The organism is Streptomyces bluensis (assembly GCF_014650715.1).
In the GTDB taxonomy this organism is placed as follows: Bacteria; Actinomycetota; Actinomycetes; order Streptomycetales; family Streptomycetaceae; genus Streptomyces; species Streptomyces bluensis.
Window position 1 is genome coordinate 285,197 of record NZ_BMVM01000010.1, and the last position, 55,006, is coordinate 340,202.

Consider the following 55,006-nt stretch of genomic DNA (forward strand, 5'->3'; position numbering starts at 1 on the left):
GGCGGCTTGCCCAGGTTCTGGACGCGGGCGACCGTCTCCTGGCCCCGGTAGCAGCCCTTCTGGAGGTGGACCGCGGTGCCGATCAGGCCCAGTTCGTGCGGGATGGTCCGGTGGTCGGTCTCGAAGCCGAGCCGCGGGCGGTGCGCCTCGACGCGCAGGGCCTCGTAGGCGAGCAGCCCGGCCGCCGGGCCGGCCTTCTCGGCGTACGACTCCAGGTCCGTACGCGGCAGGAAGAGGTCGCGGCCGTACGGTGTCTCGCGGACGACGACGCCCTCCGGCGCCTCGGTGATCGAACCGGCCGGCAGGTGCACGACCGCGACGTCACCGGTGCGGTCGGCGACATCGACCCGGTAGAAGAACTTCATCGACTCCAGGTACGCGATCAGCGCGTCCTGCGTGCCGGGCTCGACGTGCGCCCAGACCGTCTCGCCGTCGTCCACCAGGTACAGCGCGTGCTCGATGTGGCCGTGCGCGGAGAGGACGAGCGCCTCGGTGGCCTGGTGCGGCGGGAGGTCGCTGACGTGCTGGGTGAGCAGCAGGTGCAGCCAGCTCAGCCGGTCCTCACCGGAGACGGTCAGGACCCCCCGGTGGGAGAGGTCCACGAATCCGGTGCCGTCGGCGAGGGCCCGCTGCTCGCGGAACAGGTCGCCGTAGTGGGCGGCTACGCCTTCGTCCACGCCCTCGGCGGGGACGGCGCCGGGCAGGGACAGCAGGGGACTCTTCATACGGACCAGCCTACGACGTGGTAGTTGAACCCTTCAGGGAACATCGCTCGCACCGGCCGAAGATCGCGAAGTGCTTCATGTCCGTGTCGAAGCCGAAGGTCTCACGCAGCTTGGCCGTGAAGTCGGCGGCCACCTCGACATCGGCCTCGATGACGGTCGTGCAGTCGCGGCACACGAGGTGGATGTGGTGGTGCCGGTCGGCCAGGTGGTACGTCGGGGCGCCGTGACCGAGGTGGGCGTGCGAGACCAGCCCCAGCTCCTCCAGGAGCTCCAGGGTCCGGTACACGGTGGAAATGTTGACCCCCGACGCCGTCTTCCTCACTTCCGCGAGGATGTCGTCGGGGGTCGCGTGCTCCAGGGTGTCCACTGCTTCGAGGACAAGCTGACGCTGCGGCGTCAGCCGGTAGCCGCGCTGCCTGAGGTCGCTCTTCCAGTCGGTGCTCACCACACCGGAAAGTCTAGGACGACGCGAGCGTGTCCAACTGGTGTCTCCTACTTGAAGAAGGCGATCCCGTCGTCCGGAAGGTCGTCCGGCAGGGCCTTGGCCCAGCGCTCGACCTCCTCCGGGGTGACGACCTTCTTCAGGTGCGCCGACATGTAGGGGCGCAGCTCGACCTCGGGGGTCTGCTTCTCGCCGACCCACATCAGGTCGCTCTTGACGTAGCCGTAGAGCCGCTTGCCGCCCGTGTACGGTCCCGACGCCGCCGTGCGCGCGACCGCGTCCGTGACCAGGTCGATCTGCGGCTTCTTGTCGGCCAGTTCGCCGTACCAGACCTCGACGACACCGTCGTGGCGAACCATTGTCACCTCGACCTTGCGGTCGGCGTCGATCCGCCAGAAGCCGGACTCCGACTCCAGTGGCCGGACCTTGTTGCCCTCCTGGTCCAGCACCCAGGTGTGGGAGCGGTACTCCAGGAAGTCCCGGCCGTCGTGGGTGAAGGTGACCTCCTGGCCGAAGTTGCACTTCTCCGAGCCGGGGAAGTCGTGCACGCCCGCGCCGGCCCAGTTGCCGAGCAGGAAGGCGAGCGGGACGAGGTCCTTGTGCAGGTCGGACGGAATCTCGATCATGGGAGAAAGTTCCTGGACGTGGGTCAGCGCTGGCCCTGGTACAGCTTCTTCACGGTCAGCCCGGCGAAGGCGAGGACGCCGACGCAGACCAGGACCAGCAGGGCTTCGAAGAAGATCTCCACGGGGTGCTCCTCGATTGAGCGGAGAGGGCGGTACATACAGAGCCGCCCCCCAGCTTACGCGGCCGGGATCGGCCCCTTCGCGTCAGGTACGGCTCAGCGCGGGAGCCGGCGCCGGAACTACCATGCGGGCATGGCGAAGAAGCTCGTGATCAAGGTGACGGCCGGGGCGGACGCCCCCGAGCGCTGCTCGCAGGCGTTCACCGTCGCGGCGGTGGCCGTGGCCAGCGGTGTCGATGTCTCCCTGTGGCTGACCGGCGAGTCCTCCTGGTTCGCGCTGCCGGGCCGTGCCGCCGAGTTCGAGCTCCCGCACGCCGCCCCGCTCCCCGACCTGATCGACTCGGTCCTGGCGGGGGGCAGCCTCACCCTGTGCACCCAGTGCGCTGCCCGCCGCGACATCACGGAGACGGACGTCATCGAGGGCGTGCGTATCGCGGGCGCCCAGGTCTTCGTCCAGGAGGCGATGGCGGACGGGACACAGGCGCTCGTCTACTGAGACGGGCGGCTCACCCCTCGGTCCGCACCCACAGGCAGAAGGGGTGTCCGGCCGGATCGAACAGCACCCGTACGTCGTCCTGGGGCTGGTGATCGGCGAGTACGGCACCCTCGGCGACCGCCCGCGCCGTCTCGCCCTCCAGGTCGTCGACCTCGATGTCCAGGTGCAGCATCATCTGCTGGTCGCCGGGGTTCCTGGACGGCCAGACGGGGCGGACGTACTTGGGCTCGGTCTCGAAGGCGAGCGAGACACCGTCACCGCCCGGCGGCCCGACGAGCACCCAGTGCGGCTCGTCCGCCCGCACCTCGTACCCCAGCAACCGTACGTAGAAGTCGGCCAGCTCATGCGCGTCGTGCGCATCGAGCACAACGGTGGACACCTTCGCGCGTGGCATGGGCCCTTGGTACTACCGGCGCTTCTTCCCGTCCAGCTCGTCCCACCACTCGTCGGACTGCGGGTCGCCGGAGGGGTCGTCCCACCAGCGGTCGTCGGGCCCGCGCCGGTTGGCGACCATCGCGGCCACCGGCGGGATCAGCATCGCCACCACGCACATGCCCACCGCCGCCGGAACCGACCAGAGCCGCACGACACCCCAGGCCAGGACGAAGAGCACCACACACGTCCCCATCATGGCGAAGTAGAGGCGACGCCGCCGTGCGTACATACGTCCAGGGTAGGTCTGGAGGGCCGGAGAACGGGCAAGGGCCGCGCCCCGGGTGTCGAACCCGTGGGGCGCGGCCCTTCGGTCGTGGACCGTGGGTGGCGTCAGACGGCGATCGCGACCTCTGCCAGGCCGCCCGTCTGGGCGACCACCGTACGGTCGGCGGTGCCGCCGGGGACGAGGGCGCGCACGGTCCAGGTGCCCTCGGCCGCGTAGAACCGGAACTGTCCGGTGGCCGAGGTGGGCACCTCGGCGGTGAACTCGCCCGTCGAGTCCAGGAGACGGACGTAGCCGACCACCGGCTCGCCGTCGCGGGTCACCTGGCCCTGGATGGTGGTCTCACCGGGCTTGATCGTCGAGGCGTCCGGCCCGCCGGCCTTCGCTCCACACATGTGTTTCTCCAGAGGTTCTGACCAGAGGGTTCGGTCGGGTGGTCGGATTGCTTACTGGCGGATCGCCTGCTGGCGGGGTGCCTGCTGGCGGGCTGCCTACTTGTTGGCGCCGAGCTCGATCGGCACGCCGACGAGGGAGCCGTACTCGGTCCAGGAGCCGTCGTAGTTCTTGACGTTCTCCACACCGAGCAGCTCGTGCAGCACGAACCAGGTGAGCGCGGAGCGCTCGCCGATCCGGCAGTACGCGATGGTGTCCTTGGCCAGGTCCACGCTCTCCTCGGCGTAGAGCTCCTTGAGCTCGTCGTCCGACTTGAAGGTGCCGTCGTCGTTGGCGTTCTTGGACCACGGGATGTTGCGGGCGGTCGGGACGTGCCCCGGACGCTGCGACTGCTCCTGCGGCAGGTGCGCCGGAGCGAGCAGCTTGCCCGAGAACTCGTCGGGCGAGCGGACGTCGACCAGGTTCTGCGCACCGATCGCGGCGACCACGTCGTCACGGAAGGCGCGGATCGAGGTGTCCTGCGGCTTGGCCTTGTACTCGGTCTTCGCGCGCTCGGGCACCTCGGAGCCGTCGACCAGCTCGCGGGCGTCCAGCTCCCACTTCTTGCGGCCGCCGTCGAGGAGCTTGACGTTCTCGTGGCCGTACAGCTTGAAGTACCAGTAGGCGTACGAGGCGAACCAGTTGTTGTTGCCGCCGTAGAGGATCACCGTGGTGTCGTTGGCGATGCCCTTCTCCGACAGGAGCTTCTCGAAGCCCTCCTGGTCGATGAAGTCACGGCGCACCGGGTCCTGGAGGTCCTGGGTCCAGTCGATCCGGATGGCGTTCTTGATGTGGTTCTTCTCGTACGCGGACGTGTCCTCGTCGACCTCGACGATGGCAATCGTCGGGTCGTCCAGGTGGTCCTGGACCCAGTCGGCGTCGACCAGGACGTCGCTGCGGCTCATGCTCTTTCTCCTCCGGGGCAGTTGCGGCGGGACTTGTGCGTGGAGATTTCCGGTGCGGGCGCTCGGCCCGGCCATGCAGGCCAGGGAACCGGTCGGCCTGTGCGGCGCACGGATGGCCCTGGGTCAGGTCGGGGGCCGGGAAAAACCGGGAGGCTGCGCTCCCGGTCAGACAGCGCGACAGAGCATGGCGGCGACGCGGCACAGGTCTACTGCCCGCCGCTTCGTGAGGTCCGCCTGTCGCTTCATGACTGCGATCGTAAGGACGGACGGGCGGGCGTGTCACCGGTGCTTCACATAGTGAGATGCGATCGTCCGGGATGCGAGACGGATGGGCCGCAGCGGCGGATGGCGCCGGGATTCAGAACCGGCTTGGCCACCGTCGCATCTGCTCACATCTGCTGTACGGACGACAGCGTCTCGCCTTTCGGACAGGCAGACCAGAAGGCCGAGGGCTTGCGAGCTGTACGGGGCGTCTGATGGACCGTGCTACCCCGCCAGCCTCACGTCCGAACCCTTCACCGTGATCTCCACACCATCGTTACCGCCCTCCACCTTGTCGAGCTTGATGCCGCCGGGGAGGTCGTTGATCTTCTGCTGGAAGTCGGTGATCGAGCGGAGTGTGTTCTCGGCGAGGTCGACGCCGAGGTTGGGGATGGAGTCCGCGCGTACCTCCACGGTGTCGCCCTTGACGCTGACCGTGCTGAGCACGGAGACCGGCTCGGGCAGCTTGTTACCGAGGACGGTGGCCTCGACCTCGACCTTGATCTTGCCGCCGCCACCGGCGGAGAGGCCGACGACCTGGGCGGAGACACCGGGGGTCACATCGGTGGGCTCGGACTTCGCGGCCCTGAGGAGCTCGTCGTACGGGATGGTGGCGGTGCCCGTGGCGCTCCGCGCGGTGGCGGAGCTGTAGTCGCCGGAGAAGACGACGCCGCGCATGTCGGCCTTCAGGTCCGCGATACGGATCTTCTCGGTGCCGCTGCCCGTGGCGGCCTCGTAGTCCTTGATGCCGACCTCGACGTCGTCCAGTTCGCCGCCCGCGACCTGGGTGAGGAAGGGGAAGCCCTTGATGGACACGGCCGGGTCGGTGGTCAGGCCCTCGGTGGTCCGCAGCTTCTGCGCGGCCTGGTCCTCGGCGAAGTTGACCGCGACCCGGTCGGCGATCACGAACAGGCCGCCCAGGACCACGGCGACGATGAGCAGTATTCGCAGTGCGCGCATGTCTCGGTGTTCCCCCACGTTTTCCACTCGGCGGTCGTCGGTCGTCGGTCGTCCGCGGTCGTCGACGGCCTGGGTGGCCGTCGGGTGCGAGCGTAATCCGGACACGGCTCGGTCGGTGAACGGTTTGCGGGCTTGTTGATCAAGTGGCCGCGATCAGCGGAAGGAGGATCAGCTTCCAACGGGTGAATCCGACCGTTCGGGGACGGCGCCCCAGGGGAGAGCGGGAAGCCCATTCTCCGTACCGGACAGTCGATGTCAGTGATCAGTGAGCAGGGAGCCGTCCCATGCCGAAGTTCCTCATTCAGTCCACCTACACGACCGAGGGCACGAAGGGGCTGCTCAGCGAGGGCGCGAGTGGCCGCCGCGCCGCCGTCGAGCAGATCGTCACCGGCCTCGGCGGGAAGGTCGAGGCCATGTACTTCGCCTTCGGAGAGGACGACCTCGTGCTCATCGTCGACTTCCCCGACCCGGTCTCCATGGCCGCCGTCAGCCTCACCGTCAAGGCCAGCGGTGCCCTCCACACCCGGGCCACCCCTCTACTCACCCTCGACGAGATCGACGAGGCCTCCCGCCGGAAGGTGAGCTTCCGCGCCCCCGGCAAGTGAAGCGGTCGGACGCGTGGGCCCGCTCCCCCTGCCCTACCCCAGCGCCCGCCCCAGCAGGTACACCGCGGGGGCCGCGGCCGCCAGGGGCAGGGCCACGCCCGCCGTCATGTGGACGAACCGGGACGGGTAGTCGTAGCCGGCGACGCGGTGACCGATCAGGGCGCAGACGGCGGCCCCGAGGCCGAGGTAGGCGCCCGGAGTGCCGACCCCCGTCATGCCGCCGAGCACGAGGCCGGCGCCCGCGCCCGCCAGGAGGGCGGCCGTCACGGAGACCACCGTGGGCAGGGGCAGCGCACGGACCACGATCGCCACGGCCACCGCGCCCGCGCCCACGGACACCGCGTCCGGCGCGGCCGCGAGGTGCCCGGCGGCGATGATCGACAGCGCGGCCGACGCGACCGTGGCCATCAGGCCGTACATGCGCTCGTCCGGGTCGGCGTGGCTGCGCAGCTGGAGGACCAGGGCCAGCAGCACCCAGACGCCGAGCGTGCCGAGGATCGCGGCGGGTGCGTTCTCCCGGCCCGCCGCCAGCAGCACCACGTCCGCCGTCACGGCGCCCGCGAAGGCCAGCGCGATGCCCTGCCGGGCGGGCCACATGCCGTTCAGCCGGAACCAGCCGGCCGCGGTCACCGCCTGGAGGATCACCAGGGGCACGACGAGGGCGTACTGGCCGACCACCGCCGCCCCCGCGAGCAGCGCGCCCAGCACGGCAGTGATCAGCGCGGGCTGCGCACCGGGCTCGATGATCGGCGACCGGCCCTCGGCGCGGGCGCGCTGGGCGTCGGTCACACGGGCGTTGCCGGTGAGGGTGGGAGGGCCGTAGCCGGGTTCTTCCGGAGCGGAGGAGGGCTGCGCGGGAGCCGGCGCGGCGGTTCCGTCAGGGGACGGGGGCTGCTGGGCTGCGTATGACGAGGGCGGGGACGAGGCCGAGGGCTGCTGGGGCGCGTATGACGCGGGCGAGGGCTGCTGAGGGCTGTACTGCTGGTGGCCCGGCGACATGTACGCCGTCTCCGTCACGTCCGCCTGGGCGGTCGGCATGTGTACCTGGGTCTCCCAGGTCTGGCCCTCCCACTGCTGGGTGTACTGCTGGGCGTGGGCGGCCTGCGTCTCGTCGTGGCCCTGCCAGTCGGGCTGCTGGTACCCCGGCTGCGGCTGGTACCCCGGCTGCTGCTGGCCTGCTTGCCCCTGCTGACCCGGCTGCTGCTGATACGGGTCGTAGCCCTCGTACGGGGCGCCGTACGGCTGGTTGCTCATGATCGCGTCACCCTCCTGCGAACGGCGGGAGCACCTCGACCGTGCCGCCCTCGGCCAGCCGTACCGTCTCATGTCCGCGGGTGCCCACGGGGTCACCGTCGATGAGGAACGAGCATCGCCGCAGGACGCGGACGAGTTCGCCGGGGTGTCGCTCGCGGACCGCGTCCAGTGCCTCGGCGAGCGTGACCGCGTCGTACGGCTCCTCGGCGACGCCCGCGGCGGCCTTGGCGGCTGCCCAGTAGCGCACCGTGCCCTTTGCCATCTCGTCCCTCGATCGGTTGTGTGGTGAACACGGTCAGGCTATCGGGAGGTCCCGGGTGTGGATGCCGCCGGAGCCCTCGGCTGCGGCGGCCGCCGCCCATGCGCCGATCCGCCTCAGCAGCCCGTCGTCCGCCGCGTGTTCCGCGTGGCCCATCCCCGGCTCCAGCCAGAGTTCGCCGTGGTCGCCGGCCGCCGCGGCCAGCATCCGCGGATGGTCCACCGGGAAGTAGCCGTCACGGTCGCCGTGGACGATGAGGAGAGGCGTCGGGGCGATCAGGGGGACCGACTCCACGGGGGACGAGGGCACCGGGTCCCATTCGCGGTGATGGATACGGGTGCGCAGGCCGTAGCGGCCGACCGCGCGGCCCAGGGGCCGGGTGACCAGCCAGTGCAGCCGCCGCATGGGAGCCGTGCCCCGGTAGTACCAGCGGGCGGGCGCACTCACCGAGACAACCACGTCCGTATGTGCCGCGACCACATGTGCCCCCGTGCGCCCCTCGTGCGCCGCGGGGCCGTGCAGCGCCGCGTGCCGCAGGACCACCGAGCCCCCCATCGAGAAGCCGACGGTGGCCACGCGCGTGTGCCCGAGTTCCCGTGCCCAGGCGACCGCCGCCGCCAGGTCGAGCACCTCGCGGTCACCGAGCGTGGAGCGCCCGCCCGATCCCCCGTGACCACGGAAGGAGAAGGTCACCACGGCTCCGTACCGGGCGAGGACGCGCGCCACCCGGCGTACGTGCGGGCGCTCCAGATCGCCCGTGAAGCCATGGGCGACGACGAACACCAGGTCACGGGAAGGTGGCCTCCCGGCGTCGTACACGAGGGCTGCCGGCTCGTACACGGAATCGATCGGCACGCCGTCGAGCGTGCGCAGAAACCTCCGGACAGGGGCGCGGGAGGCCGTCTCAGAGTTCGGGAAGGAGAGGGATCGCATCACATGACCTGCCGGACCAGTGCTCTTGTGGGCTATTCTGCTGGGCAGAGGACTCGGGCAGCGTAGCCCCCGGGTCCTTTTGTGCTTTCGGAAGCGTTGTATACGACGCGGGAAACCGCAGGTGTACGGGGCGTCGATCGCATACGCGGGCCCCGAGGGCCGGGGATTCGCACCGCACCGAACATGTACCGAGCACGTACCGGGCAGTACCCAGCAGTACCAGGCAGTGCCGTAAACGTCCTCGCAGGGACCGAGGAGGAACCAGACGTTATGGGCGAGCGATCCGTGCACGATCCGAAGACGACGACCTGGGCAGGTGGGGCGCGATGAGCTCTCTGCTGCTCCTGACCAACGCCCTCCAGCCGTCGACGGAGGTGCTTCCCGCTCTCGGTCTGCTCCTGCACAACGTGCGAGTGGCTCCTGCGGAAGGCCCCGCCCTCGTCGACACCCCCGGCGCCGACGTCATCCTCATCGACGGCCGCCGGGACCTCCCGCAGGTCCGCAGCCTGTGCCAGCTGCTGCGTTCCACCGGGCCCGGTTGTCCCCTCATCCTCGTCGTCACCGAGGGCGGCCTCGCTGCCGTCACCGCCGACTGGGGCATCGACGACGTGCTGCTCGACACCGCCGGTCCGGCGGAGGTCGAGGCGCGGCTGCGGCTCGCCATGGGCCGCCAGCAGATCGTCAGCGACGACTCCCCCATGGAGATCCGCAACGGCGACCTGTCGGTGGATGAGGCGACCTACAGCGCCAAGCTCAAGGGACGCGTCCTCGACCTGACCTTCAAGGAGTTCGAGCTCCTGAAGTACCTCGCCCAGCACCCCGGCCGCGTCTTCACGCGCGCACAGCTGCTCCAGGAGGTCTGGGGCTACGACTACTTCGGCGGCACGCGGACCGTCGACGTCCACGTACGACGGCTGCGCGCGAAGCTCGGACCGGAGCACGAGTCGCTGATCGGGACCGTCCGGAACGTCGGTTATCGATTCGTTACTCCGGAAAGGCCGGAGAGGACGGAAAGGGCGGACCGGGGCTCGGACGAGTCGAAGGCCGCGTCGAAGGCCCCGTCGAACACCGCGGTGGCCCGGCCAAAGGCGGAGGATGCGGACGAGACGGCCCGCCTGAACGCGGTGGACACCGCCGAAGTGGCCGCGGACGCATAGCACTGGCGTGGGGGGGTACTGGGGCGTACGCGGTCGCCGCGCGCAGGTTGGCGCCAGGTTGGGGCCGGTACGCCCTGCCCAGCGCATTGCAATCCGCGTAGACTCCGCGCGTGGCGAAGGTGACTAGGGATGACGTGGCGCGGTTGGCGGGGACTTCCACCGCCGTCGTCAGCTATGTCATCAACAACGGACCCCGGCCGGTCGCCCCGGCCACGCGCGAGCGTGTCCTCGCCGCGATCAAGGAACTGGGGTACCGGCCCGACCGGGTCGCCCAGGCCATGGCGTCGCGGCGGACGGAGCTCATAGGCCTGATCGTGCCGGACGCGCGCCAGCCGTTCTTCGGCGAGATGGCGCACGCCGTCGAACAGGCGGCCGCCGAGCGCGGCAAGATGGTCCTCGTCGGCAACTCCGACTACATCGCCGAGCGCGAGGTCCACTATCTGCGGGCTTTCCTCGGGATGCGGGTCTCCGGGCTGGTCCTCGTCAGCCACGCGCTCAGCGACAACGCCGCGGCCGAGATCGAGGCGTGGGACGCGCGGGTGGTGCTGCTGCACGAGCGGCCCGAGGCGATCGACGACGTCGCGGTCGTGACCGACGACATCGGGGGCGCGCAGGAGGCCGTGCGGCACCTGCTGGAGCACGGGAACGAGTACGTGGCCTGTATGGGCGGCATCGCGGAGACGCCGCTGGTCGGTGACCCCGTCTCCGACCACGTCGAGGGGTGGCGGCGCGCGATGGGCGACGCCGGGATCTCCACGGAGGGGCGCCTGTTCGAGGCGCCGTACAACCGCTACGACGCGTACGAGGTCGCTCTGGAGCTGCTGTCCGGGCCCCGTCGGCCGCCCGCGATCTTCTGTTCCACCGATGACCAGGCGATCGGTGTGCTGCGGGCCGCGCGGGAGCTGCGGATCGATGTGCCCGGGGAGCTGGCGGTGGTCGGGTACGACGACGTGAAGGAAGCGGGGCTGACCGATCCGCCGATGACGACCGTGGCGTCGGATCGTACGGGAATGGCACGTGCGGCAGTCGATCTCGTGCTGGACGACGGGCTTCGGGTGGCCGGGTCGCGTCGTGAGCGGGTGAAGCTGTTTCCGTCGCGGTTGGTTGTGCGGCGGTCCTGCGGGTGTGGGTAGTGCCGTAGAGGTTGCAGGCGTCCCGGAAAGGCCGGTGGCCCCCGCGTCCCGAAGGGGATGCGGGGGCCACCGGCCTTTCCGGGTGGGCTCCAACGGCCCTCCCGGTGGGCTCAGAACAACAGGTTGTACTGGTTGAAGCCCGTGCCCAGGCTGATCCTCGACGCGAACAGGTCGCTGGACGCCTTGTTCGTGCCCCGGTAGAGCCACAGCGTGCCGCCCGAGTCACGGGCCATGACGTCGGCGATGCCGTCGCCGGTCACGTCGCCGTTGGTGACGTAGGACGTGAAGTTCCAGCCGGTGCGGGCCTTGATGCGGCCCGACCAGGGGGCCGAGGCCTTGCCCGTGCCGCGGTAGAGGTACAGGGTGCCGTCCGGGTAGCGGACCAGCAGGTCCGCCTTGCCGTCGCCGGACAGGTCACCGCGACCCATCAGCTTCATGCCCTTCCAGGCACCGGAGACGACCTTGATCTTGCTGTTGAACTGGCCGTTGCCCTTGCCCGGGTAGAGGTAGACCGAGCCGTCCGCGTCCAGGGCGACGAGGTCGGGGCGGGCGTCACCGGTCAGGTCGCCGGGGATGGCGTACGACTTGTAGCCGCCCCAGACGGAGCTGATCTGCATCCACTCCCACGCCCAGCTGGAGTGGTTCATGTAGCTGCGGTACAGCTTGCCGTCCGTCTTGTCGCGGATGATCAGGTCCTGGTAGAAGTCGCGGTCCAGGTCGGCCTGCATGGCCCAGCTGGCGTACTCCCAGCCGTTGCCCTGGTACGCGCGGGTCGCGAGCGACGTGCCCTTGCTGTCCTGCTGGAACAGGTTGCCCGACGGCGTGCGGGCCAGCAGGTCGGCGCGGCCGTCGTAGCTCAGGTCGGTGTCGTCGATGCGCGGCTGGGCCGCCCAGGTGTACGAGGAGACCTTGGTGAAGACGGGGTAGGCGCCCTCGGCGGTGCAGCCCTGGACCCCCCAGGAGACGATGCCGATGATCTTGCCGCCCACGACCAGCGGGCCGCCGGAGTCACCGTTGCAGGGGCTGACGGTGCCCGCGTCGCCGCCGGTGGCCGGGGTGCCCGCACAGGTCATCGAGCCCTCGGCGAAGACGTCCTCGCCGAGCACGTTCCGCATGGCGGTGTCGCAGGTCGAGTCCGCGACGACCTTGAGGCTCGCCTTGCGGAGCTTGGGGGACAGCTCGGCGTCCGCGCCGCCGGAGGTCAGGCCCCAGCCGTACACCGTGCCGGTGGTGCCGGGGGTGTAGAGCGAGCTGTCGTCGGAGGCCGCCAGGCGCAGTCCGGCCTGCTCCAGGGGGCGGTCCAGGGTGAGGACGGCGACGTCGTTCTTGATGGTCGACTCGTCGTACTTCGGGTGGCTCCACTGGCGCCATACCCCGGCGACGGTGCCCGTGGAGCCGTCGAGAAGATCGGCGGTTCCCGAGACGACGGCACCGTACTTCTGCCAGTCCAGGCCGGCCACGCAGTGGGCGGCGGTGAGGACCTTGTTGGGGGCGACGAGCGTGCCACCGCAGAAGTAGCTCTGGCCGGCCTCGTCGGAGTAGTAGAGCTGGACCATCCACGGGGCGCTGGAGATCGTCGTCTCGGTGCCGCCGATGATGAACGGGGACTGCTGCTCGGAGGACTCAGGAGAGTCCGTGGAGTCGTTCGCCGCTTCCGGCTTGGACGCTTCTTCCTTGGCCGCTTCCGCCTTGGCCGCCTCTGCGGCTCGTTCGCGCAGTTCGGCGTCGGAGGCGGTGGGCTTCGGGGCGGCGCTCTGCTGCCGGGCGGTGCCCGGGTCGGGAAGGGTGGCGGGTCCGTCGGCCGCGCTCGCGGGCGTCGCGAGTGCGCCGGCGCAGCTCAGCGCCAGCGCGAGGGCGGCCGCGGGCAGCGCCGTGACTGCACGTCTGTGACGGCCGCGCGGGGCACGTATCACTCAGGGCTCCTGGGGTGCGAGATGTCGTATGGGGCCCGAGAAGGGCCAGACAACGCGCAGGCCAACCCTGCGGCGTGCATGACATGGCCATGACGTACACAGATGGCGAAACCGCGGAGCCCCCCTCCGGCGCGGACGATCATAGGCACCAAATGTCCCTGTGCGCGCCGGTGTCACAGCATCCAAACAAGAGTTCGCCCGACACCTTCAGGGAACTCACCTCACGGCAACCTTCCGTTTCCCTTCCCACCCGGCCTTACATCGGGCATACGCGCTTCTGTCGGGCTTCTCAGCCGGTACTCAGGCACCTCTCATGGACGCGGCGCAATCTGGGAGTCATGACCGAGAGCTTCCGCCGCAGCGGCGAGTACGAGAACCCCCAGGGTCACGGACACCAGCCCGCGTACCCCGAGCAGCAAGCCTCCGCCTCCCCGGTGAACCCGGTGAACCCGGTGAACCCGGCGCAATCGGCACAAGCGGCGCACCCGGAATGGCCGCCCCCGCCCCCGTACCAGCCCCAGGCGCCGTCGAACGCCGGGAAGCGCGCCCGCGGTCCGATGGCCCTCCTCGCGGCCGTGGCGATCGTCGCGGCAGCGATCGGCGGCGGCACCGCGTACGGCATCCAGACGCTGACCGGCAACGACACCGCGGCCTCCACCAGCGCCACGAGCGCCACGAGTGTCGTGCCCGCCAGCCAGAAGGGCACGGTGGCCGGGGTCGCCAAGGCGGTGAGCCCGAGCATCGTGGAGGTCAGCGCGAGCTCGAACGCCGGTGAGTCGACCGGTTCGGGCGTGATCATCACCAAGGGTGGCGAGATCATCACCAACAACCACGTCGTCGCCGACGCCTCCTCGGTCAAGGTGACGACCAGCACCGGCAAGACGTACACGGCCCGGGTCGTCGGCACCGACAGCAAGAAGGACCTCGCGCTGATCAAGCTCGTGAACGCCTCCGGTCTGAAGGCGGCCACGCTGGGCGACTCCGGCAACGTCAAGGTCGGCGACGAGGTCGTCGCGATCGGCTCCCCGGAGGGGCTGTCCGGCACGGTCACCAGCGGCATCGTCTCCGCGCTCAACCGGGACGTCACGGTCGCCACGGGCGGCGGGCAGCAGCAACAGCAGCAGGGTGGTCCGGGCGGTGGCGGCGACTGGCCGTTCGAGTTCGGCGGGCAGCAGTTCAACGGCGACACCGGCTCGTCCACGACGACGTACAAGGCGATACAGACCGACGCCTCACTGAACCCGGGCAATTCCGGCGGCGCGCTGATCGACATGAACGGCGACATCATCGGCATCAACTCGGCGATGTACTCGGCGGCCCAGTCCTCCTCCGACGCGGGCAGCGTCGGCCTCGGCTTCGCCATCCCGATCAACACGGTGAAGGCCGACCTGAGCACGCTGCGGGCCGGCGGCTCCGGCAGCTGAGCCGCCCCGGATGTGCCTCTGAGCCGCCCCTGATCTGCCTCTGATCTGCCCTGATCTGCCTCGGACACGGCCGTCACCCCGCCAGGCCCCCGAAACGTGCGAGGCTGAAGGCGCCCGACAGGACCGACAGGTCACCCGTCCCCGCGCACCCGAGGAACGACACACCATGAGCCCCGCCGAAGGCGACCGTGAACCCCAGCGCATCCTGATCGTCGACGACGAGCCGGCCGTGCGCGAAGCACTCCAGCGCAGCATGGCCTTCGAGGGGTACGAGACCGAGACGGCCGTGGACGGCGCCGACGCCCTGGAGAAGGCGACCGCGTACCGGCCCGACCTGGTCGTCCTGGACATCCAGATGCCCCGGATGGACGGGCTCACCGCCGCCCGCCGTATCCGCGGCGCGGGCGACACGACCCCCATCCTGATGCTGACGGCCCGCGACACGGTCGGCGACCGTGTCACCGGGCTCGACGCCGGGGCCGACGACTACCTGGTCAAGCCGTTCGAGCTGGACGAGCTGTTCGCCCGCATCCGTGCGCTGCTGCGCCGCAACTCGTACGCGGCCGCGGTGGCCGCCGCGGCCCAGCAGGACGAGACACTCACCTTCGCGGACCTGCGGATGAACCTCGCCACCCGTGAGGTCACCCGCGGGGGGCGGGCCGTCGAGCTGACCCGTACGGAGTTCACGCTGCTGGAGATGTTCATGGCGCACCCGCGCCAGGTGCTCACCCGTGAGCAGATCCTGAAGGCGGTCTGGGGCTTCGACTTCGAGCCGACCTCGAACTCCCTGGACGTGTACGTCATGTACCTCCGCCGCAAGACGGAGGCGGGCGGCGAGCCCCGCCTCGTGCACACGGTGCGCGGGGTGGGTTATGTGCTGCGGTCGGGTGGGGTGGAGTGAGGAACGTCGTACGCCGGTACCGGTCGCTCCCGCTGAGGGCGCGGCTGTCGCTGCTGGTCGCGGCGGCGGTGGCGTTCGCGGTGGCGGCGGTCTCGATGAGCTGCTGGTTCGTGGTGCAGGAGAAGCTGTACGACGAGGTGAACAGCGATCTGGAGAAGGCCGCGGACCGGCCGCAGGTGGCCAGCGAGGTGGCGGGCGTCCTCAACAACTGCGTCCAGGAGCCGTCGGGGACGTACACCGGCGTGCGCGGGCGCGACACCTTCTACGTCCAACTGGTCAAGGCGGACGGCACGGCCTGTGTCTCCGTGTCGTCCGAGGGCATGGTGAAGGTCACCCCCAGCGACGTCGACGTGGTCAAGCACGCGGCGGACGGCAAGGGCATCCTCCGCAACGGCACGGACTCCAACGGCAACGCCGTGCGCGTGCTGACCGTGCCGCTGCGTGTCACCGAGGGCTTCGGCGGCGAGTCACAGCTGTTCCAGGGGGCCGCGTTCACGATCGCCATCCCTCTCCAGGACACCCAGAAAACCCTCAACGACCTCGCCCTCCTGCTCCTTGTCGTCTCCGGCGTCGGCGTCGTGGGCGCCGGAGCCATGGGCCTGTTCGGGGCCCGCGCCGCCCTGCGCCCGGTCGACAGACTCACCGACGCCGCCGAGCACATCGCCCGCACCGAGGACCTGACGATCCGTATCCCCGTGGAGGACGATGCCGAGGACGAGATCGCGCGCCTGTCCCGCTCGTTCAACTCGATGACGAGCGCCCTGGCCGACTCCCACGAACTGCAACAACAGCTCATCGCGGACGCGGGCCACGAACTCCGCACCCCGCTCACGTCCTTGCGCACGAACATCGAACTCCTCAGCCGCAGCGAGGAGACGGGCCGCCCGATCCCCGCGGCGGACCGCAAGGCACTGCTCGCCTCGGTCAAGGCGCAGATGACGGAACTGGCCTCCCTGATCGGCGACCTTCAGGAACTGTCCCGCTCGGACAACGCCCAGCACGGCGACCGCGTCCAGGTGGTGGACTTCCAGGAAACCGTGGAGTCGGCGCTGCGGCGCGCCCGCCTGCGCGGCCCGGAGCTGACGATCACGGCGGCCCTCGACCCCTGGTACGTACGCTCCGAACCGGCGGCCCTGGAGCGGGCGATCGTCAACATCCTCGACAACGCGGTGAAGTTCAGCCCCGAGGGCGGCACGATCGAGGTGGCCCTGGCGGCCGGCGTCCTGACGGTCCGCGACCACGGCCCCGGCATCCCCGCCGACGAACTCCCCCACGTCTTCGACCGCTTCTGGCGCTCCCAGAGCGCGCGGGCGCTGCCGGGTTCGGGCCTGGGCCTGTCGATCGTGGCCCGCACGGTGCGGCAGTCCGGCGGAGAGGTGACCCTGACCAGTGCGGAGGGCGGCGGCACCCTGGCGACCGTACGGCTGCCGGGGGCGCCCACGCCGCCACCCGAACTGCCCTGAGCGACTCCTGGGCTACTCCTTAGCTACTCCTGGGCGTCCTGGGCGTCCTGGGCGGATGCCTGCCTGGCCACGCGCTCCAGTCGGCTCCGGTAGCTCTCCCACCACTCCAGATCCTCGGACGGGATGCTGTTGTTGCCCTGTTTCTCCCCCGCGGCGCCGTCGATGAGTTCCCGGACGATGTCGGCGTGCCCGGCGTGCCGGTGCGTCTCCGCGATCACCCGCACCACGGCGTGGTGCAGCGTCACCTGGTTGCGCTCGCTCGGCCACCACGGCACCGTGCCGATCGTGTCGAGCGCCAGCGCGTCGATGGTCGCGTCGCCGTGCGCCCACGCCCGCCGATAGAGCCCCACGATGTACTCACGCGACTCGTCGGCGGTGGCCCACATGTCCGCGTTGACCTCGGCCCCCTCGTCGACCCAGGGCATCGGCTCGCCGGAGGGCCGTCCGAAGGTCTCGCCGAGATAGCCCAGCTCCACGCTGGCCACATGCTTGACCAGGCCCAGGAGATTGGTCCCGGTCGGTGTCATCGGCCGGCGGACGTCGTACTCGGAGAGCCCGTCCAGCTTCCAGAGCAGGGCGTCGCGGGCCTCCTGGAGGTAGCGGTGGAGGTCGGCTTTGGGGTCCGGTGCGGCGGTTTGCGATGCGGTTTCCGAGGTGGTCATGGGGTCAGTCTGGCGGGCGGGCGATCTTTGTCGCCCGCCCTTTTCACACAGCTCAGTGCCAGAAGACCTCTTCGATCACGATCTGGGGATCTTCGGATCGGCGGACGAAGGTGTACTTCAGCCAGCCGTTTCCGTGGTCGAAGAAGCAGAGGAATACGGGTCTTTCGCCGTGACCAGCTCGGCGCGCGCTGCGAGGACCATCTCACGAGCGTGGTCGGGCAGTGACTCGAAGGTGGCGAGAGCATCGAGCCGCCAGTCCGCCTGCCAGGGCGGCCCCATGAACCCATCAGTCACTCGCCGGGCTCCAGTTCTCGGACCCGGTAGTGAATCTTCGCCGCTTCTTCGAGGAGAGCTTTGGCTTCGGCGGTGTCGGTGCACTCGTACGCGGCTCGGTGTTCAAGGTCGCGAACATGCGCGTCCAGCTTCGGGTCGCGGGCGATGGCGTACTCACCCCACCAGCGGGCCATGAACGCGGGCACCGGACCGAGGTCGTAGGCGTCGGCGATCGCCCACTTCCAGTGCGCGTCGAAATCCGGGAGAAGTTCGGGAGTGTGCTCGGCGATGGCCTCGCGCAGCGCCTTCGGCGTCCGCTCGGGCATGGGAGGGATAACCGGCTGGGGTTCCGCAGCGTGGGCAGCCATGATCGATGTCCTCCTTCGACGCGCCGTGTCTACGACCATAACCGCGCTCACCGTCCCCGCGCGGATTGTCCGCGCGTCGGCTCCGACCGGGACAGCAGGCCCTGGGCGCGGATCTTCTCAGCGGCCAGTGTGTACAGGTTGGTCAGCGCGTCCAGACCTTGATCGAACTCGTCATCGGTCAGCGTGCAGCCCCTCGTGATCTCTCGCATGGGATCACCGTGACCGGACCGCACCCCTCCCCGTCCCGGTTTCCCGCCGACTTCACCCGAGGGTGTTCACGCCCACCTCGCCCTTGACGCCTTCCATGAACGCGGACCAGGACGACGCCGAGAAGACCAGCGGGCGGGCCGTAGGGGTCTTGCTGTCGCGGACGGGGACTATGCCGGGGTAGCCGTCGGCGATCTCGACGCAGTTCGAGGCTCCCCCGTCGCTATAGGACGACTTGTGCCACACGGCGGTGCTGAGGTCGAGGCTTCTGTTCATGATCTGTACTCCTCCAGAAGGCGCTTGATGAACATCGTCGACTCCGCCGGAGTCAGGGCCGCGTCACGGACGAGATCGTAGGACAAGCGGAAGGACAGCACCTTGTCCGGATCGTCGATCAGCTTGCCGAAGCCGTTGCCTTCCACGTAGGCAACGGGCTCCCCAACTCGCTGCCACAGCAGGATGAGGTCGCTGTTCATGAGGTCGTGCACGCCAGCCGCGTAGGGCAGCACCTGAAGTGCGAGCGACGGCAGTTCCGCCGCATCCAGCAGGCGTGACAACTGGTCCGTCCACACCTTCCTGTTGGGAACGGGCCGCCGCAGCGCCCCCTCGTCCAGGATCACGCGCACGCTCGGCGCCGGTTGGCGGTAGAGCAACTCCTGCCGTCCTATACGCGCGGCCACCTGTTCCTCGACCTCATCGCCGTTGCCGACCGTTGTCTGTGCTCCAGACAACCCTGACAACACCGTGCGGGCATAGTCCTCGGTCTGCAACAGGCCGGGGACGCGCAGTTGGAACATCCACATGATCCGCGCCTTCGCCTCCAGCTCCATGAACGCCTTGTACTTGTCCTTGATGACGTCCTTGCGCGCATCCCTCCACAGGCGAACCAGCAGGTCACCGCACCCGTAGTACCTGTCCAGGTCCTCCATGACGACCACCTTGGAGAGCCGCTCGCCCGCCTCCAACCGGTACAGGTAGCTCTTGTCGTAGCCCGCTTCGTCGGCCAGTTGCCCCAGCGACTTGCCCGCCTTCTCCCGAAGGAACTTGAGCGTCCGCCCCAGAGCAGCCCGCCCCGACTCCCGTTCCCCGTCAACCACTTCGCCCACCTCACCCCTCACCGTTGCCCGGGGCCGAAGACAACGCCGACCCCCTTCCGCAGCGTACGTCGGATCAGTGACGATCTGGGCACGAACGGTAATCACCGCTCGTCACCCCACCCAGAAAGTGCGCCGACATGCGCCTACGCGTCGCCGAACTCTGCGAGTCAGCACTCCTCGCCCTCGTGCGGATTCTCCTGCCCTCACAGGGACGTCACCGTGCGCGCGGGCCGCGGCGACCTGGCATGGGGGGCGCCGCGTGACTCCCTCCGACGAGGCGCGGTCGTGGCCGCTCGTCATGGCGGGGCCGGACGGGATCGAGCGACCCCGGCTTCTCCCTTGGACCACTCCGGACGGCAAACCCTGTTACCTCAGCGCCGACCCGGAGGCGGGCAGGCTCTCCCGGCTCGCCGATGACGTCGAGGCGGCCCAACTCCGGTCCGGCGAACAGGTTCTCGCGGGCGCCAGAGCCGTCCTCGACGACGCCACGGCGGGTGAACGCGCGGTGCGGTTCGCGCTCACCAGGGCGACGGAGTCCTTGGGCGACGTGATCCGGATCGCGGTCAGCAGGGGTGGACGCATCAGCGTCCAGGAATAGCCGCGGGCGCGACCCGCGTTGCCGCGAACATGACGACGAATGCACCGCGGCCCGAGGTACTGCGATACACCGCCTTCTCCAGCGCGCCCGACGGCGGAAACCCCGCCGGCGTCGTTCTGGATGCCACCGCCCTCGACGACAGCGACATGCTGGCCATCGCCGCCGACCTCGGGTACTCGGAGTCCGCGTTCCTGACCGCGCCCCCGGAGGGCCTCGGCGGCCAGGAGGGGCGGGCGTACAGCATCCGTTACTTCAGCCCCAAGGCCGAGGTGCCGTTCTGCGGGCACGCCACCGTAGCGACCGCCGTCGCCCTCGCTGAGCGGATCGGCCCCGGGGAGTTGGTATTCGCGACACGCGTCGGACCCGTGCCGGTGGAGGTGGCCGAGGAGGACGGGACGGTCCGGGCCACCCTCACCAGTGTCGAGCCGCACATCGAGGAGATCGCCGACGCCGACCTCGCGGAGGCGCTCGCCGCGCTCGCCTGGCCGGCCGCCGATCTCGACCCGGCTTTCCCGCCCCGCATCGCGTTCGCCGGCGCCCGCCATCTCGTCCTCGCGGCGGCGACACGTGCGCGCCTCGCAGATCTCGCGTACGACTTCGCGCGCCTCGAAGCCCTGATGCACCGCTTGGACCTGACCACGGTGCAGTTGGTGTGGCGGGAGTCGGCCACCGTCTTCCATGTCCGTGACCCGTTCCCCGTCGGCGGGGTCGTCGAGGACCCGGCAACCGGCGCTGCGGCCGCCGCGTTCGGTGCGTACGCCCGTGAGCTCGGCCTGGTCCCGGAGGACGCCGTCCTCACCCTGCATCAGGGCGAGGACCTGGGCCGCCCTGGCGAGCTCACGGTGACGCTGCGCGCGGGTGACCAGCGCGTCCGTGTCAGCGGCACGGGAGTTCGCATCAGCTGAGGCTCCAGCCATGACGGCAGGGGCGGCAACCTCCCCCGCCCCGGCGGCAACCACTCCGTGGCTCTTCCCCCCACGACATCCGGACTCAGATCGGAAGTACACGTGAGTGAGACACGCAGCAAGGCCCGCCCCCGCAGGCGGAGAATCCCCCTGGCCGCCAGTGTCCCGCTGGCCCTGACCGCCGTCGGCGTCATGGCGTACGGCAACGCCCCCGGAGTGTCCGCGGCGACCCCACCAGCCGCAGCCGCAGCCGCCCCCGCGTGGGCCGCCGACGTGGCGGACGGGTTCGCCTCCGTCAACGCGCTCGGGCAGAACGGAACGTACGGCGGTCGGGACGGCAAGACCGTCACCGTCACGACGCTCGCCGACCTGGAGAAGTACGCCACCGCCACCGAGCCGTACGTCATCGTCGTGGCGGCGGCCATCACCATGAACCCGGTCGGGAAAGAGATCAAGGTCGCCTCGGACAAGACGATCGTGGGTCAGGGGACCTCCGGGCAGATCGTCGGCGGCGGGTTCTTCCTCGGTCAGGGCGTGCACAACGTGATCATCCGGAACCTGACGATCCGTGACTCGTACCAGGGCGTCTGGAACGACAAGGACAACGACTTCGACGCCATCCAGATGGACGGCGCCCACCACGTGTGGATCGACCACAACGACCTGCGGCGCATGGCTGACGGGCTCATCGACAGCCGTAAGGACACCACCTACGTGACGGTGTCCTGGAACAAACTGAGCGACAACAACAAGACCTTCGGCATCGGCTGGACCGAGAACGTCACCTCCGCTCTCACGATCCACCACAACTGGTTCCGTGAGACCGAGCAGCGCAACCCGTCCACCGACAACGTCGCCCAGGCGCACCTCTACAACAACTACCTGGAAGACGTCGCGGGCACCTCCATCAACTCCTCCTACGGCAACTACTCCCGTGGGAGCACGAAGATGGTCCTGGAGAACAGTTACTTCCAGGGAATGAAGAACCCGGTACAGAAGGACAGCACCGCCTCCGTCGTCCAGCGCGGGAACGTCTTCTCCGGCACGAGCGGGCGCAACGAGAGCGGCGGCACGGCGTTCGACCCGAAGGCGTACTACAGCTACACCCTCGACAACGCCGCCGACGTGCCCGCGCTCCTCAGGTCGGGAACCGGGCCGCGCAGTGCCATCGGTGTGACGGGCACCATGAGCACGGCCGCCGCCACCACCCTCACCGTCGCCAAGGACGGCAGCGGCCAGTACAGCACCGTGCAGCAGGCCGTCGACGCCGTGCCGGCGGGCAACGGCTCCCGGGTCGTCATCGCGGTGAAGCCCGGCACGTACCGCGAGACCGTCAAGGTCCCGTCCAACAAGCCGCACGTCACCATCCAGGGCACGGGCGCCAGCCGCAAGGACACCGTGATCACGTACGACAACGCGGCGGGCACACCGAAGCCGGGCGGGGGCACGTACGGCACCAGCGGCAGCGCGACCGTCGCCGTCGAGGCCGACGACTTCCAGGCCCGCAACCTGACCATCAACAACGACTTCGACGAGGCCAGGAACCAGAGCCTGTCAGGTCATCAGGCCGTCGCCCTGCGCACCGCCGCCGACAAGGTCTTCCTCGACGGGATCATCGTCAACGGCGACCAGGACACGCTGCTGCTCGACACGGCCTCCAAGGACAGGCTCGGCCGGGTCTTCGTCACCAACTCCTACGTCACGGGCAACGTCGACTTCATCTTCGGCCGCGCCAGCGCCGTGATCGACAGGTCCGTGATCACGCTCAAGAAGCGGTGGGACGGCAGTTCGGCCGGGTACATCACCGCGCCGAGCACCGCAGCGGGCCGCAAGGGCATCCTCATCAACCGCTCGACCGTGAACGGCGACGTGTCCGCGGGGACCTTCTACCTGGGCCGCCCCTGGCACGCGGGCGGCGACGCCTCCCTCGACCCGCAGACCACCGTCCGCGAGTCCACACTGAGCTCCGCGGTCAGGTCGGCCCCCTGGACCGACATGGGCGGTTTCTCGTGGCGGGACGACCGGTTCGCCGAGTACAAGAACACCGGCCCCGGCTCCGGCTCCGCGAGCGGCGACCGGCCGCACCTCTCCGACGCCCAGGCGGCGGACCAGGAGGTCGGTGACTGGCTGGGCGACTGGACGCCGACGGCGAGCTGAGCCCCCAGAGCCAAGCCACACGCGCGGCAGCCCCGCACCCCGTGACGGGGTGCGGGGCTGCCGCGTGATCGATGAGGTCAGCTCACCATCGATGGTCAGCTCACGACCGTGATCCGATCCGCCTTCGGAGGCGCGATCGGGTTGGCGGCCGACGAGTTGGCCAGCAGGTACTTCTCCAGCGCGACGAGGTCGTCCTCGCCCACCAGGTCGTTCGTGCCCTGGCCCAGCGTGGTGAAGCCGTCGCCACCGCCCGCGAGGAAGCTGTTCGTCGCGACACGGTAGGTGGCGGCCGGGTCGATGGCCGCACCGTTCAGCTTGATCGAGTCGGTGACCACACGGTCGGCGCCCGACTTCGTCAGGTCCAGCGTGTAGGTCAGCCCGGACGAGACCTGGAGCACCTTCGGCGCGCCGGCGTTGGAACCGCTCACCTGCTCCTTGAGCACCTGGATGAGCTGGGCGCCCGTGAAGTCCTGCAGATTGACGGTGTTGGCGAACGGCTGGACCGTGAAGCCCTCCGCGTACGTCACCACACCGTCGCCCTCGGAACCCTTGGCCGCGTACGTGAGCGGGGCGCGGATACCGCCCGGGTTCATCAGCGCCAGGTCGGTCTCGGGGTCGAGTTCCTTGCCGTACGCGAACTGCGCGTCGGCGATCAGGTCGCCCAGCGGGGACTCGGTGCCGGTGTTGCCGATGTCACCGGAGATGTAGCCGATGGCGCGGTTGCCGATCGGGGCGGCGAGAGTGTTCCACTTGCTGATCAGCTGGGTCATGTCGGTCGCCTTGGGGACGTCCCGGGTGACCACGTGGTTCGCGGACTTCACGGCCGTACGGGCGATGTCGCCGGTCTGGCGGTCGTACGTCAGCGTGGTGTCGGTGTAGAGACGGCCGAAGGACGAGGCCGAGGTGACCATGCGGGGGTTGCCCGCCGGGTCGTTGACGGTGCACGCGTAGGCCTGGTGCGTGTGGCCGGTGACCAGGGCGTCGACCTTCGGCGTGACGTTCTTGGCGATGTCGACGATCGGGCCGGAGATGCCGTCACCGGCGCCGGGCGAGTCGCAGTTGTAGTTGTAGTCCGTCGAGGCGGGGAGCCCGCCCTCGTGGACGAGCGCGACGATCGACTTGACGCCCTGGCGCTCCAGCTCCTTGGCGTACTTGTTGATCGTCTCGACCTCGTCCTTGAACTTGAGGCCCTTGACGCCTTCGGCCGAGACGATGCCGGGCGTGTCCTCCAGCGTCACACCGATGAAGCCGACCTTGACGCCGTCCTTCTTCCAGACGGTGTACGGCTTGAGGATCGGCTTGCCGGACTTCTCGTCGAGCACGTTGGCGGCGAGGTACGGGAAGTCCGCGCCCTCGAAGCTCTTGTCCGTGTAGCAGCCGGCCGTCGGGTGACAACCGCCGTTCTGAAGCCGGGCCAGTTCCTTGGCGCCCTCGTCGAACTCGTGGTTGCCGACGCCCGTCACATCGAGGTCCAGCTTGTTCAGCGCCTCGATGGTGGGCTCGTCGTGGAAGAGGCCGGACAGCAGCGGGGAGGCTCCGACCATGTCACCGGCAGCCGCGGTGATGGAGTACTTCTGCCCCTCGCGCGCCTTGCGCAGGTGCGTGGCCAGGTACTCGGCACCACCGGCGTCGATGGTCTTGGTCGTACCGTCCGCCTGCTTCTCGGTCACGCGGCCGGAAGAACCCGCCGGCGGCTCCAGGTTCCCGTGCAGGTCGTTGAACGACAGCAGCTGCACGTCCTGGTAGCGGCCCGGCTTCGCCTTCCCCTGCTCGGACGTGGTCGCGGCGCCGGCCGCGGCCGGGAGCACGGCGGCGAGAGTACCTACGGTGGCCAAGCCGGCGGCCACGGCGAGGATTCGATTCGTACGAGGTCTGCGGCGTCGCGCATGGTGTGTGGCTGACATATGTGCCTCTGAGGGTCGGATGAGAAACAGGCTCCCGAAGCGTAAGGTCAACGCGCGTAGCGCGACAGGGGGATTCAGGTTACGGAGTGGTTGCCATCAGGGGCGGTTCCCCACGAAGGGGACGAAACCGGCGCCCGTCGGGCGCGCGAACCAGCGGGCACGGGCCCATACCGATGTGCGACGCCACCGCGTGAGGCACGAAAACAAGCCACAAACAACCCGCACCATCGAAACCAACCACGACCCCCGACATAGGGGCGCGGGGGCTGTACCGATATGCGGCTCCGCCGCGCGGGCGCGCGACAAGCACAAACAACCCGCACCACCCAACCAACCGCCACCACCGACATAGGGGCGCGGGGAACTGCGCGACAAGCCACAACGAACCCGCACCCTCGACACCACCCCAACCACCCCCACCCGACCGAGCCCCCCGATCACCCCGCCACCCCCCTCCCGACCGACCCCAAGATCACCCCAGCGGAGCTAACCTCGTACGCATGACCAGCCACGACACCGCCCCCACCGGCGGACCCCGAAGCATCGAAAGCCGCCCCTCGCTCACCCCCGACCAGACCGAGGCCGTGCTCACCCTGCTCGCGGAGGCCGCCCGGACCGACGGGCAGCAGGCGGTGTCCGAGCAGGGCCGCCTCCAACTGCGCGGGGGAGAACGCGCGGGTGTCCGGCACCTGCTGCTCACCCTCGACGGCACCCTCGTCGGATACGCCCAGCTGGAGGACACCGACCCGGTGGAGGCCCCGGCCGCGGAACTGGTCGTCCACCCGGCGCACCGCGGCCACGGCCACGGCCGCGCCCTCGGCACCGCTCTGCTCGCCGAGTCCGGCAAGCGGCTGCGCGTGTGGGCGCACGGCGGGCACTCCGCCGCCCGGCACCTCTCGCAGGTCCTCGGCCTCACCCTGTTCCGCGAACTGCGCCAGATGCGCCGCTCGTTGACCGACTTCGACCCGCCCGAGCCGGTGCTCCCCGAAGGCATCACCGTCCGCACCTTCGTGCCCGGCAAGGACGACGCCGCGTGGCTCGCGGTGAACGCCCAGGCGTTCGCGCACCACCCGGAGCAGGGCTCCCTGACCCAGCGCGACCTCGACGACCGCAAGGCGGAGCCCTGGTTCGACCCGTCGGGCTTCTTCCTGGCCGAGCGCGGCGGCGAACTGATCGGCTTCCACTGGACGAAGGTCCACGAGGCGGAGCGCCTCGGCGAGGTGTACGTCCTCGGGGTCCGCCCCGGCGCCCAGGGCGGCGGCCTCGGCAAGGCCCTCACCACCATCGGCCTGCGCCACCTGGCCGGCCGCGGCCTGCCCACGGCCATGCTGTACGTCGACGCCGACAACAAGGCCGCGGTGAACGTCTACGAACGGCTCGGCTTCACCACCCACGAGGTGGACCTCATGTACCGCACGGAAACCTGACCGGGGCCCCCGACCCGGCTCCCGGCTCCCGACTCCCGACTCCCGGCTCCCGGCTCCCGGCTCCCGGCTCCCGGCTCCCGGCTCCCGAAGCGGACCCCCGGCTCCCGAAGGGGCGGTCACTTGACGCCGCCCCTTCTCTTGCATCACCCTTTCACTACTCAATTAGTGAAAGGGTGATTGTTCGAGTGGTCGAGTACCGCATCGACCGGCGCAGCGGTGTCGCGACCTACGTCCAGATCGTCCAGCAGACCAAACAGGCCCTCCGCCTGGGCCTGCTGGAACCCGGTGATCGCCTGCCCACGGCCCGAGAGGTCGTCGAGGCCACGGCCATCAACCCGAACACGGTCCTGAAGGCCTACCGCGAACTGGAGCGCGAGGGCCTGGTCGAGGCACGCCGCGGCCTCGGCACGTTCGTACGGAAGTCACTGGGTACCACCCCGGCCGACTCCCCGCTACGGGCGGAGCTGGACGCGTGGGCGGACCGGGCCCGCGAGGCGGGACTTGAGCGGGAGGACGTGGCGGCGCTCTTCACCGCCGTACTCGACGAGCACTTCAGGGACGACCACCGCGAGGGGGACGAGGTATGACCGGCACCGCCATGGAGGCGGCCGCCCTGGGCAGGAGATTCGGGCGGCGCGGGGACGGGGACTGGGCGTTGCGCGACTGCACGTTCCGGCTGCCCGCGGGGAGCGTCTGCGCGGTCGTCGGGCCCAACGGCGCGGGCAAGTCGACCCTCCTCGCCCACGCGGCCGGACTGCTCAGGCCCACCGAGGGCACGGTGACGGTGCTCGGTACGACACCGGGGGCGGCCCGCGCGCGCCTGGCGTACATCGCCCAGGACAAGCCCCTGTACCCCCAGCTCAGCATCACCGAGACGCTGCGCCTGGGCCACGAGCTCAACCCGGGGCGCTGGGACGGGGCCGTCGCCGAGCGGATCGTGGCGGAGGGCGACCTCGACCCGCACGCCCGGGTCGGCTCCCTCTCCGGCGGCCAGCGCACCCGCGTCGCTCTCGCCCTCGCGCTCGGCAAGCGGCCCGAACTGCTGCTCCTGGACGAGCCCATGGCCGACCTCGACCCGCTGGCCCGGCACCAGTTGATGGGCGCGCTGATGGCGGACGCCGCCGAGAACGGCACGACGGTCGTGATGTCCTCGCACGTCATCGCCGAACTGGAGGACGCCTGCGACCACGTGCTCCTCATCGGCGACGGCCGCGTCCGCCTTGAGGGTCCGCTGGACGACCTCCTCGCCGCGCACGTCCTGGTCACCGGCAGGGACGGCGACCTCGACCCGCACACCGTCGTCGAGTCCCGTACCACCGGCCGCCAACACACCGCGCTCATACGGCCGAACGGCCCGCTCGACGAGTCGTGGCAGACCACCGAGCCCACCCTGGAGGAACTCGTCCTCGCCCACCTGCGCTCCCCCGATGCCCCGGTACTCACGCTCACCCGTGAGGACGAGGCCGAGGAGGCCGCCGCATGACGGCCGTGACCCCCACCCCCGGCGAGGCACCCGCCGAGGAACCCGCCCTCCGACGTGCCCTCAGGCCACGCGGCCTCGTCTGGACCCTGCTGAGCCTGCACCGCGCGGCACTGTTGTTCTGGGTGCTGTTGGTCGCCGTGGCCGGAGGGACGCTGCTGTGGGCGTACGGACCGGGGACGGACGGAGCCTGGAGCGAGTACCGGACGATGCGCTGCGCCTTCTCGGGCGAGGAGGACCTGAGCTGCGACTACACGGGCGAGGCCTTCCTGGCGCTCGATGCGGCGACCTACCTGGGCGCCATGATCATCACGGTCGTGCCGTTCCTCGTCGCCGTCTGGGCGGGGGCCGCGCTGATCGCCCGGGAACTGGAGACCGGTACCGCGGAAGTCGCCTGGACCCAGTCGGTCTCCCCGGCGCGCTGGCTGACGGCCAAGCTCGCCGTCCCGGCTGCCCTGATCGCCTCCGGCACCGCCCTGCTCGTGCTGCTGCACCGGCTGGTGTGGCCGTCGAACAGGGAGCTGCTGCGGTGGCTGGACTGGCAGTGGTACGACGACCTGCCGTTCCGGAGCAACGGCCCCGTGGCCGTCGCCTACGCCCTGCTGGGTCTGGCGGTCGGTGTGCTCGTCGGCCTGCTCGTCCGCCGCTCCCTGCCCGCGCTCGGCATCAGCCTGGTCTGCCTGCTGGCCGTCCACTTCCTGCTCGGCGCGCTGCGCCCGTACCTGTGGCCGTCGGTCACCCTGACCACCACGGAGGACTACCCGGTCTTCAGCGGCATGCCGGTCGACGACGGAGGCATCACCCCCATCGGCTCCCACGTTCCCAACCCCTGCGGTGGCGAGGACCCCGGCTGTCTCACGCAGCACCACATCGTCGGCTTCTACGTCGACCACCACCCCCCGTCCCACTTCTGGCCCCTCCAGCTCACGGAGACCGGCATCGTCCTCGCCCTCACCGCCCTCGCGGTCCTGGCCTCCTTCCGGCTGCTGCACCACCGCACCGCCGCATGACCGCGCTCGGCACGCGAGGCCGACGGTGACCCGAAGGGCGTGCCACGGGGCGCCGGCCGGCCCAGCGCGCTCCCCGTGCGCCCCCGGCCACCCCCGCGAGCCTCTCCCCGCTATCCCGCACGTCATGTCTCCTTAACCGGCGATTCAACCGGCCTTGCGACGCTCGATCAATGAACCCCGCCGTGCCCGAGCCCTCGCCGCCCCCGGAGAACGGGGAGAGCGCGGGGGGCGGCCGATACACCGCCGCGCTCCCGCCCGCCTCGTCCGACGCGCCCGTTTTCCTCGCGGCGCGGAAGAATGGGTTTATGAGCCAGCAGAACGCCGAGGTCCCGGTCCAGCACGCGCAGCCCTCCGTGGGCTCCCTCGCCGCGCACCGCCCGCACACGGTGGCTGCCGTGGTCTCCGACCTGGAACCCGACATCGATGCCGACCTCGACGCCTACGAGGAGTCGCTGGACGGCGAGGCGCTGCCCCAGGGCCGGTTCCTCGACCGGGAGCGCAGCTGGCTCGCGTTCAACGAGCGCGTCCTCGAACTCGCCGAGGACCCCGCCACGCCCCTCCTCGAACGGGCGAACTTCCTCGCGATCTTCGCCAGCAACCTGGACGAGTTCTTCATGGTCCGGGTGGCCGGCCTGAAGCGCCGCATCGCCACGGGCGTGGCCACCCGCTCCGCCTCCGGCCTCCAGCCCCGTGAGGTGCTGGAGATGATCTGGGCCCGTTCGCGCGAGCTCATGGCCCGGCACGCGGCCTGCTACCAGGAGGACGTGGCCCCCGCGCTCGCGGAGGAGGGCATCCACCTGGTCCGCTGGAACGAGCTGACCGGCGCGGAGCAGTCCCGCTTCTTCACCCTCTTCAAGAACCAGATCTTCCCGGTCCTGACCCCGCTGGCCGTCGACCCGGCACACCCCTTCCCGTACATCTCGGGCCTCTCGCTCAACCTCGCGGTCGTCGTACGCAACCCGGTCTCCGGCCACCGGCACTTCGCCCGGGTCAAGGTCCCGCCGCTGCTGTCCCGCTTCATGGAGGCGTCGCCGAACCGGTACGTCCCCATCGAGGACGTCATCGCCGCGCACCTGGAGATGCTGTTCCCGGGCATGGAGGTGCTGGAGCACCACACCTTCCGGATCACCCGGAACGAGGACCTGGAGGTCGAGGAGGACGACACCGAGAACCTGCTCCAGGCCCTGGAGAAGGAGCTCATGCGGCGCCGCTTCGGACCGCCGGTGCGCCTGGAGGTCGAGGAGTCCATCGACCAGTACGTCCTCAACCTGCTGATCCGCGAGCTGAAGATCACCGAGGCCGAGGTCTACCCGCTGCCGGGCCCCCTGGACCTCACCGGCCTCTTCGGCATCGCCAAGCTCGACCGGCCCGAGCTGAAGTACCCGAAGTTCATCGCGGGCGTCCACCGGGACCTCGCCGAGGTCGAGTCGGCGTCGGCACCCGACATCTTCGCCGCCCTGCGCGAGCGGGACGTGCTGCTGCACCACCCGTACGACTCGTTCTCCACCTCCGTCCAGGCGTTCCTGGAGCAGGCGGCGGGCGACCCGGACGTCCTCGCGATCAAGCAGACCCTGTACCGGACCTCCGGTGACTCCCCGATCGTCGACGCGCTGATCGACGCCGCCGAGTCCGGCAAGCAGGTCCTCGTCCTGGTCGAGATCAAGGCCCGCTTCGACGAGCAGGCCAACATCAAGTGGGCCCGCAAGCTGGAGGAGGCCGGCTGCCACGTGGTCTACGGCCTCGTCGGCCTGAAGACCCACTGCAAGCTGTCCCTCGTGGTCCGCCAGGAGGGCGACACCCTCGTCCGCTACTCCCACGTCGGCACCGGCAACTACCACCCCAAGACGGCCCGCCTGTACGAGGACCTGGGCCTGCTGACGGCCGATCCGCAGGTCGGCGCGGACCTCTCGGACCTGTTCAACCGGCTGTCCGGCTACTCCCGCCGCGAGACCTACCGGCGGCTCCTCGTCGCGCCCAAGTCACTGCGCGACGGCCTGCTCTCCCGGATCAACAAGGAAATCCAGCACCACCGTGCGGGCCGGCCCGCGTACGTCCGGATCAAGGTCAACTCGATGGTGGACGAGGCGGTCGTCGACGCCCTGTACCGCGCCTCGCAGGCGGGTGTGCCGGTGGACGTGTGGGTGCGGGGCATCTGCGCCGTCCGGCCGGGCGTACCGGAACTGTCCGAGAACATACGGGTGCGCTCCGTGCTCGGCCGCTTCCTGGAGCACTCCCGGGTCTTCGCCTTCGCCAACGGCGGCGAGCCCGAGGTGTGGATCGGCAGCGCCGACATGATGCACCGCAATCTCGACCGCCGTATCGAGGCCCTGGTGCGGGTCACCGACCCGGCCCACCGGGCGTCCCTCAACCGGCTGCTGGAGACCGGCATGTCCGATTCCACGGCCTCCTGGCACCTCGGCCCGGACGGCGAGTGGACCCGGCACGCGATGGACGGCGAGGGCCAGCCCCTGCGCAACGTCCAGGAGATGCTCATAGACGCCCGGAGGCGCCGGCGTGGCAACGCAACACCTTGACCCCTCGGACCCCATGGCCGGGCCTGTCACAGCGGATGCCCTGGCGGCCTATCTGCGGGCCCAGGCCACGGAGTTCCTCCGTGCGCTGCGCGCCGGAAGGGAGACGGGCGACGGGGGTCCCCCCTCTCGTGGGGGTCCCGCCGCACGAACGAAGCCGAGAGTGGGAGAGAGGCCGAGAGCGGGGGAGAACGGTTCCGAGGAGTCCGCCGACGCGGCGCTCGCCCTGCGCCGCTCGGCCCGCCGCATCAGCGGCACCCTGCACACATACCGCCCCCTGCTCGACGCCGACTGGACCGAGAGCATGCGCCCCGAGCTCGCCTGGCTGTCCGGCACCCTGGGCCGCGAACACGCGTACGCGGCCCGCCTGGACCGCCTGGTGACGGCCCTGAACCGGCTGTCGGGGGCGTCCTCCTTCGCCGGGCAGTCCACGGGAGCCGCGTCGTCCGCGGGGGACGCCGCGAAGGGCAACCTGACCGTCGGCGCCGCCAAGGCGGGCGCCCTGCTGGAGCGCCAGCTCACCCTGGCCCGGACCCGCGCCCACTCCGCCGCCCTCCAGGCCCTCGGTTCCTCCCGCTTCCACGCGGTCGCCGACAGCGTGGCCGTGCTCGCCAGCGAGGTCCCGCTGGCCCCGGCGGCGGCCACGGCCGACCTGCGCCCGCTCGCGTCGGCCGCGCACGAGCGGCTGTGCGACGCGGTCTCCGGTCTGCCCCTGATCACAGCGGGCCATCCGTACAACGCCGAGGCCCTGATCCACGGCCTCTCCCCCGACCCGGCCCCCCACCCCCAGGACGCACCCTGGCACCAGGTCCGTCTGCTGCTGCGCCTGCACCGCTACGCCCGCGAGGTGCTGCACGGGACGGACGCCCCCGTCGACGTACGCCTCCTCACGGCCGGAGAGGCCCTCAACCGGCACCGGGACGCGTCCGAGGCGGCCGCCGCGGCGGCGGCCGCGGCCCGCACCCCGCGCATCGCCCCCGCGACCGCGTACGCCCTCGGGGTCCTGCACGCCGACCAGCGGCACGAGGTGGAGGCGGCCCGGTTCGGCTTCCAGCAGGCCTGGCAGAGGGAAACGGTGAGCACCCGTTGACGGACACCGACAGCACGGGCCGAGGCGACACGATCCTCGCGGCGGGCTGCGTCCTGTGGCGCCGCGCCGCCTCCGGCGGCGTCGAGCTGGCCTTGGTCTTCAGGCCGAAGTGGTCTGACTGGTCCTGGCCCAAAGGGAAGCTCAAGAAGGGCGAGACGGCCCGCGCGGCTGCCCTGCGCGAAGTGCAGGAAGAGACCGGCCACACCTGCCGACTCGGACCAGACCTGCCGACTCTCCGCTACGTCGACCACACGCGCCGAGAGAAGGAAGTCAAGTACTGGGCCGCAGAGTCGACCGGCGGAATCTTCACTCCCGACAACGAAGTGAGCGACCTCGTTTGGCTGTCGCCGGACGAGGCTCGCGAATGCCTGACCTATGAGCGAGACAGGGAGCTGATCTCTCCGGCGCTCGTGGCCATCGGCCTCGATCAGCACAGGGGGAATTGACATGCCGGAGCAGGACCAGGCGGCAGAAGTCCGGGCAATGGTCAGCGTTGCCGATTAGGTGGCAGCAGAGCAGCTCCGAGGCGAACAGGTTGAACGGGCGCCTCTGCGTCTTGCCGAGGGCGGCAGCGAGGTCGGCTTGGGTCATGCAGAGGCAGGGCCATGCGCGCCGTGTGCGACGGCCGATCTCTTCGGCTTCTTCCAGCGTCAGCGCAGCGAGGACGAGCACCGGGGCGACTAATGCCTGTCCGGCGGTTCGGAGCCGGCCCCACCGGGAGGGTTGGGTCACGTCCATGGATGCGGTGTACGGCGGGTTGTTGAGGTCGTCGCCGTTCGGGGTGGTTTGAGCGGGCACGCGGGTGGCGCGGGGGCATGAGGCAGCGGTCATCGCTGAGCCTCCGGGAGAACGCTTCAAGATCTCCGAGAAAGGCCCTCCGATGACCGCTCCGAACGCATTACGCCCTTTCGCTGCTGGAGCCATGGCCAGTTTCGGTTCCACGAGCGTCTGGCCGCTCCACAGAACGCCCCTCAGGATCGCCTATATCCCTGTGGCCCACCGCGCGATCACTTCGCCATCCGGCCGCTTGTCTCGCGCCCCAGTCCAGATCGGTGGGCCACTCACTGAGAGTGGCGATTGAGCAGTACCGCCCGCCGGAAGGAGTCAAGTCCTGCCGGTGGACTGACTGGTTCGGACGGCTGGCCTGGCAGGCCCGCTCCGACGACGTGCAACGGCAGCCGGGTGACACCATCGAGCCCAAAGCGGTCCGCCAAAGCCCCGTCAGAGCAGGCGGAGATCTGGAAGGAGCCAAGGCCCAGTGCGGTTGCGGTCAGCACGAAGGTCTGACCGAGGTGGCCTGCGTTCAGCAGGCAGACGCGGTAAGAGCGTGCGCTGGGATGGTGATCGAGTTGGCGAGCGGTGACGGCGACCAGCACGACGAGGAATGCCGCTTGCCCGGCATGTGATTGGTCGGCGCACAACGCGGCCACCTCATCGGGCCTGCAACCTTCCGCGATGAGTTCCAGGGTGTGCTCAAGCGCGTTGTAGTGGTACCAGCCCGGTGCGAGCCCGGCGACATTCGGGGCGGCGAGGTACGCCTCCAGTTCCTGCCGGGCGCCGGCGCTGGGGCTGGTGCGGCGGTAGAGGGCACCGCGAGGGCCTGCGTCGATGAAGTCGACCGGCGCAAACACGGTCTGCAGCAGGGCCGCCAGCATGGGCAGTGGAAGGGGATCGGGAGAGAAGGCGTAGTGGGTCCGCCGTTCGTGGAGTACCTGGCCGAACCGCGCCCCCAGATCTGCCGGGTACCGCGGCAGCAGGACGCGGTCGGCGTCGGGGTAGGTGACGAACAAGGGCTCCGGCCGGCTGGCCGCGCCCGATCCGGTGGCGGCGTCCGACCCAGCCGGAGCTGAGTGGGGCGTGAAGTCGGTGGTGTAGTGCAGGAACGGGGCCTGGGGGGCCCAGGGAGCCCAGTGGCGGTGGATGTCGGCGTCCCGAAGAGCGCGCCCGCTGCCTTCTGCGAGGAGTGCCCCGTTGTCGGCGAGGAAGCGGATGGCTTCGTCAGCCGTTCGTTTGGCATTGCCCGACAGAGAGCGCGTGGCCTCGTGAGGGCTGGTCCAGTCGGCAAAGGCCGTGAGGATGTCGGTGGCCTCGGTGGGAAGGGCGACGGGAGTGCCGTCGGGGTAGGGGTGGCCGATCAGAGCATTACGCTGGTCGTCCCAGTAGCAGACCAGGCAGCGGGCGCGGCGCAGGCGCGTGTGATCGGAGACGGTGGTGGTTGGTGCGTGGGGTGTGCTGGTCGTGCTGAGGGCCAACTCGATCACGTGCCTGCGGTGATCTGAGTGCGGGCTCGGATGCCAGGGATGGTGACGACGCTGCTGGTGACGGTCATGAAGCGTTCCAGCCCGGGGACGAACACGTGCGCTGCCGTGATGCCTTCGGGGGCGGTGGCGGTGACGCGGTAGTAGGCGCGGTGACCGCGGGCGGCCAGGCGGGCGGTCAACTGCGTGAGTTGCTCGCCGGGACAGACGTGGGGCGGTTCGCGGTTCGTCCACACGGTGAGGTCCGCGTGGTCGAGGTGGGGGGCGAGGTCGAACGTCGCGCAGGCGCGCAGGGCGGGGTACGGGGCCAGTCCGTCCAGGGGGATAGCGGAAGGCTGGGATGGGGTGACCGAGCTTTGTACGAGCTCGCCCAGTGCGCGCCACGCGGCGTAGTGCGGTGACAGAGACGTGCCGGCGCCGAACCGCAGTTCGAAGGAGCCCGGCCCGCTGGTACATGCCACGTAGGAGGGCACGCCGAGATCGGTACTCACATCCACAAGGTGGACGGGGGCGCCTCGGAGCGTCTCAGCCTGCCGGTGTCCTGCCGCGAGCGTCGGCGGCAGCGTGGTCACGTCGACCAGCCGCGGCCGGTAGGCACCCGCACCGGGCCAGGCGCGGGCCAGGAGCAGGGACAGGGCGTCGCGTTCAATGCACTCATTGAGCGCGTGCAGCAACGCGTCGGTGAGGGTGCTGCCGATGGCGGAACCGCTGTTGCTGCCGTAGCGGGCGAGCTGGCGGTAGTCGGTCGCGTCGCCGGTGGCCTGCCGCAGGTCTTCGGTGTCGTAGTACCAGCTGGTCGACATGATCACCGGCAGTGCGAGAGGCGGTGCGGCCCCGCCGTCCACAGGCAGGTACGGCTGGCACGCCACCCGGTCGGCCGCGCGCAGCAGCGGTGCACAGACATCGTCGCCAAGGGGGCCGGCGAGGAGTTCGGCCCCGGAACACCATTGCACCTGCTGGGCATCGAAGGTGTCCGGGCCGGTCAGATAGTGCTCCAGGGCTTCAAACAGGGCGCCGGTTTCTGCTTCCTCTCTGCTGCCCTTCCCCAAGCCCCTCCCATACGGGACCGGCTGGTCGGCTTCGTCGCGCAGCTGGCATCTCCACACGCTGAGCGGCGTGCCCGCCCGCGTCTCGGTGAGCGTCTCATGAAGGCCCAGGGCACTGAGCACCTTACGGGCACGGCCACGCCCCTCGGCCGGGCCGATCCCTCGCTCCGTCCACGAGCCGCCCGCGGCTTCTGAGGACGTCTGCGTTGTCATCTGTGCTCCTTAAGCTTCCCGCTGTCCCCTGACATGGCTTGTGGGCGCGAGCAGGTCCGCTCACGCCCACGTTCCGCGCGATCAGTTCGCGTCAGCCTCATCCGCCGTCACCGACAGGCCGGCCTCGGCCAGTTGCTGCAGCTCATCGCCGGTCAGCTCCTGTTCGTCCTTGGTGAGCGACCGCGAGTGGTCATACTGGCCACCACTGTAGGTTCCGTTGCCCATTTTTTCCTCCCATGAATATACCGAATAGAGATACGCGGTCCAGTACCGCGACCTCCTGTCACCTCGATTAAACTTCCCAATACTCTCCTTCACTGCAAGGGATTTCTAAAAATTAGCTCATAAGGATGACCTGCTTCTCTTCGCGGCATGAGTTCTCACTCGTCACGCCTAGAGGTGACGACGAACCCCTCGGGTCGCACACGGCAGCGGAAAGGGTTCGTACACATAGGCGCAGAAACGAATACGACCCCAACCACAGGAGAGTGATACACCTCGCAGAGCGTGTGGGTGCGGGGTGGTCAGGGCAGATTCTTACGCCGGGCCCGAAGTGACAGTGCCTGCTGAGCCGCCGATGCACGCTGCGTAAGAAGGACCTGCCCTCTCATGAAATCGACTCCATCCCAGCGGGCCGCCTCCCGCACCGCGAGTTTCTACCGCCACCTGGCCGTTAGGTCCGCCGCCGACCAAGTCGACCCGCACACAGCAACCGTCACCTACAAACACACAATCAAGGCCGTTGCTGCGTCTCGCATCTGCTATGCGATCATGCGACGATCGGGCGCGTCCCTGGAAGCGTTGATGTATACCGACCCGGTCCTGCACTACATCGAAGCCCTCGTCTACCGCGGGGACCTCGAGACGGAGAACAACCAGCAGCAGGGCCGTCACCCAACCGACGCCACCTGGTATCAGGCCATCGAGCAGATCCTTCACTCCGCGGACCTGGCGGACGAGGCGGTTCTTTCCGAACTGAACGAACTGCGCGATTACTTCGACCGCGAGACACACGTCATGCTCCGGCGGGCCCCGGTGGACGACGCCACCATTCACGACCTGTGCTACCGCCGGTCCTCCCACTTCCGCATGCTGCTGCGCGCCTGGCACCGGGCAATTGACCGTCCCTGCGATGAGGCGTTCTTCCGCCTGGCACGGCACGTATGCGCCCGGTTCGAGATCGCGCAGGACCTGCACACCTACACTGATGATGTCGACGACGACGCGTTCAACCTGCTACGACTGTACGTCTGGAGCCACGGAACGCAGCAGGCCCGCACCTGTCTGGACCACCTCCACCAGCGCATCGTGGCCGACATTCACCACGAACTGGACCGGTCACCGCGACGCACGCTTCTCGCGGCACTTCCCGCGTTTTTCCTGCCCGGCAGCACATGGTTCCTTCCCCTCCTGCCCGCCTGCCTGCTGCGCAGATACGCACACCGCAAGCTGAAAAAGCAGGCACGGGCAACCGAAAGCCAAGCCCCCCAGCTCCGTCCGGAAGGCCCTCAACGAGCCGCACCCGAACCTTCCGCAGTGCAGAACTGAGATGGCAGTTCGCGATTCGATGCCCGTTCCCTGGGGGTGTGCCTGCCGTTCTCTATAGGTCAGGGGGATCCCCTCCAGGCCGACCGGGCCGGCACAGAACGAAGGTATCCGGTATGGCGGAGGAAACGAGCGTAGTGGAAGCGGCGGAGCATCGGCCGTGGAGAGCACGGCTAGTACTCCAGTTGCAGTTCGCTATTGCTGCTGGTCAGGAGCCTGCTTCTGAGTGTAGCGAGCTGCAACTGGAGTACTGGGCAGCGTCGGACTCTGTCTGCAATTCTTGGTCTTGATCCTGCGAATTAGAGCTTGTCCAGGTAGGAGAGAACAAGCTCTTCAAGGTACTCGTCCACGGCTGCCACTCGACGGCCCACGCCCTTACAGTTGGGGTCGTTGCATCGGTAGTAATCGCCATACTTGGCGTTCTTCCCGGATGCGGCATTGCCTACGATCTTGGAATAGCACAGCTCTCCAGCCAGATTAATGCGACCGCATCGGAGGGTTCCTGAAAAAAGGTACTTTCCGACGCGTAAAACCTCCGCGCCAGTCGCTTCGACGGCAGGGGATTTCTTCATGCCCCGATGGAGTGCACTTGACTTCACTCCGGCCATGATCTGTTTCCAGGTCTCATAGCCGATGCCGTGACCGCCCTCTTCTTCAGGGCGAGGATCCGAGTGATCCCATGCACCGATCTTATGATTTCCCTCGTCGTCCTTGACGAGTTCCCCATCAAGGATTCGCCCACCCCACCATGCCGGGTTAGTGATGATGATCTTCACTGCCTGCTCGCTCCAGCGGCCTCCCCGGGCAGACTTGACGGGGCTTCCCTCGGAGTCTTTCTGACTGGCAACCCATCGCGTGATGGAGCCCCAAGAGCGCCCCTGTGCCCGCATCTTGACCATAGTGATCAGGTAGGGCCACTCAGCAGCGTTCTTCTTCTCGTTGTTGAGTCGACCCGTTCGCTTGTCGCCTCCGAGCCAGCCGAATCGGCGGGGGCCACCAGGAACCCCGCCTTCCTCCGCCCGGTCCTTGGCGTTCCGTACGGTGCGCTTGCGGATCTTGCGGACTTCCGCCTCATCGCGACCAGAGGCGACCAGACCAGCGGTGATCGTGTCGTCATCGTCAACAAGGTTGATCTTCGTCTTGTCTTCGATGAAGGTGCCGGTCCCGTTCATGACTAACGCATCTTGCAGGGCGATGAAGTCACGGGGTAGCCGGTACACGCGCTCTCGCTCGACGGCGATGCACCCCTTCAACGGGATGCCGGTCTCCTCTTCCTCACTGTGTGCCAGGTCTCGCACCATCTGCAGAAATGCAACGCATGCCAGTTCCACCGTAGTTACTGATGCTACGACGAATCGTCTTTTCCCGAGGGCAAGTTGAAGCGCGGCGAGGATCCGCAGGCGGGCGGTGCGCGAGGTCAAGGAGGTGACCAGGTTCCGGTGCGGGCTGGGGCCACGGTTGCCGACGGCGCACGATCTGGTGAACGGGCGGCGTAAGCAGGTGCGTTACTGGATGGCCGAGGCGGGCGAATGGCACTTCGCGCCCAACCATGAGGTGGATCGGGTGAGTTGGCTCGCGCCGGGTGCCGCCCGTGGAGCGGTTGACTCAGGTGCGTTGACCAGTACCTGGTCGACGAGTTGCTGGCACTCTTGCGCCACGCGTGGAGGGTCTCGCGCCGTTTGCCAGCTGCGGGTGGCCCGTGGCTGATCTCACCCAGGAAACCCCAAAGAGTCTCAAATGGACCCTAAAGAGGCAGGACCCCCATATGCCCCTCGGCGTCCGACCTCGCCAGGCTCCGCGCCCTGCGTGCCGGCCCTCTCCACCCGCATGTGCACCTGGCCACACAGAAGCGGCCCTGGTCGACGGTCGTCGTGCGGTGTTCCTGGGGTGGGGGGATCTCGTCCTGCTGCGCCACGCCGACAACGTTACCCAAGGCAAGTGCCGGTTCCGCCCACTGCTCCGCAGCGGGGCGCCAAGGCGCGTGACGGCAGCCCCTACTGGTCGTTAAGCCGACAACAGAAAGGGACCGGGACGGACCGGCGGCTGGGGGTTGGCAGGCGATGGTGGTGTGGCAGCACGGACAGCGGTTCGCGGCGGTCGCCGCGGCGGGGCTCATGGTCTGCGGCACCGGCTGCGCGAACGGTGGTCACTCCGGGGACGCGGCCGCCGCCGACCCCGTCGAGGTACTCCACCGGGCCGCCGGCGCCCTGGTGCGCGCAGGCTCCTCCAAGGCGCTGACCTCGATGGAGATGGCCACGGGCGGCACCCGCGTCACGATCCGCGGCGAGGGCGTCTACGACTACGCCGAGCGGCTCGGCCGGCTCCAGGTGCAGCTCCCGCCGGACCCGGCCGGGACCAGCGAGCACCGGCCGATCACCGAACTCCTCGCTCCGGGCGCCCTGTTCATGAAGAACCGCGGCGCGGGAGTGCCGGCCGACAAATGGGTCCGTGTCGACACGGGCACCCTCTCCGACGGGAACCTGGTGACCGGCGGCGCCACCGACCCCTTCGCCGCGGCGGAGGTGCTGCGCGGGACGCGTAGCGCGACCTACGTCGGGGAGGCGAAGGTGGCGGGCATCCCGGTGCGGCACTACCGGGGAACCGCCGACCTGGAGGCGGCCGCGCGGCGGGCCTCCGCGGCCAACCGGGCTCCGTTGCGGGCGGCCGCGAAGGGGTTCGCCACCGCCGAAGTCCCGTTCGAGGCCTATCTCGACAACCAGGGCCGCATCCGGAAGATCCGCCACCGCTTCAGCTTCGTCAACGGACAGCAGAAGGACACGGTCGCCGTCGCGTCGACGACCCTGCTGTACGGCTTCGGGGTCCCCGTCACCGTACGCCTGCCGGACGCGGAGGACATCTACGCGGGAAAGCTCGCCGAGAACTGAACCCGAGAACCGAACCCGAGAACTCAGCCTGAGAACCGAACCTCGGAACTGAGCCTGACAACCGAACCTCGGAACTGAGCCTGAATTGAGCCGAAAACCGACTGGCGCGACGCCAGGTCGGTACCCTCGTCGACGGGAGTCCGCGTGACGCGGGCCGCGCCGGGCGGCGGCCAGGAATAGCCCGTTGGTGCCATGCGCGGTGTGGACGGCGCTCCCTACTCTAGGAAGTCGGTGACGGCAGAGAAGAGGTGATGCACGTGGCTCCGGCAGGCGGTACGACGGTTCAGGACCACGTGGCCCTCGCCGAGATCGAGCTGTGCGGCGAACTGATCATCGCGGCCTCGGCCGCCCACGAGGAACGGCTCAGTCTGGTCCGCATCGACGAGGTACTGAAAGTGGCCGAGGAGCGCGAGGCGGCAGCGGGCCGCTGAGCGGCACCGTCGGCCACCCTTCCCCCCGACCACCTGTGGGCATCGTCACGTCCGCAGCATCCGCCCGATGGCCTTCGTGGCCTCCTCGACCTTCGCGTCGATCTCTCCCCCGCCCTTGAGCGCGGCGTCCGCGACACAGTGGCGCAGGTGCTCCTCCAGGAGCTGGAGGGCGAAGGACTGCAGGGCCTTGGTGGAGGCGGAGACCTGGGTGAGGACGTCGATGCAGTAGACGTCCTCGTCGACCATGCGCTGCAGGCCCCTGATCTGGCCCTCGATGCGGCGCAGACGCTTGAGGTGCTCGTCCTTCTGCTTGTGGTACCCGTGCACGCCACGGTCGTGATCCGTCACGACGGCACCCACGGCGCTCTCGGTGTTCTCGGTGTTCCCGGAGGGCGCAGTCGCGCCGGCCTCGGTGGTCGTCATCGCGTCCTCCCACAGACGTCTGAGGCGTATACCCCAGGTAGGTATATGGTAACGAACTTTGCTGGGTAGGGGTCCCTTGGCCGCCGCCCTTGCGGCAGTCCTGACCTCCCCGTACCGCCCCCGTGCCGAGCATTCTGACCGATGGGCGAGACTGGGGGACGGCGCGATAGCCGTGGCCGAATGTTGCACCTAGCATCACCCTGACCGAAACCGAAGCACCCCGAGGACCCCACGTGCGTTTTCGTCTGACCCCCAGGGAGACGAGCTTCTACGACATGTTCGCCGCATCCGCGGACAACATCGTCACGGGCTCGAAGCTCCTCATGGAATTGCTCGGGGCGGACACCGCCGGCCGGGCTGAGATCTCGGAGCGTATGCGGGCCGCGGAACACGCAGGTGACGACGCCACGCACGCGATATTCCACCAGTTGAACTCCTCGTTCATCACGCCGTTCGACCGCGAGGACATCTACTCCCTCGCATCGTCCCTCGACGACATCATGGACTTCATGGAGGAGGCCGTCGACCTGGTCGTCCTCTACAACGTCGAGGAACTGCCCAGAGGCGTCGAGCAGCAGATCGAGGTCCTGGCGCGGGCGGCCGAGCTGACGGCCGAGGCCATGCCGAACCTGCGCACCATGGACAACCTCACCGAGTACTGGATCGAGGTGAACCGTCTGGAGAACCAGGCGGACCAGATCCACCGAAAGCTTCTCGCGCACCTCTTCAACGGCAAGTACGACGCGATCGAGGTCCTCAAGCTCAAGCAGATCGTGGATGTGCTGGAGGAGGCGGCGGACGCCTTCGAGCACGTGGCGAACACGGTGGAGACCATCGCCGTCAAGGAGTCCTGAGCCCTTCATGGACACCTTCGCTCTGGTCGTGACCATAGGGGTCGCGCTCTTCTTCACGTACACCAACGGTTTCCACGACTCGGCGAACGCGATCGCGACGTCCGTGTCGACGCGGGCGCTGACGCCGAAGGCGGCGCTGGCGATGGCCGCGGTCATGAACCTGGCAGGTGCCTTTCTCGGCAGCGGGGTGGCGAAAACGGTCAGTGAGGGCCTGATCCAGACCCCCGAGGGCTCCAAGGGGATGGGCATCCTCTTCGCGGCCCTGGTCGGCGCGATCGCCTGGAACCTGATCACCTGGTACTACGGGCTGCCGTCCTCGTCGTCACACGCTCTGTTCGGCGGCATGGTGGGCGCGGCGCTGGCCGGCGGCACGACGGTGTACTGGACCGGCGTCCTCGACAAGATCGTCATCCCGATGTTCGTGTCACCGCTGGTGGGCCTGCTGGCCGGCTATCTGGTCATGTGCCTGATCATGTGGATATTCCGCCGCGCGAACCCGCACAAAGCGAAGCGGGGCTTCCGCATAGCCCAGACCGTCTCGGCGGCGGGCATGGCTCTGGGACACGGCCTCCAGGACGCCCAGAAGACGATGGGCATCGTGGTGATGGCCCTGGTCATCGCGGATGTCGAGGACTACGGCGATCCGATCCCGGTCTGGGTGAAGGTCATATGCGCGGTCATGCTGTCGCTCGGCACGTACGCGGGGGGCTGGCGCATCATGCGCACGCTGGGCCGGAAGATCATCGAGCTGGATCCGCCGCAGGGGTTCGCCGCGGAGACCACCGGTGCGGCGATCATGTTCACCACGGCGTTCATCTTCAGGGCGCCCATCTCGACGACCCATGTCATCACGTCGGCCATCATGGGCGTCGGCGCCACGAAGCGGGTCAACGCCGTCCGCTGGGGTGTGGCCAAGAACATCGTCCTCGGCTGGTTCATCACCATGCCGGCCGCCGCGCTGGTGGCCGCCACGAGCTTCTGGATCGTGAAGCTGGCGTTCTTGTAGCCACCAGGCGTTCCTCGCCCCCGCCGCCCCTACCCGTTCCCGTCCCCTGGGGGCTGCCGCCCCCAGACCCCCGCTTGTCGGCCTGAACGGCCTCGTCCTCAATCGCCGGACGGGCTGACGTTCAGCCCCTCCGGCGTTTGAGGAGCGGGGGTCCGGGGGTGGCCCCCGAAAACGGGGCCCGGGGCGGAGCCCCGGTGGGGTCGAAGGGGCGGAGCCCCTGGGGATGGGACGGGTAGGGGCGGCGGGGCGAGAAAACACAGGCACCCACGCCCCAGGCGAGCAAACATACGAGCCCGCACCCACGCCCCAGGCGAGCAAACAAACGGGCCCGCCCCCGGGAGCCAGGGGCGGGCCCTTGTCCCTCGCGGTGGCACCGCCATGCAGCACCGCGAGGAGTCCTCAAAGGAGGAGCAGCAGAAAGGCTCGGCTCAGCCGAAGCGACCGGAGATGTAGTCCTCCGTGGCCTGCACCGACGGGTTGGAGAAGATCCGCTCCGTGTCGTCGATCTCGATGAGCTTGCCCGGCTGCCCCACCGCCGCGAGGTTGAAGAACGCCGTACGGTCGGACACACGCGCCGCCTGCTGCATGTTGTGCGTCACGATGACGATCGTGAAGTGCTCCTTCAGCTCCCCGATCAGGTCCTCGATCGCCAGCGTGGAGATGGGGTCGAGCGCCGAGCAGGGCTCGTCCATCAGCAGCACCTTCGGCTCGACCGCGATCGCACGGGCGATGCACAGACGCTGCTGCTGACCACCGGACAGCCCGGAACCGGGACGGTTCAGACGGTCCTTGACCTCGTCCCAGAGGTTCGCACCCCGGAGCGACTTCTCCACGACGTCGTTGAGCTCGGACTTCTTGTACGAGCCGTTCAGCCGCAGCCCCGCCGCCACGTTGTCGAAGATCGACATGGTGGGGAAGGGGTTCGGCCGCTGGAAGACCATGCCGACCTCTCGCCGCACGGTCACCGGGTCGACCCCGGACCCGTACAGGTTCTCGTCGTCGAGCATGACCTTGCCCTCGACCCGACCGCCCGGAGTGACCTCGTGCATGCGGTTGAGGGTGCGGAGGAAGGTGGACTTGCCGCAGCCGGACGGGCCGATGAAGGCCGTCACGGAGCGCGGCTCCACGGTCATCGAGATGTCCTCGATCGCCTTGAACGTGCTGTAGTACGCGGTGAGGCCGCTGACGTCGATTCGCTTGGCCATGTGAATCACTGCTTCTTTCAGTCGCTGACTCGGTTGCTGCCTGGTCCCACGCGGCGGAGCCGCACATGGACGCCTTAGCGACCGGTCTTCGGGGCCTTCCAGCGGGCGATACCGCGGGCCACCAGGTTGAGGATCATGACGAAGGCGATGAGGGTGAGCGCCGCACCCCAGGCACGGTCGATCGACTGCTCGGTGCCGATCCCGTACTCCTGGTACACGTACAGCGGCAGCGAGGACTGGGCACCCTCGAACGGGTTGCCGTTGATGATCTTGGAGCCGAACACCAGCAGCAGCACGGGCGCGGTCTCACCGGTGATACGGGCCACGGCCAGCATGACACCGGTGGTGATCCCGCCGATCGCGGTCGGAATGACGATCTTAGTGATCGTCTTCCACTTCGGCACGCCGAGCGCGAGGGAGGCCTCCCGCAGCTCGTTCGGAACGAGCTTCAGCATCTCCTCGGTGGAGCGGACCACGACGGGCATCATCAGGATCGCGAGCGCCATCGCACCCGCGAAGCCGGAGAAGCTGAAGCCCAGGATCAGGATCCAGAAGGAGAGCACGAACAGGCCCGCGACGATCGACGGGATACCGGTCATGACGTCGACGAAGAAGGTGACGGCGCGGGCCAGCTTCCCCTTGCCGTACTCGACCAGGTAGACCGCGGTGAGCAGACCGATCGGGGCGGCGATCACGGTCGCGATGAGCACCTGCTCGATGGTGCCGAGCAGAGCGTGGTAGACACCACCGCCGGGGTCGCTGTTGAGCACACCGTTCATCGAGTGGCTGAGGAAGTAGCCGTCGACGACCTGCGCACCGTTGCTGATGGTGGTCCAGGCCAGGGACAGCAGCGGCACGACGGCCAGGAGGAAGCAGACCCAGACGAGGCTGGTGGCGACCCGGTCCTTGGCCTGGCGGCGGCCCTCGATCCGGGCCGTGACGGCGTACGAGCCGATCACGAAGAGCAGCGCGGCGATGAGACCCCACTGGACCTTGCTCTCCCAGCCGGCGACCAGGCTGATGCCGATGGAGAGCGCGAGGGAGGCGACGGCGATCACGGCCGGCGCCCAGCGGGGCAGCCGGGAGGAGGAGAAGACCGGCGAGCGGTTGGGGGTGACGGTTGTCTGGGACATCAGGCGTTCGCCCCCGAGTACTCCTTGCGGCGGCCGATGATGTACCGGGCGGCGCCGTTGACCAGCAGGGTGATGACGAAGAGGACCAGGCCGGAGGCGATCAGGGCGTCCTGGCCGAGCGGGGTCGCCTCCTTGAACTTGGAGGCGATGTTCTGGGCGAAGGTGCCGCCGCCCGGGTCCAGCAGGTGGCCGGAGATGATGAAGTTCGGCGACAGCACGGTGGCGACGGCCATCGTCTCGCCGAGCGCGCGGCCGAGGCCCAGCATGGAGGCGCTGATGATGCCGGAGCGGGCGAAGGGCAGCACCGACATCCGGATGGTCTCCCAGCGCGTCGCGCCGAGCGCCAGCGCGGCCTCCTCGTGCATCCGCGGCACCTGGAGGAAGACCTCGCGGGTGACGTTGGTGATGATCGGCAGGATCATGATCGCCAGCAGGATGCCGACGGTGAACAGCGAGCGGGCCGGGCCGGTACCGGCCTTGTCGAAGATGTACGTCCAGCCCAGGTACGCGTCGAGCCACTTGTTCAGGCCGTCGAGATGGGGCACGAGGATGAGCGCGCCCCACAGGCCGTAGACGATCGACGGCACGGCGGCCAGCAGGTCGACGAGGTACGCGAGCGGCGCGGCCAGCTTGCGCGGCGCGTAGTGCGAGATGAACAGCGCGATGCCGATGGCGACCGGCACGGCGAGCACCATGGCGATGACCGAGCTGACGACCGTGCCGAAGGCGAGGGTCGCGATGCCGAACATCGGCGGCGTGTTCTGCGGCAGCCAGTCCTCGTAGGTGAGGAAGTTCGCCTTGTTCTCGGACAGGGCGAGGGCGGCGCGGTAGGTGAGGAAGGCCGCGATGGCGGCCATGATCACCAGCAGCGTGATGCCCGAACCCTTCGAAAGCCCCGAGAAGATCCGGTCGCCGGGCCTGACGACGGTCTTCTGGGAGCTCTTGGGCTCTATTCGGTCCGTGGGGGGAGGTGGAGGGGTCTGTGTTGCTGTCGTATTCATGACGTTCTCCGGTCTGCTGAGCCTGCGCCCGGCTCAGAGGGGGAGCCGGGTGCAGGCTCCTTGGCGGCGGTGCACCGGACGGGCGGCCGGCCCGTACTGCTCAGTGGGCCGACCGCCTTGTGGGTCAGGCGAGGGTCGGAACGATCTCGCGGACCTTGGCCGCGATCTCGTCCGGCAGCGGCGCGTAACCGGCGTCGCTGAGGATCTTCTGGCCCTCTTCGCTGGCCGTGTAGTTCAGGAACGACTTGATGGTCGGCAGGGCGTCGGACTTGTTGCCCTTGTCGCAGACGATCTCGTACGTGACCAGGATGATCGGGTAGGCGCCGTCGGCCTTGGTGTTGTAGTCGAGCTCCAGCGACAGGTCCTTGCCGGTGCCGACGACCTTCGCGGCGGCGATGCCGGCGGAGGCGGTGTCCGTGGTGGCCTCGACGGGCTGGGAGGCGCCGGTGTCCACCTTCACGGCGGGGATGTTGTTGCTCTTGGCGTAGGAGAGCTCGAAGTAGCCGATCGCTCCGTCGGTGTTCTTGACCTGGCTGGCGACACCGGAGGAGCCGGAGGCGGACTGGCCACCCGCGGCGGCCCAGGCCTTGTCGGGCTCGTACTTCCAGGACTTCGGGGCCGCGGCCTGCAGGTACTTGCCCAGGTTCTGGGTCGTACCCGACTCGTCGGAGCGGTGGAAGGCCTGGATCTCGGTGGCCGGCAGCTTCACACCCGGGTTGAGCTTGGCGATCGCCGGGTCGTTCCACTTCTTGATCTTGCTGTCGAAGATCTTGGCGATCGTGTCGGCGTCGAGGACCAGGTTGTCCACACCGGAGAGGTTGTAACCGATGGCGATCGGGCCGCCGACCATCGGCAGGTTGATGCCCTGGCCGGTCTTGCAGATCTTCTTGGAGTCGGCGGTCTCCTGCTCGTCCAGCGCGGAGTCCGAGCCGGCGAAGGCGGTCGTGCCCTGCAGCCACTTGGTGATACCGGCGCCCGAACCGTCGGGGCTGTAGTTGATCTCCACGCCGGAGCACGCCTGCTGGAAGGCCTTCACCCAGGCCTGCATGGCGTTGTCCTGGGCGGAGGAGCCGGAGGCCAGCAGCTGCCCCTTGGCGTCCTCACACTTGATGTTGCTCGCGGGCGCCGACTTGCCGCCGTTGTCGCCGCCTCCGGCGGAGTTGTCGTCGGAGCCGCACGCCGTCAGGACCAGGGCGCCGGTAACCGCGACAGCACCGAGGGAAAGGGCGCGAAGCCGGTTGCGCTGAAGCTTCACTTTCAGGGATTCCTTCCAGAAGCCGCCACCTGGACGGCGTGCGATGTGGTGTCGGCCCATCGAGACGGCGTTCGCCGTACCTTGGGGCCATCTCTCGGAATGCATTTGTCATGCGCTGCGCGAGTGCCGTGGGGGCCGCACGTCGCACCCAGCACGGCCGAAAGTAGGCAGAACAGGTGAAGCCGCCGATGGCCATAAATGAACGACGGGTGAACCCCTGTCGACGGTGCGGTTAGGTCACGGAACGCTTACGTCGAGGACACATGAGGATTCCGACGCCACCATTGGACGGGCGAGCCGACCGACGTGCGGCTACGCCCGCGTCACTCCCCAACCGTTTCACCCACCCGGCTCCTCAACCGTTTCCTACGACAACGAGGACGCGGGCCCCGTGAAACCGGAAGCCCGCGTCCTGTCAGTCGGATCGGCCAGATCAGTCAGATCGGTCAGATCGGTCAGTTCGCCCAAGTCCGTCACCGGACGCGGCCCGCGCGGCGCGGATGTCATGGTTGTCCGCGGTCAGGCAGCGCCCGGTGGAAAGGTCGTAGCGCCAGCCGTGCATGGTGCAGGTGAGCACACCGTCCTCGATGTGCCCGAACCGGCTGAGGTCGGCCTGCAGATGCGGGCAGCGGCGCTGCACGCGCCAGCCGTCGAGCTCGATGTCCTCGTCGTCCTCCTGGGCGGCCGCGTAGTAGTTCTCCACGTAGTCGATGCGCTCGGCGGACAGACACTTGAAGAACGTGTACACGTATTCGTTGTAGGGCCCGACGCGGCTCGCGCGGAAACGCAGCGAGAGCAGCAGACTGTTGGACCAGTCGACCTCGCGCCGGGCGATGTTGGTGGCGACCAGGTCCCCGGTGGTGGACAAGGTGTAGCGGCATACTTCCCCGTCCCACTCACGGACCTGTCTCGCGGGGAAGTCGATCACGATCGGGATGTCGTCGACGTTCAGCCGCAGCGGCCCACCGACGCCGGCACAGATCCCGTCCGCACGGGCCATCAGCGGCTCCCACCACTGTTTGAGCGCCGCGACGAGCTGGTCCCGTGGCAGGGCGGGGGAACGCGACGCCCGCTCGGCCGCGAGAACATCCTGCTGTCTGCGGGCGTAGTCCCGCAGGTACTCACGCTTGTTGCCGAAGATCTGCTCGATCTGCCCCGCGGTATGGCTGTGGATGACCTTGCAGTCGCTGCCGTCCACCTCGGCGACACTTCCCGGCAGCATCAGGTGCGCCGACGTCCTGGGCCGTTCCTCGGCGAGCTGCGCCAGGAACTCCTGCTGGTCGGTGAAGATGCTCTCGCCGTCCGACCCGGTGCCGTTGAACTCGAAGAGGTCGTCGTCGAGGAAGCACGGGGGCCCCGAGTTGGGGAACACGTGCTTCGCCTGCACCGCGTCGATGTAGCGCACCGCCCGGTCGAACTGCCCCTGGCGTTTGCGGGCGGCGAACTCCCGCTTCGCCTTCAGCGGCATCTCGTACACCATCGGGTACCAGATCGCGCCGGAGAACTGCACGAAGTACGCGTCGACCTCGCCGAACTCGCGGATCGCCTGGATGTCGAGCGGGTGGGCGTCGTTCTGGTTGAGCAGGACCGTCTCGCCGTCGTCCAGTGACAGCGCGGAGTCCCCGATGGGGCCGTCGCCGGGTCCGGTCAGAGCGGTGACCATGATCCGCAGCCCGTCCCGCTCGACGGGCTCACCGCTGCGCGTGCGCAGGAAGTCCGTGAACCCCAGCGCACGCAACTCGTGCTCCAACTCCTGGGTGGCGAACGCGGGCAACAACACGGTGACGTCCTTGCGCACGTTCCTGCTCAGGTTCTCCGCGTCGAAGTGGTCCCTGTGCAGGTGCGACACGTAGAGATAGTCGGCCGCCTGTCCGTAGTACGGCCAGTCCAGACCGCTGTTGTCGGGGAACGGGAACCACGACCCGAAGAAGGCCGGGTTGACCCAGGGGTCGCACAGCACCGATCCGGCGGCTGTCTCGATGAAGAGTCCCGCATGTCCCAGGCCGGTTACACGCATAGTCCGTCAGCACCCCAATGCGTCTGAGTAGGTCTTCTGAGGAGGCCCCTCGTCCCGGCGTTATGGGCCGGTTCGTCCACGGTTCGTCCGTGGCTACAACGCTGGGGGCAATTCCGCGCAGGCGCACCCGCTGAGTACGGCGGCCGCTCCCACGACAGGACACGAACGGGCTGGTCAGAAGGGTTTTTTGGGCCGACACGGGCACCCTCTGCCGAAGTCCCTCGGACAGCCGAACCACCACCAGAGGGACTAGCAGAGAAATGGCTGGAACTCGCCCCTTACCCGCCGACCAAGGCCCCTCCCCGTGGGAACCCCAGGCACGACGGACACCGTCTCGTTGCACGGGAGCCCACGGGAGGCGCACCCCAGGGGAGGGGCGAACATGGAACGGCGCAGGTTCATCGGCAGCACCACAACCGCACTGGCAGCAACAGCGGCCGCGACAGCGGCCACCGCGGCCGCATCCGCGTGCACCGCCACCCGCCGCCCCGCCGAGCGAGCCGCCACGGACACCCCCACCCGTACGGCGACGACCAGCAACCGAGCCACCACCAGCACCCAAGCCGCCGCCAACTGGACCGCCCTCGCCCGCGATCTCGACGGCCCCCTCGTACGCCCCGGCGACCGCGCCTGGCAGGCGGCCCACCAGCTCTACAACACCCGCTTCGACACCCTGAGGCCCGCAGCCGTCGCCTACGCCGCCCACACGGACGACATCCGCACGCTCCTCGCCTACGCCAGGACCCACCGCACCCGCGTATCGATCCGCAACGGCGGCCACTCCTACGCGGGCTGGTCCTCCGGCAACGGCAACCTGGTCATCGACGTGTCAGAACTCAGCGCCATCCGCGCCTCCGGGGGCCAGGCGGTCATCGGCGCCGGCGCGAAGCTGATCGACGTCTACCGCGCCCTCGCCGCGAAGGGCGTCACCATCCCCGCCGGTTCCTGCCCCACCGTCGGCGTGTCCGGTCTCACCCTGGGCGGCGGCCACGGCGTGGTCTCCCGCGCATACGGTCTGACCTGCGACAGTCTCACCCAGGCGACGATCGTCACCGCCGACGGCAAGCAGCTCACCGCGAACGCCACCGACCACCAGGACCTCTTCTGGGCCCTGCGCGGCGCGGGCAACGGCAACTTCGGCGTGGTCACCGAACTCCGCTTCCGTACCCACCCCGCGCCCCAGGCCGTCTCCGCGTACATGACGTGGCCGTGGTCGAAGGCCGCCGCCGTGGTGCGCGCCTGGCAGGAGTGGGGCCCGGACCAGCCGGACGAGATCTGGTCGTCCTGCCACCTGGCGTGCGCGCCCGGCGGCACCCCCAAGGTCTCGGTCTCGGCCTTCTCCCTCGGCACCTACGGCGAACTCCAGAACGCCGTCGACCGCCTGGCCGCCCGCATCGGCGCCTCGGCCGGCAGCGTGTCGCTCAAACGGCGGTCGTACGACGAGTCGATGGAGGTGTACGCGGGCTGCTCGTCCTTCTCGACGGACGCCAAGTGCCACCTCCCCGGCTCCACACCGGGCCGTACGCCCACGGGCGCCCTGGGCCGCGAGACGTACGCGGCGCGCTCGGACTTCTTCGACCGCTCGATCTCGCCGACCGGGATCCAGACCCTGCTCACCCACATCTCGTCGGTCCGGGGCGGCACGGGCAGCATCGCGCTCACGGCTCTCGGGGGCGCGATCAACCGGGTGTCCCCCACGGCGACGGCCTTCGTCCACCGCCGCTCCCGGATGCTGGCGCAGTACCTCGTCTCCTGGAAGGCGGGCACCTCCGGCACGACGGCCCAGTCCTGGCTCACCACGGCTCACCGGGCCATGTCCCGCCACGCCTCGGGCGCCGCGTACCAGAACTACACGGACCCGACCCTCACCAACTGGCGCACGGCGTACTACGGCGACGCGGCGCCCCGCCTGACGGCTCTGAAGAAGCAGTACGACCCGACGGGTTTCTTCACGTTCCCACAGGCGCTGTGAAGCACCACGCAGCCCGTCCGGCACTTGAGGACGAGGCCGCTCAGGCCAAACCACCCCACCCACCCCCACAAATCACCCACCCCAGCCCCCGCCCCAGCCCGTCCGGCGCTTGAGGACGAGGCCGTTCAGGCCGAAGCGGGGGTCTGGGGGCGCAGCCCCCAGGGACAGGATGGGACGGGTAGGGGCGGCGGGGGCGAAACCCTGGCGCCATGCGCCAAAAACCCCAAACCCGCGGAGCGCTACGCCGCCAAGTCCCGCTCGTCCTCCGCCGAGGGCTCCACCCGAGCCCCCGGAACCACCGCCCCCTGGCTTCCGGTCCGCTTGGCCGAGACCAGCCACCCCGCCCGAGGCGACCGCTCGACCGCCTTCACCAGCGGAGTCAGCAGAGCCATCGCGACCGGCGACAACAGCAGCGCCACCGCAGTACCCAGAGCGAAGCCACCCACGACGTCCGTCGGATAGTGCACGCCCATGTAGATCCGGCAGAAACCCCCGAGCAGCCCCAGCACGATCCCCACCAACCCGAACTTCCGGTTGGCGACGAACAGTGCGACCCCCATGGCCATGGTCAGCGTCGCGTGGTCGCTCACGAAGGAGTAGTCGGTCTTGCCGGAGACCAGGACTTCCAGCCCCTCGTGGTCCAGGAAGGGCCTCGGCCGCTGCACGAACTCACGTATCGGCACGTTGATGAGCACCGCGATGCCCGCGGCGAGCGGCACCCAGACCAGCGCGGCAACGGACGCGGCGGCATCCTCCCCGCCCTTGCGCCGCACACCCCACCAGCACCACAGCACCAGCAGCACCATGACGAGCAGCAGCCCGTACTCACCCACGAACTCCATGACCCGGTCGAACCAGGTCGGCGCGGCCTTGGCCAGGCCGTTGATGTCGTAGAGCAGACTGACGTCGGGATTCGACCCGGAATCGGCGAGAGACGCAGACTCAGAGAGAGACGCGGACTCTGAAAGAGATACGGACCCGGCGAGATGCGCCCCGTGACCGGAGTAACCCCCGGAATACGCCCCGGACTCGGCGAATGCAGCCATCGTGCAGCGGCCCCTTCGTCGTCTGTTCCATGCTCGGCGGCCGCACCCGTGCGTGCGCCGCTGCGGCCACCCCCGTGGTTGTAGGCGTCGTCACGCGTCGAAGCGCTACGAGACAAGGAACGCACAGTCCCCTTCTCCGCGTTCCATACTCCACTGAATGATCACGCAGACGTTATCGAAGAGAGACAGATCTGCGCAGCTCAGGGCGGTTTCACAGAGAATTACGCGCCATCAGATCGTCGAGGGCAACGCTTTCGCGCCATCTTCGGTGACCCGAGTTGCCCCGAAGTAGTCCGGAGTGTCGATCGGGTCGAAGCGGATCACGGCACCGGGCCGCGGCGCGTCGATCATGTATCCGCCGCCCACGTAGATCCCCACGTGCCGAATGGCCCGGGAATTGGTGAGGTCGTCCGAGAAGAACACCAGATCGCCCGGCAGCAGTTCGTCCCGCTTCGGGTGCGGCCCCGCGTTGTACTGGTCGTTGGCGACCCGGGGCAGCGTGATCCCGACACTCTCGTAGGCCGCCTGAGTCAGCCCCGAGCAGTCGAAGCGCCCGCCCTGGCCGGCGGTTCCGGTCCCGCCCCACAGATACGGCGTCCCGAGCTTCCCTTGCGCGTACGCGATGGCTCCCGCGGCCTGCTTCGACGGATCGACCCTGGTGACGGGCGCGGCGAAGCTCTTCTCCAGCTCCGTGATGGTCTTCACGTAGTTCTGGGTCTCCTTGTACGGCGGCACACCCCCGTACTTGATCACCGCGTAGGCGCCCGCGTTGTAGGCCGCGAGCATGTTGTGCGTCGGGTTGCCGGGCGCGTCCTTCACGTACTCGGCGAGGGTGCAGTCGTACTTCGCGGCCGACGGGATGGCGTCGTCCGGGTCCCACACGTCGCGCTTGCCGTCCCCGTCGCCGTCGATGCCGTGCGTGGCCCACGTGCCCGGGATGAACTGCGCTATCCCCTGCGCCGCGGCCGGGCTCTGCGCCTTCGGGTTGAACCCGCTCTCCTGGTACAACTGCGCGGCCAGCAGCGCCGGGTTGATGGCGCTGCACAGGTTGCCCCACTTCTGCACCAGCGGGCTGTACGCGGCCGGCACGGACCCCTTGGCGAGCGCCTTGGGCCCGCCCGCGGCCCCGCCCGCGAGGCTCCCGGCGGTCATGTAGACGCCGACGACGAGCAGCAGGACGAAGCTGAGGCCGGCGCCGCACAGGGCGATCCCCACGATCCATGCCTTACGCACCGTCAACCGCCCCTCGCTGCCCGGCACTCGCACTCCACCGACAGGATTGTAGAGGCGGCCCGGCGATCACGGAATGATCACTCGCCATCAGCGGCGTGATACAGCCGGACCGCCTCGTCCCCGAACACCACGCTGAACGAGATGTCGTCCGTGGCCCCGCCCTCCTCGTGCCCACCGAGCACCCCGACGACCTCTCCGTCCCCGTTCACCCAGGGGCTCCCGCTGGTCCCCCCGGAGAAGCCGGGGCATGCGATGCGCTGCTGGGTGGAGTTGTGGGCGGTGGGCTTGTTGGTGCAAGTGATGGGCGTGGAACTGGACTTGGGGTACCCGGTCACGGTGACCGCGGTGGCCCCGGTGGCCCGATGCGGTGCGAACACGTTCCCCCCGACCATGTCCTGAACCCCTCGCCCGCCCTTCCGCTCCACCCGCGCGAAGGCGACGTCACTGTCCTCGCCCCGCTCCCCGCCGTCCCACCCGTCCGAGACGTACGACTTCTCGACCTTCCAGACCCCGTACGGCGCCTTCCCGCCCCGGTACCCGGGCACGAACACAAGATCCCCGCCCCCGTCGAGACAGTGCGCGGCGGTGACGACGAGATCACGCCCCTCGCTCCGCACCACAGAACCCGTGCAGAAGTGCTCACCGCCCAGCCCGCCCCGGAAGAACGCCCCCACGCGCGCGGTGGCGGCACTCGCCAGCGCGTCGGCGGTCACCCCGAAGGGCCCCGGACCGTCGTCGGCGACGGCGAGGGACGAGGAGGAGGTCACGGCGAGCAGCACGACGGCACCGAGCAGGGATATACGACTCATCGATCCCAGGGTGCCGCACAAGCGTGAGAACGCACCACGTGGAGGACGGACGGCTACACCACGGCCCACAGCAGCTTCCCGCCCCGGGAGCCGGACACCCCCAGCGAGTCCGCGCACGCCCGTACGAGGTGCAGCCCGCGACCGTGCTCCAGGTCTTCCGGCGGCACGTCGACGGGGGCACCCTCCTTGAAGGCGTCCGGCACCTTCGGGTCGGCGTCCCACACGGCCACCATGAGCCGGTCCGGCTCCATGGACCGGATCCGCAGGGCGTACGGCCCCTCCGTGTGCGCGTGGGCGTT

General features: G+C 69.1%; 56 protein-coding genes and 1 pseudogene (2 of these 57 cut by a window edge). 23 read left to right on the forward strand and 34 right to left on the reverse strand.

Annotation, left to right across the window (positions count from 1 at the left end):
* The 3 genes in view from ygfZ to IE262_RS24740 are tightly spaced (at most 44 nt apart) and all read right to left on the reverse strand, a layout consistent with a single transcriptional unit that may run on beyond the window.
* Nucleotides 1–725, reverse strand: partial view of a CAF17-like 4Fe-4S cluster assembly/insertion protein YgfZ gene (gene ygfZ / locus IE262_RS24730; protein ID WP_189876553.1) — the 5' portion only. It extends 241 nt beyond the left edge of the window; the window shows 725 of its 966 coding nt (coding positions 1–725); its start codon is at nucleotides 723–725; its stop codon lies off the left edge, out of view.
* 10 nt (nucleotides 726–735) lie between these two features.
* Nucleotides 736–1,173: a Fur family transcriptional regulator gene (locus IE262_RS24735; RefSeq protein ID WP_134033188.1), complete on the reverse strand. Its 438-nt coding sequence runs from the start codon at nucleotides 1,171–1,173 to the stop codon at nucleotides 736–738.
* A gap of 44 nt (nucleotides 1,174–1,217) precedes the next feature.
* Nucleotides 1,218–1,793, reverse strand: coding sequence for a heme-binding beta-barrel domain-containing protein (locus IE262_RS24740; protein WP_134033185.1), 576 nt, complete (start codon nucleotides 1,791–1,793; stop codon nucleotides 1,218–1,220).
* A 252-nt stretch (nucleotides 1,794–2,045) separates the two neighbouring features.
* Between IE262_RS24740 and IE262_RS24745 the strand changes: the two genes are divergently transcribed.
* Nucleotides 2,046–2,408, forward strand: coding sequence for a DsrE family protein (locus IE262_RS24745; RefSeq protein ID WP_134033182.1), 363 nt, complete (start codon nucleotides 2,046–2,048; stop codon nucleotides 2,406–2,408).
* Nucleotides 2,409–2,418: 10 nt separating this feature from the next.
* Here IE262_RS24745 and IE262_RS24750 read toward each other — a convergent pair whose 3' ends face one another.
* The 6 genes from IE262_RS24750 to IE262_RS24770 all read right to left on the reverse strand — a co-directional run bounded on the left by IE262_RS24750 (nucleotide 2,419) and on the right by IE262_RS24770 (nucleotide 5,624).
* On the reverse strand, nucleotides 2,419–2,802 hold the full coding sequence (locus IE262_RS24750) for a VOC family protein (RefSeq protein ID WP_189876555.1): 384 nt from the start codon (nucleotides 2,800–2,802) through the stop codon (nucleotides 2,419–2,421).
* Nucleotides 2,803–2,814: 12 nt separating this feature from the next.
* Nucleotides 2,815–3,072 carry a DUF3099 domain-containing protein gene (locus IE262_RS24755; RefSeq protein ID WP_134033176.1) on the reverse strand — a complete coding sequence of 86 codons (258 nt, stop codon included), beginning with the start codon at nucleotides 3,070–3,072 and terminating at the stop codon, nucleotides 2,815–2,817.
* A gap of 101 nt (nucleotides 3,073–3,173) precedes the next feature.
* On the reverse strand, nucleotides 3,174–3,461 hold the full coding sequence (locus tag IE262_RS24760; RefSeq protein ID WP_093780197.1) for a DUF1416 domain-containing protein: 288 nt from the start codon (nucleotides 3,459–3,461) through the stop codon (nucleotides 3,174–3,176).
* 96 nt (nucleotides 3,462–3,557) lie between these two features.
* On the reverse strand, nucleotides 3,558–4,403 hold the full coding sequence (locus IE262_RS24765) for a sulfurtransferase (RefSeq protein WP_134033170.1): 846 nt from the start codon (nucleotides 4,401–4,403) through the stop codon (nucleotides 3,558–3,560).
* Nucleotides 4,404–4,568: 165 nt separating this feature from the next.
* Entirely contained in the window at nucleotides 4,569–4,649 is an 81-nt protein-coding gene (locus IE262_RS40580; protein ID WP_350962106.1) for a putative leader peptide, read from the reverse strand.
* Nucleotides 4,650–4,889: 240 nt separating this feature from the next.
* Nucleotides 4,890–5,624: an LmeA family phospholipid-binding protein gene (locus IE262_RS24770; RefSeq protein WP_189876557.1), complete on the reverse strand. Its 735-nt coding sequence runs from the start codon at nucleotides 5,622–5,624 to the stop codon at nucleotides 4,890–4,892.
* 284 nt (nucleotides 5,625–5,908) lie between these two features.
* Here IE262_RS24770 and IE262_RS24775 point away from each other — a divergent pair, with 284 nt between their 5' ends.
* Nucleotides 5,909–6,229: a GYD domain-containing protein gene (locus tag IE262_RS24775; protein ID WP_189876559.1), complete on the forward strand. Its 321-nt coding sequence runs from the start codon at nucleotides 5,909–5,911 to the stop codon at nucleotides 6,227–6,229.
* Nucleotides 6,230–6,262: 33 nt separating this feature from the next.
* Here IE262_RS24775 and IE262_RS24780 read toward each other — a convergent pair whose 3' ends face one another.
* Genes IE262_RS24780 through IE262_RS24790 form a run of 3 tightly spaced genes read right to left on the reverse strand, consistent with a single transcriptional unit; the run spans nucleotide 6,263 to nucleotide 8,675 of the window.
* Nucleotides 6,263–7,483 (reverse strand): hypothetical protein, encoded by a 1,221-nt coding sequence (locus IE262_RS24780; protein ID WP_189876561.1) that lies wholly within the window; start codon nucleotides 7,481–7,483, stop codon nucleotides 6,263–6,265.
* 7 nt (nucleotides 7,484–7,490) lie between these two features.
* Complete coding sequence (locus tag IE262_RS24785; protein ID WP_134033158.1) at nucleotides 7,491–7,745, reverse strand: MoaD/ThiS family protein; 255 nt, start codon at nucleotides 7,743–7,745, stop codon at nucleotides 7,491–7,493.
* 33 nt (nucleotides 7,746–7,778) lie between these two features.
* Nucleotides 7,779–8,675 (reverse strand): alpha/beta hydrolase family protein, encoded by an 897-nt coding sequence (locus IE262_RS24790; protein WP_189876563.1) that lies wholly within the window; start codon nucleotides 8,673–8,675, stop codon nucleotides 7,779–7,781.
* Between the two features lie 326 nt (nucleotides 8,676–9,001).
* Between IE262_RS24790 and IE262_RS24795 the strand changes: the two genes are divergently transcribed.
* Both IE262_RS24795 and IE262_RS24800 read left to right on the forward strand, forming a co-directional pair.
* The gene (locus IE262_RS24795; RefSeq protein ID WP_134033152.1) at nucleotides 9,002–9,832 is read left to right on the forward strand and encodes a winged helix-turn-helix transcriptional regulator; all 831 of its coding nucleotides are present in this window, start codon (nucleotides 9,002–9,004) and stop codon (nucleotides 9,830–9,832) included.
* A gap of 110 nt (nucleotides 9,833–9,942) precedes the next feature.
* Nucleotides 9,943–10,965 carry a LacI family DNA-binding transcriptional regulator gene (locus tag IE262_RS24800; RefSeq protein WP_134033149.1) on the forward strand — a complete coding sequence of 341 codons (1,023 nt, stop codon included), beginning with the start codon at nucleotides 9,943–9,945 and terminating at the stop codon, nucleotides 10,963–10,965.
* Nucleotides 10,966–11,075: 110 nt separating this feature from the next.
* On the opposite strand, the gene IE262_RS24805 is transcribed toward IE262_RS24800, so the two are convergent.
* A complete protein-coding gene (locus IE262_RS24805) occupies nucleotides 11,076–12,878 on the reverse strand; it encodes a trypsin-like serine protease (RefSeq protein ID WP_189876565.1) in 1,803 nt (600 codons plus the stop codon).
* A gap of 338 nt (nucleotides 12,879–13,216) precedes the next feature.
* On the opposite strand from IE262_RS24805, the gene IE262_RS24810 reads away from it, so the two are divergent.
* The 3 genes from IE262_RS24810 to IE262_RS24820 all read left to right on the forward strand — a co-directional run bounded on the left by IE262_RS24810 (nucleotide 13,217) and on the right by IE262_RS24820 (nucleotide 16,666).
* Nucleotides 13,217–14,302: a S1C family serine protease gene (locus IE262_RS24810; RefSeq protein WP_189876567.1), complete on the forward strand. Its 1,086-nt coding sequence runs from the start codon at nucleotides 13,217–13,219 to the stop codon at nucleotides 14,300–14,302.
* Nucleotides 14,303–14,468: 166 nt separating this feature from the next.
* Entirely contained in the window at nucleotides 14,469–15,203 is a 735-nt protein-coding gene (locus IE262_RS24815) for a response regulator transcription factor (protein ID WP_134033141.1), read from the forward strand.
* Entirely contained in the window at nucleotides 15,200–16,666 is a 1,467-nt protein-coding gene (locus tag IE262_RS24820; protein WP_134033138.1) for a sensor histidine kinase, read from the forward strand. The genes IE262_RS24815 and IE262_RS24820 overlap by 4 nt, the downstream gene beginning before the upstream one ends.
* 23 nt (nucleotides 16,667–16,689) lie before the next feature.
* Here IE262_RS24820 and IE262_RS24825 read toward each other — a convergent pair whose 3' ends face one another.
* The 5 genes from IE262_RS24825 to IE262_RS24845 form a co-directional block, all read right to left on the reverse strand.
* Nucleotides 16,690–17,328, reverse strand: a complete 639-nt coding sequence (locus IE262_RS24825; RefSeq protein WP_134033135.1) for a DinB family protein — start codon at nucleotides 17,326–17,328, stop codon at nucleotides 16,690–16,692.
* A 290-nt stretch (nucleotides 17,329–17,618) separates the two neighbouring features.
* Entirely contained in the window at nucleotides 17,619–17,969 is a 351-nt protein-coding gene (locus IE262_RS24830) for a DUF6247 family protein (protein WP_134033129.1), read from the reverse strand.
* A gap of 47 nt (nucleotides 17,970–18,016) precedes the next feature.
* Nucleotides 18,017–18,178, reverse strand: a complete 162-nt coding sequence (locus IE262_RS24835) for a hypothetical protein (protein ID WP_189876569.1) — start codon at nucleotides 18,176–18,178, stop codon at nucleotides 18,017–18,019.
* Between the two features lie 52 nt (nucleotides 18,179–18,230).
* On the reverse strand, nucleotides 18,231–18,452 hold the full coding sequence (locus IE262_RS24840; RefSeq protein ID WP_189876571.1) for a DUF397 domain-containing protein: 222 nt from the start codon (nucleotides 18,450–18,452) through the stop codon (nucleotides 18,231–18,233).
* Nucleotides 18,449–19,282 carry a helix-turn-helix domain-containing protein gene (locus IE262_RS24845; RefSeq protein WP_189876658.1) on the reverse strand — a complete coding sequence of 278 codons (834 nt, stop codon included), beginning with the start codon at nucleotides 19,280–19,282 and terminating at the stop codon, nucleotides 18,449–18,451. Before IE262_RS24845 ends, IE262_RS24840 begins: the two co-directional genes overlap by 4 nt.
* A 289-nt stretch (nucleotides 19,283–19,571) precedes the next feature.
* On the opposite strand from IE262_RS24845, the gene IE262_RS24850 reads away from it, so the two are divergent.
* From IE262_RS24850 to IE262_RS24860, 3 genes are all read left to right on the forward strand, one after another.
* Entirely contained in the window at nucleotides 19,572–19,871 is a 300-nt protein-coding gene (locus IE262_RS24850; protein WP_189876660.1) for a hypothetical protein, read from the forward strand.
* Nucleotides 19,872–19,900: 29 nt separating this feature from the next.
* Nucleotides 19,901–20,776 (forward strand): PhzF family phenazine biosynthesis isomerase, encoded by an 876-nt coding sequence (locus tag IE262_RS24855; RefSeq protein WP_189876573.1) that lies wholly within the window; start codon nucleotides 19,901–19,903, stop codon nucleotides 20,774–20,776.
* 102 nt (nucleotides 20,777–20,878) lie between these two features.
* The gene (locus tag IE262_RS24860; protein WP_189876575.1) at nucleotides 20,879–22,933 is read left to right on the forward strand and encodes a pectinesterase family protein; all 2,055 of its coding nucleotides are present in this window, start codon (nucleotides 20,879–20,881) and stop codon (nucleotides 22,931–22,933) included.
* A 95-nt stretch (nucleotides 22,934–23,028) separates the two neighbouring features.
* Here IE262_RS24860 and IE262_RS24865 read toward each other — a convergent pair whose 3' ends face one another.
* Nucleotides 23,029–24,837 carry a bifunctional metallophosphatase/5'-nucleotidase gene (locus IE262_RS24865; RefSeq protein WP_189876576.1) on the reverse strand — a complete coding sequence of 603 codons (1,809 nt, stop codon included), beginning with the start codon at nucleotides 24,835–24,837 and terminating at the stop codon, nucleotides 23,029–23,031.
* A gap of 500 nt (nucleotides 24,838–25,337) precedes the next feature.
* Here IE262_RS24865 and mshD point away from each other — a divergent pair, with 500 nt between their 5' ends.
* From mshD to IE262_RS24900, 7 genes are all read left to right on the forward strand, one after another.
* Nucleotides 25,338–26,264: a mycothiol synthase gene (mshD, locus tag IE262_RS24870; RefSeq protein ID WP_189876578.1), complete on the forward strand. Its 927-nt coding sequence runs from the start codon at nucleotides 25,338–25,340 to the stop codon at nucleotides 26,262–26,264.
* 185 nt (nucleotides 26,265–26,449) lie between these two features.
* Nucleotides 26,450–26,851 (forward strand): GntR family transcriptional regulator, encoded by a 402-nt coding sequence (locus tag IE262_RS24875; protein WP_189876662.1) that lies wholly within the window; start codon nucleotides 26,450–26,452, stop codon nucleotides 26,849–26,851.
* Nucleotides 26,848–27,747: an ABC transporter ATP-binding protein gene (locus tag IE262_RS24880; protein ID WP_189876580.1), complete on the forward strand. Its 900-nt coding sequence runs from the start codon at nucleotides 26,848–26,850 to the stop codon at nucleotides 27,745–27,747. Before IE262_RS24875 ends, IE262_RS24880 begins: the two co-directional genes overlap by 4 nt.
* Nucleotides 27,744–28,754, forward strand: coding sequence for an ABC-2 membrane transporter-related protein (locus IE262_RS24885; protein WP_189876582.1), 1,011 nt, complete (start codon nucleotides 27,744–27,746; stop codon nucleotides 28,752–28,754). The genes IE262_RS24880 and IE262_RS24885 overlap by 4 nt, the downstream gene beginning before the upstream one ends.
* A 170-nt stretch (nucleotides 28,755–28,924) precedes the next feature.
* Complete coding sequence (locus IE262_RS24890; protein ID WP_189876584.1) at nucleotides 28,925–31,288, forward strand: RNA degradosome polyphosphate kinase; 2,364 nt, start codon at nucleotides 28,925–28,927, stop codon at nucleotides 31,286–31,288.
* On the forward strand, nucleotides 31,269–32,375 hold the full coding sequence (locus IE262_RS24895) for a CHAD domain-containing protein (RefSeq protein ID WP_189876586.1): 1,107 nt from the start codon (nucleotides 31,269–31,271) through the stop codon (nucleotides 32,373–32,375). Before IE262_RS24890 ends, IE262_RS24895 begins: the two co-directional genes overlap by 20 nt.
* On the forward strand, nucleotides 32,372–32,821 hold the full coding sequence (locus tag IE262_RS24900; RefSeq protein ID WP_189876589.1) for an NUDIX hydrolase: 450 nt from the start codon (nucleotides 32,372–32,374) through the stop codon (nucleotides 32,819–32,821). The genes IE262_RS24895 and IE262_RS24900 overlap by 4 nt, the downstream gene beginning before the upstream one ends.
* Nucleotides 32,822–32,924: 103 nt before the next feature.
* Here IE262_RS24900 and IE262_RS39640 read toward each other — a convergent pair.
* From IE262_RS39640 to IE262_RS24915, 4 genes and pseudogenes are all read right to left on the reverse strand, one after another.
* A pseudogene (locus IE262_RS39640) lies at nucleotides 32,925–33,029 on the reverse strand (helix-turn-helix domain-containing protein); the annotation flags it as partial.
* A gap of 407 nt (nucleotides 33,030–33,436) precedes the next feature.
* A complete protein-coding gene (locus IE262_RS24905; RefSeq protein WP_229877446.1) occupies nucleotides 33,437–34,636 on the reverse strand; it encodes a SagB/ThcOx family dehydrogenase in 1,200 nt (399 codons plus the stop codon).
* On the reverse strand, nucleotides 34,633–35,892 hold the full coding sequence (locus IE262_RS24910) for a YcaO-like family protein (RefSeq protein ID WP_189876591.1): 1,260 nt from the start codon (nucleotides 35,890–35,892) through the stop codon (nucleotides 34,633–34,635). The genes IE262_RS24905 and IE262_RS24910 overlap by 4 nt, the downstream gene beginning before the upstream one ends.
* Nucleotides 35,893–35,973: 81 nt before the next feature.
* On the reverse strand, nucleotides 35,974–36,117 hold the full coding sequence (locus IE262_RS24915; protein ID WP_166681580.1) for a hypothetical protein: 144 nt from the start codon (nucleotides 36,115–36,117) through the stop codon (nucleotides 35,974–35,976).
* 384 nt (nucleotides 36,118–36,501) lie between these two features.
* On the opposite strand from IE262_RS24915, the gene IE262_RS24920 reads away from it, so the two are divergent.
* Entirely contained in the window at nucleotides 36,502–37,440 is a 939-nt protein-coding gene (locus IE262_RS24920; RefSeq protein WP_134033089.1) for a hypothetical protein, read from the forward strand.
* A gap of 296 nt (nucleotides 37,441–37,736) precedes the next feature.
* On the opposite strand, the gene IE262_RS24925 is transcribed toward IE262_RS24920, so the two are convergent.
* Nucleotides 37,737–38,858 (reverse strand): serine integrase family protein, encoded by a 1,122-nt coding sequence (locus IE262_RS24925; protein WP_189876592.1) that lies wholly within the window; start codon nucleotides 38,856–38,858, stop codon nucleotides 37,737–37,739.
* A gap of 639 nt (nucleotides 38,859–39,497) precedes the next feature.
* On the opposite strand from IE262_RS24925, the gene IE262_RS24930 reads away from it, so the two are divergent.
* Nucleotides 39,498–40,322: an SCO4651 family lipoprotein gene (locus tag IE262_RS24930; protein ID WP_189876594.1), complete on the forward strand. Its 825-nt coding sequence runs from the start codon at nucleotides 39,498–39,500 to the stop codon at nucleotides 40,320–40,322.
* A gap of 251 nt (nucleotides 40,323–40,573) precedes the next feature.
* On the forward strand, nucleotides 40,574–40,753 hold the full coding sequence (locus IE262_RS24935; RefSeq protein WP_134033079.1) for a hypothetical protein: 180 nt from the start codon (nucleotides 40,574–40,576) through the stop codon (nucleotides 40,751–40,753).
* A 45-nt stretch (nucleotides 40,754–40,798) separates the two neighbouring features.
* Here the strand turns inward: IE262_RS24935 and IE262_RS24940 are convergent, their stop codons facing one another.
* Entirely contained in the window at nucleotides 40,799–41,176 is a 378-nt protein-coding gene (locus IE262_RS24940; RefSeq protein WP_189876596.1) for a metal-sensitive transcriptional regulator, read from the reverse strand.
* 233 nt (nucleotides 41,177–41,409) lie between these two features.
* On the opposite strand from IE262_RS24940, the gene IE262_RS24945 reads away from it, so the two are divergent.
* Together IE262_RS24945 and IE262_RS24950 are read left to right on the forward strand one after the other, a co-directional pair.
* The gene (locus tag IE262_RS24945) at nucleotides 41,410–42,030 is read left to right on the forward strand and encodes a DUF47 domain-containing protein (RefSeq protein ID WP_134033074.1); all 621 of its coding nucleotides are present in this window, start codon (nucleotides 41,410–41,412) and stop codon (nucleotides 42,028–42,030) included.
* A gap of 7 nt (nucleotides 42,031–42,037) precedes the next feature.
* Nucleotides 42,038–43,036 (forward strand): inorganic phosphate transporter, encoded by a 999-nt coding sequence (locus IE262_RS24950; protein ID WP_134033071.1) that lies wholly within the window; start codon nucleotides 42,038–42,040, stop codon nucleotides 43,034–43,036.
* A 428-nt stretch (nucleotides 43,037–43,464) separates the two neighbouring features.
* Here IE262_RS24950 and pstB read toward each other — a convergent pair whose 3' ends face one another.
* The 5 genes from pstB to IE262_RS24975 form a co-directional block, all read right to left on the reverse strand.
* On the reverse strand, nucleotides 43,465–44,241 hold the full coding sequence (gene pstB / locus IE262_RS24955; protein ID WP_134033068.1) for a phosphate ABC transporter ATP-binding protein PstB: 777 nt from the start codon (nucleotides 44,239–44,241) through the stop codon (nucleotides 43,465–43,467).
* 74 nt (nucleotides 44,242–44,315) lie between these two features.
* The gene (gene pstA / locus IE262_RS24960) at nucleotides 44,316–45,374 is read right to left on the reverse strand and encodes a phosphate ABC transporter permease PstA (protein ID WP_134033065.1); all 1,059 of its coding nucleotides are present in this window, start codon (nucleotides 45,372–45,374) and stop codon (nucleotides 44,316–44,318) included.
* Nucleotides 45,374–46,375, reverse strand: coding sequence for a phosphate ABC transporter permease subunit PstC (gene pstC / locus IE262_RS24965; RefSeq protein WP_134033062.1), 1,002 nt, complete (start codon nucleotides 46,373–46,375; stop codon nucleotides 45,374–45,376). The genes pstA and pstC overlap by 1 nt, the downstream gene beginning before the upstream one ends.
* Nucleotides 46,376–46,499: 124 nt before the next feature.
* Nucleotides 46,500–47,630: a phosphate ABC transporter substrate-binding protein PstS gene (gene pstS / locus IE262_RS24970; protein WP_134033059.1), complete on the reverse strand. Its 1,131-nt coding sequence runs from the start codon at nucleotides 47,628–47,630 to the stop codon at nucleotides 46,500–46,502.
* Nucleotides 47,631–48,063: 433 nt separating this feature from the next.
* Complete coding sequence (locus IE262_RS24975; protein WP_189876598.1) at nucleotides 48,064–49,647, reverse strand: Rieske 2Fe-2S domain-containing protein; 1,584 nt, start codon at nucleotides 49,645–49,647, stop codon at nucleotides 48,064–48,066.
* 382 nt (nucleotides 49,648–50,029) lie between these two features.
* Here IE262_RS24975 and IE262_RS24980 point away from each other — a divergent pair, with 382 nt between their 5' ends.
* Nucleotides 50,030–51,619, forward strand: a complete 1,590-nt coding sequence (locus tag IE262_RS24980; protein ID WP_189876600.1) for an FAD-binding oxidoreductase — start codon at nucleotides 50,030–50,032, stop codon at nucleotides 51,617–51,619.
* Nucleotides 51,620–51,858: 239 nt separating this feature from the next.
* Here the strand turns inward: IE262_RS24980 and IE262_RS24985 are convergent, their stop codons facing one another.
* The 4 genes from IE262_RS24985 to IE262_RS25000 all read right to left on the reverse strand — a co-directional run.
* Nucleotides 51,859–52,665 carry a phosphatase PAP2 family protein gene (locus tag IE262_RS24985; protein WP_134033051.1) on the reverse strand — a complete coding sequence of 269 codons (807 nt, stop codon included), beginning with the start codon at nucleotides 52,663–52,665 and terminating at the stop codon, nucleotides 51,859–51,861.
* 231 nt (nucleotides 52,666–52,896) lie between these two features.
* Nucleotides 52,897–53,904, reverse strand: coding sequence for a C40 family peptidase (locus tag IE262_RS24990; RefSeq protein ID WP_189876667.1), 1,008 nt, complete (start codon nucleotides 53,902–53,904; stop codon nucleotides 52,897–52,899).
* A gap of 71 nt (nucleotides 53,905–53,975) precedes the next feature.
* Nucleotides 53,976–54,707 (reverse strand): trypsin-like serine peptidase, encoded by a 732-nt coding sequence (locus IE262_RS24995; protein WP_189876602.1) that lies wholly within the window; start codon nucleotides 54,705–54,707, stop codon nucleotides 53,976–53,978.
* Nucleotides 54,708–54,760: 53 nt separating this feature from the next.
* On the reverse strand, nucleotides 54,761–55,006 hold the 3' portion of the coding sequence (locus IE262_RS25000; protein WP_189876604.1) for an ATP-binding protein. 159 nt of this gene lie beyond the right edge of the window; the window shows 246 of its 405 coding nt (coding positions 160–405); the start codon falls outside the window, past its right edge — the gene reads right to left on this strand; its stop codon occupies nucleotides 54,761–54,763.

What these genes read in the sequence shown, in the direction of transcription:
- IE262_RS24750 (WP_189876555.1), bottom strand. Translation starts at nt 2,802, where the DNA reads ATGCCACGCGCGAAGGTGTCCACCGTTGTGCTCGATGCGCACGACGCG.
- IE262_RS24840 (WP_189876571.1), bottom strand. Translation starts at nt 18,452, where the DNA reads ATGAACAGAAGCCTCGACCTCAGCACCGCCGTGTGGCACAAGTCGTCC.
- IE262_RS24850 (WP_189876660.1), top strand. Translation starts at nt 19,572, where the DNA reads ATGGCGGGGCCGGACGGGATCGAGCGACCCCGGCTTCTCCCTTGGACC.
- pstB (WP_134033068.1), bottom strand. Translation starts at nt 44,241, where the DNA reads ATGGCCAAGCGAATCGACGTCAGCGGCCTCACCGCGTACTACAGCACG.
- IE262_RS24930 (WP_189876594.1), top strand. Translation starts at nt 39,498, where the DNA reads ATGGTGGTGTGGCAGCACGGACAGCGGTTCGCGGCGGTCGCCGCGGCG.
- IE262_RS24880 (WP_189876580.1), top strand. Translation starts at nt 26,848, where the DNA reads ATGACCGGCACCGCCATGGAGGCGGCCGCCCTGGGCAGGAGATTCGGG.
- IE262_RS24975 (WP_189876598.1), bottom strand. Translation starts at nt 49,647, where the DNA reads ATGCGTGTAACCGGCCTGGGACATGCGGGACTCTTCATCGAGACAGCC.
- IE262_RS24755 (WP_134033176.1), bottom strand. Translation starts at nt 3,072, where the DNA reads ATGTACGCACGGCGGCGTCGCCTCTACTTCGCCATGATGGGGACGTGT.
- IE262_RS24865 (WP_189876576.1), bottom strand. Translation starts at nt 24,837, where the DNA reads ATGTCAGCCACACACCATGCGCGACGCCGCAGACCTCGTACGAATCGA.
- IE262_RS24745 (WP_134033182.1), top strand. Translation starts at nt 2,046, where the DNA reads ATGGCGAAGAAGCTCGTGATCAAGGTGACGGCCGGGGCGGACGCCCCC.
- IE262_RS24760 (WP_093780197.1), bottom strand. Translation starts at nt 3,461, where the DNA reads ATGTGTGGAGCGAAGGCCGGCGGGCCGGACGCCTCGACGATCAAGCCC.
- IE262_RS24855 (WP_189876573.1), top strand. Translation starts at nt 19,901, where the DNA reads ATGACGACGAATGCACCGCGGCCCGAGGTACTGCGATACACCGCCTTC.
- IE262_RS24950 (WP_134033071.1), top strand. Translation starts at nt 42,038, where the DNA reads ATGGACACCTTCGCTCTGGTCGTGACCATAGGGGTCGCGCTCTTCTTC.
- IE262_RS24785 (WP_134033158.1), bottom strand. Translation starts at nt 7,745, where the DNA reads ATGGCAAAGGGCACGGTGCGCTACTGGGCAGCCGCCAAGGCCGCCGCG.
- IE262_RS24920 (WP_134033089.1), top strand. Translation starts at nt 36,502, where the DNA reads ATGAAATCGACTCCATCCCAGCGGGCCGCCTCCCGCACCGCGAGTTTC.
- IE262_RS24890 (WP_189876584.1), top strand. Translation starts at nt 28,925, where the DNA reads ATGAACCCCGCCGTGCCCGAGCCCTCGCCGCCCCCGGAGAACGGGGAG.
- pstA (WP_134033065.1), bottom strand. Translation starts at nt 45,374, where the DNA reads ATGTCCCAGACAACCGTCACCCCCAACCGCTCGCCGGTCTTCTCCTCC.
- IE262_RS24765 (WP_134033170.1), bottom strand. Translation starts at nt 4,403, where the DNA reads ATGAGCCGCAGCGACGTCCTGGTCGACGCCGACTGGGTCCAGGACCAC.
- IE262_RS24995 (WP_189876602.1), bottom strand. Translation starts at nt 54,707, where the DNA reads ATGAGTCGTATATCCCTGCTCGGTGCCGTCGTGCTGCTCGCCGTGACC.
- IE262_RS24835 (WP_189876569.1), bottom strand. Translation starts at nt 18,178, where the DNA reads ATGCGAGAGATCACGAGGGGCTGCACGCTGACCGATGACGAGTTCGAT.
- IE262_RS24780 (WP_189876561.1), bottom strand. Translation starts at nt 7,483, where the DNA reads ATGAGCAACCAGCCGTACGGCGCCCCGTACGAGGGCTACGACCCGTAT.
- IE262_RS24790 (WP_189876563.1), bottom strand. Translation starts at nt 8,675, where the DNA reads ATGCGATCCCTCTCCTTCCCGAACTCTGAGACGGCCTCCCGCGCCCCT.
- IE262_RS40580 (WP_350962106.1), bottom strand. Translation starts at nt 4,649, where the DNA reads ATGAAGCGACAGGCGGACCTCACGAAGCGGCGGGCAGTAGACCTGTGC.
- pstC (WP_134033062.1), bottom strand. Translation starts at nt 46,375, where the DNA reads ATGAATACGACAGCAACACAGACCCCTCCACCTCCCCCCACGGACCGA.
- IE262_RS24740 (WP_134033185.1), bottom strand. Translation starts at nt 1,793, where the DNA reads ATGATCGAGATTCCGTCCGACCTGCACAAGGACCTCGTCCCGCTCGCC.
- IE262_RS24830 (WP_134033129.1), bottom strand. Translation starts at nt 17,969, where the DNA reads ATGGCTGCCCACGCTGCGGAACCCCAGCCGGTTATCCCTCCCATGCCC.
- IE262_RS24770 (WP_189876557.1), bottom strand. Translation starts at nt 5,624, where the DNA reads ATGCGCGCACTGCGAATACTGCTCATCGTCGCCGTGGTCCTGGGCGGC.
- IE262_RS24775 (WP_189876559.1), top strand. Translation starts at nt 5,909, where the DNA reads ATGCCGAAGTTCCTCATTCAGTCCACCTACACGACCGAGGGCACGAAG.
- mshD (WP_189876578.1), top strand. Translation starts at nt 25,338, where the DNA reads ATGACCAGCCACGACACCGCCCCCACCGGCGGACCCCGAAGCATCGAA.
- IE262_RS24815 (WP_134033141.1), top strand. Translation starts at nt 14,469, where the DNA reads ATGAGCCCCGCCGAAGGCGACCGTGAACCCCAGCGCATCCTGATCGTC.
- IE262_RS24910 (WP_189876591.1), bottom strand. Translation starts at nt 35,892, where the DNA reads ATGACAACGCAGACGTCCTCAGAAGCCGCGGGCGGCTCGTGGACGGAG.
- IE262_RS24940 (WP_189876596.1), bottom strand. Translation starts at nt 41,176, where the DNA reads ATGACGACCACCGAGGCCGGCGCGACTGCGCCCTCCGGGAACACCGAG.
- IE262_RS24825 (WP_134033135.1), bottom strand. Translation starts at nt 17,328, where the DNA reads ATGACCACCTCGGAAACCGCATCGCAAACCGCCGCACCGGACCCCAAA.
- IE262_RS24810 (WP_189876567.1), top strand. Translation starts at nt 13,217, where the DNA reads ATGACCGAGAGCTTCCGCCGCAGCGGCGAGTACGAGAACCCCCAGGGT.
- IE262_RS24985 (WP_134033051.1), bottom strand. Translation starts at nt 52,665, where the DNA reads ATGGCTGCATTCGCCGAGTCCGGGGCGTATTCCGGGGGTTACTCCGGT.
- IE262_RS24935 (WP_134033079.1), top strand. Translation starts at nt 40,574, where the DNA reads ATGCACGTGGCTCCGGCAGGCGGTACGACGGTTCAGGACCACGTGGCC.
- IE262_RS24915 (WP_166681580.1), bottom strand. Translation starts at nt 36,117, where the DNA reads ATGGGCAACGGAACCTACAGTGGTGGCCAGTATGACCACTCGCGGTCG.
- IE262_RS24795 (WP_134033152.1), top strand. Translation starts at nt 9,002, where the DNA reads ATGAGCTCTCTGCTGCTCCTGACCAACGCCCTCCAGCCGTCGACGGAG.
- IE262_RS24885 (WP_189876582.1), top strand. Translation starts at nt 27,744, where the DNA reads ATGACGGCCGTGACCCCCACCCCCGGCGAGGCACCCGCCGAGGAACCC.
- IE262_RS24980 (WP_189876600.1), top strand. Translation starts at nt 50,030, where the DNA reads ATGGAACGGCGCAGGTTCATCGGCAGCACCACAACCGCACTGGCAGCA.